Origin of the sequence: Streptomyces sp. NPDC052682, assembly GCF_040678435.1 — a bacterium.
Classification (GTDB): domain Bacteria; phylum Actinomycetota; class Actinomycetes; order Streptomycetales; family Streptomycetaceae; genus Streptomyces.
On the sequence record NZ_JBFATS010000002.1, the window covers coordinates 1 to 53942 of the forward strand.

A 53942-nucleotide genomic window follows, 5' to 3' on the forward strand; every position below is an offset into this window, starting at 1 on the left:
GTTGATAGGCCGGATATGGAAGCACGGTAACGTGTGGAGTTGACCGGTACTAATAGGCCGAGGGCTTGTCCTCAGATGCTCGCGTCCACTGTGTTGGTTCTGAAACCACGAACAGCCCCATGTGCCACACATGGTCCGGTTGTCAGTTTCATAGTGTTTCGGTGGTCATAGCGTGAGGGAAACGCCCGGTTACATTCCGAACCCGGAAGCTAAGCCTTACAGCGCCGATGGTACTGCAGGGGGGACCCTGTGGGAGAGTAGGACGCCGCCGAACAATTTTTGAGAAAACCCCGTGCCATTCGGCACGGGGTTTTCTGCGTTTCAGGACGGCTCCACCAGCCTCGCGTCGTACGCCAGGATCACCGCCTGGATCCGGTCCCGGGAGCCCGTCTTGGCGAGGATGCGGCCCACATGGGTCTTCACCGTCGACTCCGCAAGGTGCAGGCGGGAGGCGATCTCCGTGTTCGTCCAGCCCTTGCCGATGACCGTGAGGATTTCCCGTTCGCGGTCGGTGAGGGAGGCCAGGCGGGGGTCCGTGGGGACGGACCGTGCCGGTTGAGGGTCCGGCGCGGTGGCCGGCAGATGGTGGGCGTAGGCGTTCAGGAGACGGCGGGTGAGGCCCGGGGCTACGACCGCGTCGCCCGTCGCCACCGCGCGGACGCCCGAGAGGAGTTCCTCGGGCTGGGCGTCCTTGACCAGGAAGCCGGATGCCCCGGCACGCAGGCCGGCATAGGCGTACTCGTCCAGGTCGAAGGTCGTCAGGATCAGGATCCGGGTGCGGTCGCCGGAGGCGACGATGCGGCGGGTGGCTTCGATGCCGTCCAGGCCCGGCATGCGGACGTCCATCAGGACCACGTCCGGGTGCAGCTCAGCCGTCATGCGAACGGCTTCGCTGCCGTTGGTGGCTTCGCCCAGCACCGTCATGTCGTCCTGGCTCTCCAGAAGCATGCGGAAGCCGAGGCGCTGAAGGGGCTGGTCGTCGGCGATGAGGACCGTGGTCACTGCGGGGTTTCCTCCGGGAGCTGTAGGTGGACGCGCCAGCCACGCTCCGGATGCGGGCGCGGACCGGCCTCAAGTGTGCCGCCGTACAGGGCGGTTCGCTCGCGCATTCCGGGAAGTCCGCGGCCGTCGCCGGGGACGGCCGGGGGGCTTCCCCTGCCCGAGTCGGTCACCGTCGCGATGACGGCGCCCTTGTCGCCGTACGACAGCGTGATCTCGGCCGTCGCGCCGGGACCGGCGTGTTTGAGGGTGTTGGTGAGGGCTTCCTGGATCACGCGGTAGACGGTGAGCTGGCGGCCCGGTGGGAGGGCCGGGGTGCCGTGCGTGATGGTGCTGACGGGGAGGCCGGCGGCTCGTACGCCGTCGATCAGCTGGTCGAGGTCGGTGAGTGTGGGCTGAGGGGCCAGATCGGCCTCGGTGTCGTCCTTGTCCTCCTCGCGCAGGACGTCGAGGAGGCGGCGGAGTTCGCCCAGGGCCTGGCGGCTGGTCGTGCCGATGGCGTGGAGGGCCTCGGCGGCGCGCTCCGGGGACTTGGCGGCCGCGTACTTGCCGCCGTCGGCGAGGCCGGTGATGACGGAGAGGTTGTGGCCGATGATGTCGTGCATCTCGCGGGCGATGCGGGCGCGTTCGGCGGCGGCGGCCAGTCGTGCCTGCTGGTCGCGTTCGATCTCCAGGCGGCGGGCACGGTCCTCCAGGGCCTCGGTGCGGTTGCGGCGGGCCCGGACCGCGATGCCGATGGCCGCGGCGCAGACCACGGACATCAGCACGGGGACGATGTCCTGGTCGGCGGTGCCCTTGGGGTAGCGGACTGCGGTGATGACCACCGGGGTGATGACGAGGACCAAGGCCCAGCCGAGCATGCTCGGGCGCAGCCGCAGGGCGATGTGGAAGACGACGAGCAACTGCAGCATGGCCGCCTGGAGGACCGTCCCGGTCCAGGCGTTGACCAGGGCGAACGGGACGATCGCGAGGAGCACGCCGAAAGGGTGGCTGCGTCGCCACACGAGGGGAACGGACAGGCCCAGGCTCAGGGTCAGGACCAGCCACGACGGGGTGTCGAGGACCAGGGCGACGTTGCGCCAGCCGCCGCCGACGTAGTCGATCAGTGCCGCCGCGACCCAGAAGCCGGACAGGTGCAGGTCCCAGACGAGCGGGTGGCGCCGGTCGAAGGCGCGCACCCGCTGGCTGAAGCGTTGGACGTACTCGGTGAGGGGCTCGCTTGTGCGGTCCGCCGCGCGTTGGGCCGTCATCATGCTTCGATGCTCGTCCATGCGGGGGCGGCGGGCGTCGGACCGGCGGCGGTATTCGGATGAGCGGCGTCGTACCCGGGTACTACGGTGGCCCGCATGACCTACCTGATCCGGTCCGTCCGGGCCGAGGAGTGGCCGGCGGCGAAGGAGTTGCGGCTCGCGGCGCTGCGGGACCCGGTGGCGCACCTCGCCTTTCTGGAGACGTACGAGGAGGCCGCTGCCCGGCCGGACTCGTTCTGGCAGGAGCGGACGGCCTCGGCTGCCGAAGGGGCGGAGGCACTGCAGCAGATCATCGCCGAGGGGCCGGACGGGCGGTGGGTGGGGACGGTGACCGTGTTGGTGGAGGAGCCCGGGACGACCGACTGGGCGGGGTTTCACGTGAAACAGAAGCAGGCGCACCTTGTGGGGGTGTTCGTACGGCCCGAGGAGCGGGGGAGCGGGCTGACGGAGGTGCTGTTCGATGCCGCGCTGGAGTGGGCGTGGGGGCGGGGGGTGGAGCGGGTGCGGCTGATCGTGCACGAGGAGAACGCCCGGGCGCAGCGGTTCTACCGCAAGGTGGGGTTCGTGCCGAGTGGGGTGACCGTGCCGCTGGGGGACGCGGGGGAGCGGGAGTGGGAGTTCGTGCTCGAGCGTGCGTGAGGGCGGCTGCGGCGGCTGGGCGGGTCAGACCGGGAGTCCGGTGTCCGGCCAGCGGGAGCGGCCCTGTTCGCGGGACCGGAGCAGGGCCAGGGTCGGCATGCCCCGGTCCGCTCCGGTGGCCAGCAGCTCCGGCAGTTGGGGCAGCGGAGCCACGGCGGCGACGTCGTCCAGGACGAGCGTCAGTGGTGGGTCGAGCCGACCGGAGGATGACCGTTCGGCCATGCGCCGGCCGTGCTCGACCACGTCGGAGACGAGGGCCGTCAGGAGCGGCATTGCGCCCGGGCTGGTCCTGGGGTCCTCGATGGATTCACCCACCACATAAAGGGTTCCCCCTTCGTGCACGAAGGAATCCAAGGCGAGGGTGTCGCTTCGGTTGGGTGTGCAGGCTTCGCGGACATGGACGGTGAAGAGGGCGGACAGGGCGCGGGTGAGCAGGTGCTGGGCGAGGTCGCGGCGTTCGGGGTGGGCGGTGAGGGCTGCTTCGAGTTCGCCTGCCGCGCCGGGGGAAGCCTTGGGGTGGGTGCGCAGGGTGCGGACGGCTTCCTGGATCTGGGTGCCCTGGGACCAGCGGTGGACGTGGCGGATGGTGCGGCTCTCCAGGGCGGCGGCGTGCAGGTAGCTGCGCAGGAGGGTGGTGGCGGTGTCGGTGACGGCCTGGTCGAGTTTGGCGGTGGGGCGTACGGGGGTGAGGAGGGCGGTGGCTCTCTGTGTCGCCGTGTGTCTGTCCTCGCAGCCGGCGGTGGGGGACCAGTGCAGGCGATCCGGGGTGTCGCAGAGGTGGGTGGGGTCGTAGAGCAGGGTCGGGCCGAGCTTGGCGCGGGCGTCCTTGGTGTCCTGCCAGAGGGTGGGGTTGGAGGTGATGACCAGAGCCGGGCCGTCGGCGTCGCGTACGGCTTGGGTCGCCGTGCTCCGGCGGGTCTCCCTGGGGGCTACGAGGATCCTTTCCCCGCCGCCCACCCTTTCCTGGCCGAGCGGGAACGCCGGAGGATGGGCGGCTTCGTGTGCCGGGGGTTCGGGTGCCGCGGCCTGGAGGGGCGGACTCGGCGGTGTGGCCGTCTCCGCTGGGGGCCGCGGGGTCGGGACCTCGTGCGGGAGCTGTGCCGGTGAGAGTGCTGCCGGCTGGTCGATCGCCGTGGTCTTCTCGGCGCGGCGCCGTTCCCGGTCCGCCCTCCAGCGGGCCACCCTCGTCATGGCGACCACCGTGAAGGTGAACAGCAGCATCAGCTGGCCGATGAACAGGCCCCAGAACAGGCCGTAGCCAGAGAGCTGGGCGGGTGGGGTGTCCGGCCAGGCCCCGGGCATGTCCTGGGGGTGGGTGACGAGGTGGCGCATGGCCAGGGGCGTGCGGGTGAAGGTGACGCCCTGGGGCCAGGAGCCGTGGGCGAACCGGCCGGCCAGGCCCGTGGCCGTCCACACCAGCAGGGTCATGCCGAGGAGGAACGCGAGTATGCCGATCAGCAGGCCGTCCGGAATGCCTCCCTGGGCGTCCCGGTGCTGGTCGCGGCGGTCGTCCGGTCTCACCCTGCCCCCTGCTCCTAGGCCACCGTCGATTCGGAGCCGTCCACGTGCTCCAGGTGTTCTTCCATGAAGGCCGCGGCCCGCGCCTCCGCCTCCCGTTCGGCGGCGCGCAGGGCGTCGTCGGCGAGGTCGCTGGAGGACTCGGTCATCGCGCGGTCGGTGAAGACCAGCGGGCGTTCGGTTTCGGTGACCAGGTGTTTGACTACCTGGACGTTGCCGTTGACGTCCCAGACGGCGATGCCGGGGGTGAGGGTCGGGATGATCTCCACGGCCCAGCGGGGCAGGCCCAGGACGCGGCCGGTGGCGCGGGCCTCGTCGGCCTTCTGGGCGTAGATGGTCCGGGTCGAGGCCATCTTGAGGATGGCCGCGGCCTCCTTGGCCGCCGCGCCGTCCACGACGTCGGACAGGTGGTGCACGACCGCCACGAAGGACAGGCCGAGCCGTCGGCCGAACTTCAGCAGCCGCTGGAACAGCTGCGCCACGAACGGGCTGTTGATGATGTGCCAGGCCTCCTCGACCAGGAAGATGCGCTTCTTCCGGTCGGGGCGGATCCAGGTGTGCTCCAGCCACACGCCGACGATCGCCATGAGGATCGGCATGGCGATGGAGTTGCGGTCGATGTGGGACAGGTCGAACACGATCAGCGGCGCGTCCAGGTCGATGCCGACCGTGGTCGGGCCGTCGAACATGCCGCGCAGGTCACCGTCGACGAGGCGGTCCAGGACCAGCGCCACGTCCAGGCCCCAGGCCCGTACGTCGTCTATGGCGACGTTCATCGACTCGGCCGACTCGGGTTCGGGGTGCCGTAGCTGCTCGACGATGTCGGACAGGACGGGCTGGCGGTCGGTGATGGTCTCGTTGACGTAGGCGTGCGCGACCTTGAGGGCGAAGCCGGAGCGTTCGTCGAGGCCGTGGCCCATGGCGACCTCGATGATGGTGCGCAGCAGCGCCAGCTGGCCCGTGGTGGTGATCGACGGGTCCAGCGGGTTGAGGCGGATGCCGTGGTCCAGGGCCGCCATCGGGTCGAGCCGGATGGGCGTTATCCCCAGCTCCTGCGCGATGAGGTTCCACTCGCCGACGCCGTCCTCGCCCTGCGCGTCCAGGACGACGACCTGGCGGTCCTTGAAGCGGAGCTGGCGCAGGACGTACGTCTTCTCCAGCGCCGACTTGCCGTTGCCGGACTCGCCGAGGACCAGCCAGTGGGGGGCGGGGAGCTGCTGGCCGTAGAGCTGGAAGGGGTCGTAGATGTAGCCCTTTCCGGAGTACACCTCGCGGCCGATGATGACGCCCGAGTCGCCGAGGCCGGGCGCGGCCGTCGGCAGGTAGACCGCCTGGGCCTGGCCCGTGGAGGTGCGCACCGGCAGGCGGGTCGTCTCGACCTTCCCGAAGAGGAAGGAGGTGAAGGCGTCGGTGAGGACGGACAGCGGGTCCCGCATCAGGTCCTACCTCCGGATGCCGGTGGCGAAGGGAAGGGTGTTGACGAAGGCGCGGTGGTGCTCGCGGTCGCACCATTCGAGCTTCAGGTACGACTTTCCCGCGGAGGCCCTTATGGTCCGCTTGTCGCGGGCCAGGGCCTCCGGGGAGCGGGAGGAGACGGTGATGTAGCCGACCAGGTTGACGCCGGCGGCGCCGCTGGCGAGGTCCTCGCCGCGCTGGTCGAGGCGGCTGTGGGCGGCCACGTCACGCGGGTCGACGGTGCGGTTCATCTTGGCGGCGCGGGAGGCTTCGGCCGCGTCGTTGGTCTTCTCGGTCAGCATGCGTTCGATGGCTACCTCGGTGGGCTCGAGATCCATGGTCACGGCGACCGTTCGGATGACGTCGGGGGTGTGGACCAGCAGCGGCGCGAGGAAGTTCACGCCGACCGGGGTCATCGGCCACTCCTTGATCCAGGCGGTGGCGTGGCACCAGGGCGCGCGGGTGGAGGACTCGCGGGTCTTGGCCTGCAGGTAGGTGGGCTCGGTGGCGTCCAGCTCGGCCGGCCAGGCGTTGCGTTTCGTCATCGCCTGGATGTGGTCGATGGGGTGGTCCGGGTCGTACATGGAGTGGATCAGCGAGGCCAGCCGCCCCTGACCGAGCGGCTGGCGTACGCGGATGTCGGCCTCCTGCAGGCGCGAGCAGATGTCGGTCAGCTCGCGGGCCATGACGACGGCGAGACCGGCGTCCCGGTCGACCTTGCCGCCGTGCGCGCGGGCGGCCCGGGCCATGGCGCTGGCCTCGCCGGCGAGCTCGCGGGTGTAGTGCATGCAGGCGACCAGGTAGGCGCGGTGCTGCTCGCTGCTGGTGGACACCATCGACAGCAGCTGGTCGTAGGACTGCTGGAGCCAGCCGGGGGAGCGGTCGTCGCCGCGGACGGCGACGTCCTTGGCGTGCGCGTCCGGGTCGGCGGGCAGCGTACGGGCGAGCATCTGCAGGCGGGTGACGAAGCCGTCGCCGTTGGCCACGTGTTTGAGCAGCGTGCCGAAGCGGTCGACCAGGGCTTCCTGGTCCTCGGAGTCGCGCAGGCCGACGCCGGGGCCCTCGATCTCGATGGCGGCGGTGACGGTCTTGCGGTCGGCGTGCAGCAGGACGGCGATCTCGTCGGGCCCGAACGGGGCGGACAGCCAGGTGATACGGCCGATGCCGGGCGGGGGGCCGACCTCGACCTCGCGGCCGTCGAGGCGGGTGCCGGCCTCCATGACGGCGGAGCGGTAGGTGGCGCCCCGCTTGAGGGTCCGCTTGTAGCTGCGGTTGATCTCGAACCACTTGTAGAAGGTGCGGTGCTTGTACGGCACGTACACCATGGCCAGCGCGACCAGTGGGAAGCCCGTCAGCAGCACGATGCGCAGGGACAGGACGGGGACGAGGAGTCCGCACATCATGCCGAGGAACGCGCCCGCGATGATCAGCGCGATCTCGCCGGTCTCGCGGTTGCGGCCGATGATCGCGTTCGGCCGGGCGCGGCCGATCAGATACGTACGGCGGGGCGTGACCGGATGGGACACGTGGGACTCGGTCGTCAACGCCCTTCACCTCCCGTGCGGTTGGTACTGCTGTTGCGGGTGTTGCCGGCGTGCGGAGTGTTGACCGGGCTGCTCGAGCGGGGTGCGGGTGCGGCGGAGGGGACAGAACCGCCGCCGTTCGCGGTGCGCGAGCTGTGCGCGGCGACTCCGCCGGAGGCGGGGTTGGAAGGGCGGGGGGCGGTGCTCGCGGGCGCCGGAGAGCTGTCCGCGCGGGTGCTGTGGGTCTTGATGCCCTGGGCGACCAGGGAGGCCGGGGAGCTGATGACGGCCGCGGCCTTGTTCTCGGCGCCGCGCATGAGGCGGTTGTTGCGGGAGCCGGCGATCTCGTCGCCGAAGCCGGGGACGAAACGGTAGATCATCGCGGACGCGAAGATGGCGAGCAGGATGATGGCGAGGCCGGAGACGACGGCGGAGAAGGCGTCCGGGCCGTCGTCGGCGGAGAGTGCGCCCGCGAGGCCCAGCACGATGACGATCACCGGTTTGACGAGTATGACCGCGATCATGATGCCCGCCCAGCGGCGGACGTGGCCCCACAGGTTCTTGTCGACCAGGCCGGCGTAGACGACGGTGCCGAGGAGGGCGCCGACGTAGAGCAGGGCGGCGCGGATGACGAGCTCGAGCCACAGGACGCCGGCGGCGAGGATGCTGACCAGGGAGACGACGATCAGCATGATCGGGCCGCCGCCGATGTTCTCGCCCTTGTTCAGGGCCTCGGAGAAGGTGCCGAAGAAGGTGTCCGTCTGGTCGCCGGTGGCTTTGGCGAGGACCTCGGTGATGCCGTCGGTCGCCGAGACGACCGTGTAGAGGATCAGCGGGGTGAAGGCGGAGGCCAGGACGGTCAGCCAGAGGAACCCGACGGCTTCGGAGAGGGCGGTGCCCAGGGGGACGCCGCGTACGGCTCGCTTGGCGACGGCCAGCAGCCACAGCAGGAGGGTGAGGACCGTGGATGCGGCGAAGACGACGGCGTACTGCTGGAGGAACTTCGGGTTGGTGAAGTCGACGTTGGCGGTGTCCTTCACGGCGGCGCTGAGCTTGTCGACGGTCCAGGAGGCGGCGTCGGCGCAGCCCTTGGCCAGGGAGGAGAGGGGGTCGAGGGTGGAGGTGGGGTCGAGGGTCGATGTGCCGGCGCCTCCCCCGGAGCCGCCGCCTTCCTCACAGAACTTCCTGGCAGGAGGAGCGATGAGCGAGCAGTCGGAAGTCTCGGACGGCGTCGGCGTTGGGGTAGGTGCGGCGAAGGCATGCGTGGCTGCGAGAACCGCTGTGGTCTGCAGGGCAGTGGCGATGCCGGCGACCTTGAGTACGCGGCGGCTAGCGGGCATAGGTGAACCCTCCGTACTCTTGGACGGCCTTCGCCATCTCTTCGGCACCGGAGGCCCTTTCGTCGCCGGGGATGGGCGCGGGGCCGTCCTTTTGGGAGTGCGTCACGATCTTCCAGTCCCCGTCGGTCCACTGGAGCTGCATGGTGATGGTGAACCAGCTGTTCGTGACCGGGTTCGTGGAGTTCTCGCCGGCGAGGCCCAGCAGGCCGCTGCACCACACCTCGACGGTCGCCTTGTCGGTGGAGGTCTGGGTGACCTTGGTGCCGATCGGGCTCGTGCGGGAGACCAACGTGTAGCCCTTAGGGGTGGAGCCGTCCTCGTTCAGGCCCACGTTCTTGTTGAACGCCGGCGTGTACGCCCTGTCCAGCTTCGCTTCGAAGTCGGCGACCCGGGAAGGGACGATGATCGCCTGCAAGATGGCGTCCCGCTTGGCCTTGTCGAACATCTCAGCTGAACCCAGCGCCACCGCATAGTTCGCCGCCGCGCTCTGCGCCCCCGTCTTGTCATGGGTGTAGCCCGTGGGGATGCCGGTCTTCTTGGACTGGACCGGGCGTTGGCCCGAGGGGGCTGTGGGGGCTGTTTCCGGTTTGTTCTGGGGGGTGTCTGCCGAGGACGGGTCGTCGTTGCCGCGGTTCGCGAAGGCGATCGCGGCGATGAGGAGGACGACCACGCCGACGACCGTGACCAGGCTGCGGGAGGACGACCGGCCGCGGCGGGCGCCGCCGTACGGGTCGGCGCCTCCGTCGGGCAGGCGGGTGCGGGTCTGGCCCGTGCCGCCGTACCCGCCGGAGGCCTCGCGCTCGTCTCCGAGACTCATGCCGCGTACGCCCCCTCGACGTCGTGCGGAAACTCGTCGTACTCCTCGTACGACGGTAGCCGTGCTGGTTCCCGCGCGGGCGCGGTGTGGTGACTCGACATCAGGGAAACGCAACCTCAGCCGGTGGGCACGACGGGCGGGTGGGGTGGAGGGGCCGGGCGCGCCCGGTCGGGACGGAGGAGGCCGGCCTAGACGGCCATGCCGTACACGATGGTGAACAGCGTGCCGAGTGAGCCGATGATGAAGACTCCCGTCAGGCCCGCGATGATCAGGCCCTTGCCCTGTTCGGCGCTGAAGGTGTCCCGCAGCGCCGTCGCTCCGATGCGCTGCTTGGCGGCGCCCCAGACGGCGATGCCGAGGCAGATCAGGATGGCGAAGGCCATGACCACCTGGATCATCGTCTTCGCCTCGTTGCCCAGGCTGCCGAAGGGCCCCCAGTCCGGAGCGATTCCGCCGATGATGGTGTTGATGTCTCCCTTGTCGGCCGCAAAGAGCATGTAAGTCACCGCCCCTGGTTGGGTAGTTCCGCATCCTCTGCGGTCGTGCAGAGGTCAGGCCTCATTGTCGCCGACAATGGCGCCGTCGTATGTCGACTTGGCGTCATCGATTGGCGGGTTTCGTACGAACAGCTTGCCACTGGTGCGCGCCGGACCCTAAGGGGGAGCGGGGGCACGCTGTGCGAAGAATCGTATGGTCACTCTGTGTATCACGGCATGTTACGCCGGGCAACGAGGAGACGGGTGGAACCTGGGGTGAGGATCCGTCAGCAGATGCTCCGGGTGAAGGCTAACCGGGGGTGCGGGAACGTCGCGAACGGGCCACGGCCGGATGCCGTGGCCCGTTCGTTTCGGAAGCGGCCGTTGACGGAGGGTCAGCCGGTGAAGGCGCCGAGTCCCTGCGGGGTGCCCCAGCCGGTCGGGCCGTCGTAGCCCGGGCGGGCGGTGCAGAAGTAGCTGGTGGAGCAGTTGCCGTTGCTTCCGGTGGTCACGTCGTTGAGGGCCGGGGTGCCGGCCGCGGCGTACGGGAACCGGGCCGGGTAGCTGCCGCTGGACGGGGTGCCGGCCAGGGCGTAGACGGCGGCGATGATGGGTGCGGAGGCGCTGGTGCCGCCGAAGGTGTACCAGCCGGGGGTGACGCCGTAGGAGTCGTACACCGCCACGCCGGTCGCCGGGTCGGCGACGGCCGAGACGTCGGCGATCATGCGGCGGGTGCAGCCGGTGTCGGTCTGCCAGGCGGGCTTGGCGTCGTAGCGGGAGCAGCCGGAACCGGTGCCCTCGGAGTTGCTGGTCTTCCACACGCTCTCGCTCCAGCCGCGGCTGGTGGAGGCGGTGGTGAGGCTGGTGCCGCCGACGGAGGTGACGTACCGGGAGGCGGCCGGGTACTCGGCGCCGTAGCCGGAGTCGCCCGCGCTGACGGTGATGGCGACGCCCGGGTGGTCGAAGTAGGCGGAGTCGTAGGTGGTGTCGGAGGAGGACTCCGAGCCGCCGTAGCTGTTGGAGACGTACCGGGCGCCCAGCTTGACCGCCTCGTTCACCGCCGTGCCGAGGTTGGTCATGGACGCGGAGCTCGCCTCGACCAGCAGGATGTGGCACTGCGGGCAGACCGCGCTGGCCATGTCCAGGTCGAGGGAGATCTCCTGGGACCAGCCGCTGTCGGCGGCGGGCAGGGAGGTCGTGGAGCCGGTCTGGCCGACCTTCTTGAAGCAGCCGTTGGCGGTGGTGCAGGAGGGCAGGCCGTAGTGCGAGCGGTAGGCGGCCAGGTCGGCCTCGGCGTGGGGGTCGTCGTAGGCGTCGACGATGGCGAGGGTGCGGCCGGCGCCGTTGGTGGCGGCGGCGCTGGTCAGGCCGTAGGCGTTCTGGAGGTCGGCGGGGCCGTAGCCGGCGGGGGTGGTGGCGTCGGCGGCCTTCGGTGTGGTGCCGTGCTGCGCGGCGCGCTGCTTCTGGTAGGCCGTCAGGCCGCCGGTGACGCGCAGGGCGTGACAGGTGAGCTCGCCCTTCTTCCTGGGGGTGGAGCAGGGGGCGGGGGTCCAGGTGACGGCGGAGCTGCTCGTCCGGGCGGTGGGGGTGGGGGTGGCGCTCGCGGGGGCGGCGGTGCCGAGTCCGGCGAGCAGGAGGGCGGTGGTGGCCGCGGCGGCGGAGCCGATGCGGCGCCAGTTGCTCGGTCTGGCGGGGGAGTTGGACAACGTACAGCCTCCTGGCAGTGGTGGACAGAGGCCTGCGGGTGGGGGTCCACCGGTGCGGTTCCCGGTGGGGGCGGCGGCCCGCGACGACCATCGCGTTGATGGGGACGCGCCAACAAGACGGCTTCCGGAATCCTGACTTCCGCCATACCTGACGGGCCGTGCGGCTTACCGGCCGATGACCGGCCGATGGCGGCTGAATGGGTGGGGCTTGACCCGGGCGGCGGGGCGGGGGACCCCGGAATCGGCGGTACAGGTCCGGTCTGACGTTTCTCTCACCTTCGTCCACCACAGTGGGCCCGGTGAAGCGCACCCTCCGCCTGCTGGGCAGCCATGGGCGCGCGCTGCCCGGCGCGCTCGTGCTGCTGGCTGCCATGACCTCGGCCTCGGTGGCCGCCGCGGACGACGGGACCGGCCCCCTCGGGGTGACGGTCACGGCCGCCGTGAGCGCGCGGAGCGCGCGGATCGGGGCGTTGTTCCCGGCCGGCCGGGTGGGCCGGCTCGCCGGCGGGCACTTCTGCACCGCCTCGGTGGTGCACGGGCCGTACCACAACCTCGTGGTCACCGCCGCGCACTGTCTCGACCACGACGGGGACCTCGTGTTCGTGCCCGGGTACCGCGACGGCCGGGCACCGTACGGCGTGTGGAAGGTCAAGCGGCGGTTCCTGCCCGAGGGGTGGGCCAAGGGGCAGGACGAGGACAGCGACGTGGCCTTCGCGGTGCTCGCGCCGCGGGGCGGGAAGGGCGCCGAGGACGTGGTGGGCGCGAACCGGTTCACCACCGGTACGGCGACGGGCGCCACCGCCGTGACCGTCACCGGGTATCCCGACGCGCGGGAGACGCCCGTCAGCTGCACCAACAAGCCGGTCGCGCACAGCGCCACCCAGCAGCGCATCGACTGCCCCGGCTTCAGCGGCGGTACCAGCGGCAGCCCGTGGGTGAACGGCGACGGGCAGGTCGTCGGGGTGCTGGGCGGGCACGAGGAGGGCGGGACCTCGCCGGACGTGTCCTACAGCGTCGTGCTCGGCGCGGAGGCCGCGCGGCTGTACCGGGACGCGGCACGCGACCCCTGACCCGCCGTCAGCCCCGCCTGCTCCCCTCCTGCTCCCCTTCTGCTCCCGTGTGATCATTCCGCGGCGCCGCCCGCGCCCCTACACTGACGACGGCGACGACTCCTGGGCGGTGAGGGGCGGTTGACGGTGCGTAAGGCGTGGATCGTGGCGACCGCAGTGACGGGTTCCGCGCTGGCCTTCGTGATGCTGCTCGTGGTCGGGGTGTACGTCGTCGCCGGGAACCTGGTCAACGGGGTGAGCGGCGGGGCGAAGAACCTCGCCAAGGGAACCGTGCCCGCCGCGTACGCGGCCCTCGTCGAGAAGTGGGGCCGGCTGTGCCCCGCCATCAGCCCGGCCCTGCTCGCCGCCCAGCTGTACCAGGAGAGCGGCTTCAACCCGCACGCCAAGAGCCCGGCCGCCGCGCAGGGGATAGCGCAGTTCATCCCCGGCACCTGGGCCACGCACGGCATCGACGGCGACGGCGACGGGGACCGGGACGTGTGGGATCCCAAGGACGCCATCCCGTCGGCGGCGAAGTACGACTGCACCCTCGCCTCGTACGTGAAGGACGTCCCCGGAAATCTGACCGAAAACATGCTGGCCTCCTACAACGCGGGGGCCTACGCGGTGATCAAGTACGGGGGCGTGCCGCCGTACACCGAGACGCGGAACTACGTGAAGCGGATCACCACGCTGGAGAAGAGCTTCGCCGCGCCGGTCGGCCGGGTCGATCCCTCCCAGCAGGCCGCCGGCGCCATCGCCTACGCCCAGAAGAAGCTCGGCACGCCCTATCTGTGGGGTGGCACCGGTACCGCTGAGCAGGGCGGACGCTTCGACTGCTCGGGACTGACCCAGGCCGCGTACGCGAGCGTGGGGGTTCGGCTGCCGCGTGTCGCCAACGACCAGTACAACGCGGGGCCGCATCCGAAACGGGACGAGCTCCTCCCCGGCGACCTGGTGTTCTTCTCGGACGACCTGACCAATCCGCGAGCCATCCGGCATGTCGGTATTTACGTCGGCGGGGGGTACATGATCGACGCGCCCCGCACCGGGGCCGTCATCCGCTTCGACCCGATCGACACGCCCGACTACTTCGGGGCCACCCGGGTGACCGAAGATGGCGCGAAAGCGCTCCCCACAACGGTGTGAACCGAGCGTGAAACCACCCGCTGAGCTGCGAAGACGTATCTCTCTTCGATAACGTCTGCGTGATCATTCGGTGGAGTGTGGAACGTATCAACGGGGACCGTGCGTTCCTGTTGCTGTAGCCGGGCAGACGCGGATCTACACACCACGGGGGTGGCAGGCAGCGGCGTGCGCACCCGTGCGCCGGGAGAGATGACGAAGGGGCCTCAGCACCATGGCTGGACTCGCCGATTCCGGGTCGAACCCCGACGTCGACCTGCTCTATGACATCAACGGGCTGGCCAAGGACGCGCCGCCGTGGTTCGACCGGATCATGGAGTACGTCGGGGAGTACGGGCTGCTGCTCGGCATGGTGCTGCTGGTGCTGGGCTGCTGGTGGTCCGTGCGGCGGCGGGGCGGTGAGGACGCGGCGGTGACGGTGGCCGCGCTGGTGTGGGCGCCGCTCGCGGCGGGGATCGCCGTGCTGGTGAACGTGCCGATCCGGGGGTTCGTGGAACGGCCGCGGCCCTTCCTCGACCACCAGGGGCTCGAGGTGCTCGTCTCCGGCAAGACCGACTACTCGTTCGTGAGCGACCACGCCACGATCACCATGGCGATGGGCGTCGCGCTGTTCGTGGCGCACCGGAGGTTCGGGGCCGTCGGGATCGGGCTCGGGCTGCTCGAAGGGTTCTGCCGGGTCTACATGGGGGTGCACTACCCGACCGACGTGGTGGGCGGGTTCGCGCTCGGCACGGCGGTGGCCCTGCTGCTGTCGCCGCTGGCGATGGCGTTGCTGACGCCGGTGACGCGGGCCGTCGAGCGGTCGCCTCGGCTGGGGTGGGTGATCCGGGCCCGGGGCAGAGCGTACGTCGGGCAGGACGCGGTGATACCCGGGGCACGGCGTGAGGCGTCGGGCGCCCAGGAGCGGGACCTCGCCGCGTAGCGGCCGGCGGGCCGGGCCGCAGCCGGGTCACAGCGCCTGGGGGTACGTGAAGAAACGGTTCGGGTCGTACTGGTTCTTCACCTTCTTCAGGCGCGGGGCCGCGTCCCCGTAGTACGCCTCGCGCCAGTTCGTCAGGGTCGGGTCCGTGTAGTTCTGGTAGGCCGCGCCCGAGGCGTACGGGCGCATCGCCCGGTGGGCGGAGGTCAGCCAGGACTGGGCCGACGTGCCGGCCGTGCCCGCGCGCCAGGAGGCGATGTACTGCGCCAGCATCCGGGAGCGGCGGTGGACGAAGGCCGTGGCCGTGGGGGAGACGCGGTTGACGGCGCCGCCGAGCGCGGTCAGCTGGATGCTGCCCGCGCCGCCGCGCACCGAGCGGATCTGCGACAGCAGGGTGCGGATGCCGGCCGCCGACAGGGAGCGGTCGAAGAAGTCCGAGCGGGCCGTGTACGTCTCGCGGCCCAGCGCGCCCTGCGGGGAGCGGCCCGGGGTCGAGCCGGGCAGGTGGCACATCGCGTCCGTGCGGAAGGACGAGCAGCCGGCGTACACCTCCATCGACTCCTCGTAGGAGCGGCGCTTGACCGAGACGTGGGCCGGGGCGCCGGCGCGGTCGGCCAGGCGGTCCAGGGCGTTGGTCAGTTCGCCCCGGGTGCCGAGCGAGAAGGCGGAGACGGTGACCGTGGGGGTGCCGCCGGAGGCGTTCGCCAGGTGCAGCGCCGACCAGATCTCGTCGGGCTGGGACGGGCCCCACTCCTGCCAGGCCTTCAGCACGGCGGCGGCCTTCGCCCAGGGCCAGGTCAGGTACGCGGACACGCCCTGGGGCGCGGGGTGGGTGCGGAAGCGCAGTTCGGTGACGACGCCGAAATTGCCGTTGCCCGCGCCGCGCAGGGCCCAGAACAGGTCCTTGTGCTCGCGGGCGTTCGCGGTGAGCAGGCTGCCGTCCGCCGTGACGACGGTGGCCTGGGTGAGGCTGTCGCAGGTCAGGCCGTAGGCGCGGGAGACCACGCCGTGGCCGCCGCCCAGGGTGAGACCGGAGACGCCGACGGTGGGACAGGAGCCGGCCGGGATCGTCACGCCCTTGGCGGCCAGGGCGCGGTAGACGTCGATCAGCTTGGCGCCGGCGCCGACGACGGCGGTGCCGCCGCTCGCGCGCACCTTGTTCAGCTGGGAGACATCGAGGATCAGGCGGCCGTTTCCGGACGACCAGCCGGCGTAGGAGTGGCCGCCGTTGCGGATCGCCACCCGGATGTCGTGGGCGCGGGCGTAGGCCAGGGCCGTGCGGATGTCGTCGGGGTGGGCGACGTAGGCGACGGCGGCGGGGGTGAGGCTGTCGAACCGGGTGTTGTAGAGCTGCCGGGCCGCCTTCCACTGTGCGTCGCCGGGGCGGACCAGGGGGCCGTCGAGGTCGCGGGCCAGGGCGGTCCAGTTGGCCGCGACGCCGGCGGCGGCGCTCCTCAGCGAGGTACCGGAGGCGGTCGTGGTGGCCGTACGGGACGGGGTGGAGCCGTCGCAGGCGGCGGTGGCCACCGCCGCGAGCGCGGCCGTGCCGCCCGAGATGAACGTACGCCGGTCCATGTGCGCCTCCCCTGGATGGTTCTCGTGGAACGAGACGGGTCCCGCGCTGCCCGGGTTCCGCCGGTCCGGGCGTTCAAGGGGCGAAAACCGGACTGTGCGCCTCCAGCGCGGCACCGGGACCGGGGCGTGCCCTCCCCGTGAGCATTCCGTGACCTAACCGCACTGTCCACAGGGGTTCACCCGGCGTTCATTTACGGCCATCGGCGCCTTCACCTGTTCTGCCTAATTTCGGCCTTACGCGATGCGAGCGCACGTCCAGCACGTGTGTCCGTGTCCCTCACACTTCGCACGCCGCCGAATCAGGACGGCGGCTCCTGGAAGGAACTCCCTCAAGTGAAGCTTCAGCGCAAGAACCGGCGGGCCCTCGCTCTCGGTGCTCTCGCCGTCTCCGGCGCCCTGGCCCTCACGGCGTGCGGCTCCGACGACACCGGCGGGACCGACGCCGGCGGCGGCTCCAGCGCGGCGGCCAGCAACGTCAAGTGCGACGACGCCAAGGGCCAGCTGCTGGCCGACGGCTCCTCGGCGCAGAAGAACGCGATCGACGCTTGGGTGAAGCAGTTCACGCAGTCCTGCAAGAACGTCCAGATCAATTACAAGGGCGGCGGCTCCGGCGCCGGCGTCACCGCGTTCACCCAGGGGCAGGTCGCCTTCGCCGGTTCCGACTCCGCGCTGAAGCCCGAGGAGGTCGAGGCGTCCAAGAAGGTCTGCAAGGGCGGCCAGGGCATCGACCTGCCGATGGTCGGCGGCCCGATCGCCCTCGGCTACAACGTCCCCGGCGTCGACAAGCTCGTCCTGGACGCCTCCACCATCGCCAAGATCTTCGACGGCAAGATCACCAACTGGGACGACGCGGCGATCAAGAAGCTGAACCCGGACGCCAAGCTCCCCAGCCTGAAGATCCAGGCGTTCCACCGCTCCGACGACTCCGGCACCACGGACAACTTCACCAAGTACCTCAAGGCCGCCGCCCCGGCGGACTGGAAGTACGAGGGCGGCAAGGCCTGGCAGGCCAAGGGCGGCCAGGCGGCCTCCGGCTCCTCCGGCGTCGCCCAGGGCGTGAAGCAGACCAACGGCGCGATCGGCTACTTCGAGCTGTCGTACGCCAAGGACGGCCTGAAGACGGTCAGCATCGACACCGGCGCCTCCGCCCCGGTCGACGCCACCATCGAGAACGCCACCAAGGCCATCGCGGACGCCAAGGTCGTCGGCACCGGCAAGGACCTCGCGCTGCAGCTGAACTACGCCACCAAGGCCGACGGCGCCTACCCGATGGTCCTGGTGACCTACGAGATCGTCTGCGACAAGGGCAACAAGTCCGACACCCTGCCCGCCACCAAGGCGTTCCTGCGCTACATCGCCAGCGAGGACGGCCAGAAGGTGCTCGCCGACAACGACTACGCGCCGATCCCCGCCGAGATCATCTCCAAGGTCCGCTCCACCATCGAAGAGCTGAGCTGACCTGAGTGTGCGGTCCGGCCCCCACCCGGGGCCGGGCCGCACCGTCCGGTGCACCGCCGCCCGGGGCCGCACACCGCGTGCGGCTCCTCCGAGCCGCCCACCAGCGGTTCCGCAGACCGGAGAACCCGATGGACATCACCACGAAGAGCACCGAAGCACCTCCCCCCGTATCCCAGCCGATGGACGCCGAGCACAAGCGCGCGGCCCGCGGCGCCACCCGGCCCGGCGACCGGATCTTCCTTGGTCTGTCCCGCGGGTCGGGCATCCTGCTGCTGGCGATCATGGCCGCCATCGCGGTCTTCCTCACGTACCGCGCGAGCCTCGCCATCGGCAAGAACCACGGCAACTTCCTGACCACGTTCGAGTGGAGCACCAACCTCGACCCGCCGGTCTTCGGCATCGCCGTGCTGGCCTTCGGCACGGTCGTCTCCTCGGTCATCGCCATGGTGATCGCGGTCCCGATCGCGGTGGCCATCGCGCTGTTCCTGACGCACTACGCCCCGCGCAGGCTGAGCGGCCCGATCGCGTACGTGATCGACCTGCTCGCCGCCGTGCCGTCCATCGTCTACGGCCTGTGGGGCGCCCTGGTCCTCGTGCCGCACCTGGACGGGCTCTTCAGCTGGCTGAACGACTACCTCGGCTGGACCGGCGTCTTCGAGTGGCAGGGCGGCGCCCCGCGCTCCATGCTCACCGTGGGCATCCTGCTCGCGATCATGATCCTGCCGATCATCACCAACGTGAGCCGCGAGGTCTTCCGCCAGGTCCCGCGGATGCACGAGGAGGCCGCCCTGGCGCTCGGCGCCACCCGCTGGGAGGTCGTCCGCATGGCGGTCCTGCCCTTCGGCCGGTCCGGTGTGATCTCCGCCTCGATGCTCGGCCTCGGCCGCGCCCTCGGCGAGACCATGGCCGTCGCCACCGTGCTCTCCCCGAGCTTCACCATCCAGGCCAGCCTGCTCGACCCGGGCGGCGGCACCTTCGCCCAGAACATCGCCAGCAAGTTCAGCGAGGCGAACGACTTCGGCCGTGACGCGCTGATCGCCTCCGGTCTGGTCCTGTTCGTCATCACCCTGCTGGTCAACGGCGCGGCCCGCGCGATCATCGCCCGCCGCAAGGAGTACTCGGGGGCCAACGCATGAGCACCGCATCCGCCGTAGCCGACAAGCGCCCCAGCACCCTGCGCGGCGCCAGCCTGCCCAAGTGGGCCCCGTACGCGATCGCCGCCGGCTCCCTCGCCGCGGGCGTCGGCATCGGGCTCGCCGCCGGACTGCACAGCAAGATCCAGTGGGGTCTGATCGCCGCGATCCTGTACGTCCTGGGCACCTACGCCATCGCCACGGCCGTCGAGGGCAAGCGGCAGGCCAAGGACCGGGTGGCGACCTCCCTGGTCTGGGTGGCCTTCCTGCTGGCCGTGGTACCGCTGGCCTCCCTGGTCTGGGCGACCGTGCAGCGCGGTACGAAGGTCCTGAACGGGTACTTCCTGACCCACTCCATGGGTGTCGTCGCCGACACCGAGCCGGGCGGCGGCATCTACCACGCCATCCTCGGCAGCCTGGAACAGGTCGGCCTCGCCACGCTCATCGGCGCGCCGATCGGCGTGCTCACCGCGATCTACCTGGTGGAGTACGGGCGGGGCAACCTCGCCCGGGCCGTGACGTTCTTCGTCGACGTCATGACCGGTATCCCGTCGATCGTCGCCGGTCTGTTCATCCTCTCGATCATGCTGATGTGGGACATGCAGCCCTTCGGCTTCGCCGGGTCGCTCGCGCTGGCGATCCTGATGATGCCGGTGGTCGTGCGCTCCACGGAGGAGATGCTCAAGCTCGTCCCGAACGAGCTGCGCGAGGCGTCCCTGGCGCTGGGCGTGCCCAAGTGGCGCACGATCCTGAAGGTGGTCGTGCCCACCTCCATCGGCGGCATCACCACCGGCATCATGCTGGCGGTCGCGCGTATCGCCGGTGAGACCGCCCCGGTGATGCTGCTGGTGTTCGGCAACCCGTTCATCAACGCCAACCCGTTCGAGGGGGCGCAGGCCTCGCTGCCGCTGTACATCTTCCAGCAGTACGCCAACAGCGCGGGCTCCGGAGCGGCGTACGACCGTGCCTGGGCGGCGTCGCTGACGCTGATCGCCTTCGTGATGATCCTCAACCTGCTGGCCCGCGGCATCGCCCGCTGGAAAGCCCCACGCTGACAATCTGCGGCCACCGCCGCGCGGCCGGTCGCTGACGCGGCCAACCAGGAAGTGACTGAAAATCATGGCCAAGCGAATCGACGTATCCGGTCTGACCGCCTACTACGGCTCCCACAAGGCCATCGAGGACATCTCGATGACCATCGAGCCCCGCTCGGTGACGGCGTTCATCGGGCCGTCCGGGTGCGGCAAGTCCACGTTCCTGCGCACCCTGAACCGTATGCACGAGGTCACGCCCGGCGGGCGGGTCGAGGGCAAGGTGCTGCTGGACGACGAGGACCTGTACGGCAGCGGGGTCGACCCGGTGTCGGTGCGCCGCGAGGTCGGCATGGTGTTCCAGCGGCCGAACCCGTTCCCCACCATGTCGATCTTCGACAACGTGGCGGCGGGGCTGCGGCTGAACGGCGACTACAAGAAGAGCGAGCTGAGCGACATCGTCGAGAAGTCGCTCAAGGGCGCGAACCTCTGGAACGAGGTCAAGGACCGGCTGAACAAGCCCGGCTCCGGGCTGTCGGGCGGTCAGCAGCAGCGGCTGTGCATCGCCCGGGCGATCGCCGTCGAGCCCAAGGTGCTGCTGATGGACGAGCCGTGCTCGGCCCTCGACCCGATCTCGACGCTGGCGATCGAGGACCTGATCGGGGAGCTGAAGGAGCGCTTCACGATCGTCATCGTGACGCACAACATGCAGCAGGCGGCCCGCGTCTCCGACCGTACGGCGTTCTTCAACCTGGCGGCTGTCGGGCAGCCGGGGAAGCTGGTCGAGATCGACGACACGGAGCGGATCTTCTCCAACCCGTCGGTCCAGGCGACGGAGGACTACATCTCCGGCCGGTTCGGCTGAGCGAGCCCCTCGCGGTGCTGCATGGCGGTGCCACCGCGAGGACGAGAAGGGCCCGCCCTCCCGGATGTGTTCCGGAGGGCGGGCCCGTCGTCGTGGTCGTGTGCCGGTGGACTACAGGAACGCCAGGTTCACCAGGCCGAAGGCCGCTGCCGCCACCGCCGCCGCTGCCGGCATGGTGATGAACCAGCCCAGGATGATGTTCTTGGCGACGCCCCAGCGCACCGCGTTGACACGCTTGGTCGCGCCGACGCCCATGATCGCCGAGGTGATGACGTGGGTGGTGGAGATCGGCGCCTTGAAGATGAACGCCGTGGTGAACATGATCGACGCGCCCGTCGTCTCCGCGGCGAACCCCTGCGGCGGGTCGAGCTCGATGATCTTGCGGCCGAGCGTGCGCATGATGCGCCAGCCACCGGCGTACGTGCCCAGCGACAGCATCACCGCGCAGGCCACCTTCACCCAGATCGGGATCGGGTCGCCGTAGTCCTCGACGTCGGCGATGACCAGGGCCATCACCACGATGCCCATCGTCTTCTGGGCGTCCTGGAGGCCGTGGCCGAGGGCCATGCCGGCCGCCGAGACGGTCTGGGCGATGCGGAAGCCCCGCTTGGCCTTGTGCGGGTTGGCACGGCGGAAGATCCACATGATGGCCGTCATCACCAGGTAGCCGGCCACCAGGCCCACCACCGGGGAGATGAACATCGGGATGACGATCTTCTCCAGCACGCCGTGCCAGTAGACCGTCGTGCCGCCCGCGAGGGCCGCGCCGACCATGCCGCCGAACAGCGCGTGCGAGGAGGACGAGGGCAGCCCGAAGTACCAGGTGACGAGGTTCCAGGTGATCGCGCCGACGAGGGCCGCGAAGAGGATCCCCATGCCCGTGGAGCCCTCGGGCGTCTGGATCAGGCCCTCACTGACCGTCTTGGCGACACCGGAGCCCAGGAAGGCGCCCGCGAGGTTCATCACCGCGGCCATCGCCAGCGCGGCCCTCGGAGTGAGGGCCCGGGTGGAGACGGACGTGGCGATGGCGTTCGCCGAGTCGTGGAAGCCGTTGGTGTACGTGAAGAAGAGCGCGACCAGGATGGTCACGACCAGCGCGAAGGTGTCCATGGACGGGTCAGGACTCCTTGACCGCGATGGTCTCCACCGTGTTCGCCACGTGCTCGAAGGCGTCGGCCGCCTCCTCGAGCACGTCCACGATCTGCTTGAGCTTGAGGACCTCGATGGCGTCGTACTTGCCGTTGAAGAGGTGGGCCAGGAGCTTGCGGTGGATCTGGTCGGCCTGGTTCTCGAGGCGGTTGACCTCGATCCAGTACTCGGTGAGGTTGTCCATCGTGCGCAGGTGCGGCATGGCCTCGGCCGTCAGCTCGGCCGCGCGGGCCAGGACCTCGATCTGCTGCTCGACGCCCTTGGGCAGTTCCTCGACGTTGTAGAGGACGACCAGGTCGACGGCCTCCTCCATGAAGTCCATGATGTCGTCGAGGGACGACGCGAGGGAGTAGATGTCCTCGCGGTCGAACGGCGTGATGAACGAGGAGTTCAACTGGTGGAAGATCGCGTGCGTGGCGTCGTCACCTGCGTGTTCCGCTGCCCGCATACGCTCTGCGATCTCGGCCCGGGCGGAAGCGTCCGCCCCGAGCAGTTCCATCAGGAGTTTCGAGCCGGTGACGATGTTGTCCGCGGAGGCGGCGAACATGTCGTAGAAGCTCGTCTCCCTGGGGGTCAGACGAAAGCGCACGTGGGGTCCTCGGGGTGCTTCGGTTTCGGACAGGCTGATGCTAGGCGCATCATCCGGCCACGGCTAACGGGCCGCCCCCCAGTGTCGCCCATCAGGCACGGTGATGAGCAGGGGGGCGGGCGACCGAACGGATCCGGCCGCCGCGCACGACCGTGGCCAAGAGGCGTATACCCAGCAAACTTCGGTACCATATACCCAGCAGGGGTATATGTCGGCTCGCTGCACACCAGGAGGACGTGATGACGACCACCGAGGCCGGCGCCGGGGCGCCCTCCGCGGATGTGAGGCAGGCCACCGACGTGACGGATCTCGCAACCGCTCACGACCGCGGTGTGCACGGGTACCACAAGCAGAAGGACGAGCACCTCAAGCGGCTGCGCCGTATCGAGGGCCAGATCCGGGGCCTGCAGCGGATGGTCGACGAGGACGTCTACTGCATCGACATACTCACCCAGGTCTCCGCCTCCACCAAGGCGCTGCAGTCCTTCGCGCTGCAACTGCTGGAGGAGCACCTGCGGCACTGTGTCGCCGACGCGGCCGTCAAGGGCGGCGACGAGATCGAGGCGAAGGTGAAGGAGGCCACCCAGGCGATCGCCCGCATGCTGCGGACGTAGCCGGGGGTCAGTCCTGGTGCGCCCGGGCCTCGGCCACCTTGAGGATCTCGTCGATGCTCTCCAGGCTGAGGCGGTCCTGGGCGGCCGAGGCCGCGATGATCAGGTCTCCGCACAGCTCGATCTCGGCGAGGGCCACGTGGTCCTGAACTGCCGTACCGCCGACCGGAGCCACGCGCATCACCTCATCTCTGCCGTCACCGGCTTCCTAGGGTAGGGAGCGGTCCGCACCCCGCGCATGGCACGGACGGGCTAGTTCCCGACGGTCAGTCCTCGGCGATCCGGCCCGCGTAGATGTCGCCCGCGGCCGGGAGCCGTACGCGCACCGGGGCGCCGAAGTCGTACAGCACCGTCGTCGAGGCGACCGCCACGGGCTTGCCGTGCCGGCCGTTGACGAAGCTGAAGCGGTGCCGGACCTTGCGGAGACGGCCCTGGTCGTCGAGGTAGGCGTCGAACGGGACGTCGGCCGTGGCGAACCCTTTCGCCGCCGCCTCCAGCGGGCCCTTGCCGGCGGCGGAGGCGGCCTGGGCCGCCTGGCCGAGATCCGCCGTGCCCCGGTAGTGCCGCACCTCGGTTCCGGCCACCTCGGTGCGTCCCAGGTAGGTCGCCGTGCGGGTGCCGCGCAGCACCTCGGCGGCCGCGAACGGGTCGGTGGCGCCGCCGGTGACGAGGTTGCCGTCCGAGAGCGTCCCGGTGTCCACCCGCACCCACTTGTCGGCGGGCACCCCGGCCCCCCGGTTCTTCATGAACAGCGCCCCGGGGGCGAGGAGTTCGGTGATGGGCCGGTGCGGGTCGGCGCCCGCCGGGTCCTGCGGCAGCAGCACCTTCAGCTGCCCGAGCCGGCGCCGGTAGTCGTACCCGCCCTCGCCGCGGATGGTCACCCGGGTGCCGCCCGCGGCCATCTCCATGGACGTACGGGCCTTGGAACTGCCGGCGTCCACCAGCCGGTCGGCGGCCCGGCGCAGGAGGGCGACGGAGGCGCCGGTGCGGGCGTCCCCGGCCACCGCGTCGCTGCCGGAGCAGCCGCCGGTGCCCGCGCACACGCAGGCCACGATGCCCGCCGCGACGACCGCCCCGCCCGTCCTGTGCCGCCGTTGCCGCCTGGTCATCGTCTGCCTACCCCCAGCCGCTGCGTTCCGTCCCGGGCGTCCGTGTCGATCCGGTTAACGACGGGTAGGTAGGGCCGTCACGCGGAGCCTCTTGCCGGCCTTTTACCGGGCCGTTCACCTGGGGTGGGTAGCGTTCCGGACGTGACTGAGCAGGAGCGCTTACCGCACGCGGCGGACGCCTTGGACCACCGGACCACCACCATCGAACGAGGCCCCTTCTGCCTGGCCCGCTGCACGTGCGGCTGGAGCGGACCGGCCCGGCGCGCCCGCAGCCTGGCCCGTACGGACGCGGCCGAGCACCTCGCGGGTGCCGCCTAGGTCCTCGCGGGTGCCGCCCAGGTGAGGTGCAGGACGCGCAGGAGCGCGTCGACCAGGTCCCGGTCCCCCGGCCGGGTCAGGCGCGGCCGGGCCGCTTCGGGGGTGAGCCAGCAGATCCGGTCCACCTCGTCGGTGGGCAGGAACGTACCGCCGGTGGCCTCGGCCGCCCAGTACCGCACCTGCTTGGGGCGGCCGTCGGCGAGGTAGTGCAGCGTGGGCAGTTCGGGGCCGGGTACGGCGGTGCAGCCCGTCTCCTCCGCGACCTCGCGCAGCGCGCCGGCGAGCGGCTCCTCGTCGTGCTTGAGCTTGCCCTTGGGCCAGGACCAGTCGTCGTACTTCGGGCGGTGCACCAGGCACAGTTCCAGGGCGCCGTCCACGGGGGAGCGGCGCCACAGGACGCAGCCGGCCGCCCGCACGGGGGTGCCGGGGGTGTCGTCGGGGGAGGTCACCGGGCGCGCACCGCCTCTCCTTCCTTGTGCCGGTCCTTCTGCCAGCAGCGCTGGAACGCGTACCGCGCCGCCTCCACCTCATGCCGCTGGTCGGCGTGGAGCACGCCCAGGGCGTACGCCGTGGCGGGGGCGATGCGGGGCGTACGGGCGGCCTGGGCCGCGGCGGCCGCGGCCTCCGAGGCGTCGCGGTGCCGGTCGAGGGCCTGGCCCGCGGCCAGCAGCCGCAGGTCGACGGGTTCCTCGTCGCCGAGCAGGACCTCACGGGCGTAGCGGTGCAGGCGCAGCAGGAGGCGGACCTGGTGCCAGGGGGCGTCCTGCGGGTGCGGGGCGGGGTCAGGGGAGAGGCCGTGGATCAGTGCCTCGGCGTTGTAGGGGCTGCCCGCGGTGATCAGGGGCAGTGCGGCGACGGCGTCGGCGAGGCGTTCCTCGGCCGCGCCGGCCAGAGGGCGCAGGTCGGTGACGGGGGCCGGGCGGGTCAGGGGGACCTCGCTGGCCAGTAAGGCGACCTTGTCGGCGACGGCGTGGAAGCGTGAGGACCCCAGGGCCTGCAGGGCGCTGGAGTGGGCCCGGGTCCGGGCCAGGGTGAGCTGGCGTTCCAGCAGGGCGCCGGCCTTCGCCGCCCCGACGGTGAGGTTGCCGCGTTCCGCCGTCGCGGTCGGGTGGGCGGGCGGACCGGCGGGGCCGGGCGCCGCCCCGGCGGCCCGGCTGCCCACGGCCGGGGCGCCGGACGACTGCGCCGGGATCGCCCCCGAGCCCGACAGGCGGTGCAGGGCCGTCAGCAGGCGTTCCAGGCGGGAGGCGTAGGCGTGTTCCCTCGCCAGCGTGCCCGACACCCAGGCCAGTTCGGGGCGCAACGATTCGGCCCAGTCGGTGTCCAGCAGGGGCTGGAAGGTGTGCAGGGTGCCGCTGATGCGGCGGGCCGAGCGGCGCAGGGCGCGGGCCGCCTCGACGGACTCCTCGGAGCCGCCCGCGCCCGCACCGGTCTCCCGGTGCAGGCGCAGTGCGCGGAGGAACTCCGTGGCCTGGGCCCGCAGATAGCCCGCGAGGGCCTGAGCGGTCACCGCCCCGGCCGGGGAGTCCGTCGTCGGGTCATGGTGTTGCGTTGCCACGCCGGCGCCTCCGGGCGTCTATGAGCATCTCCTGGATGTTGCGCAGGGGCTGGCCGTCCCCGTCGGTGGCGTGCCGGGTCCAGTCGCCGTCCGGGCCGAGGTGCCAGGAGGCGGTGGCGTCGGACATGCCGGTTTCCAGCAGCCGGTTCAGGGCGGCCCGGTGGGCCGGGTCGGTGACCCGGACCAGGGCCTCTATCCGGCGGTCGAGGTTGCGGTGCATCATGTCCGCGCTGCCGATCCACACCTCCGGTTCACCGCCGTTGCCGAAGGCGAAGACCCGGGAGTGTTCCAGGAAGCGGCCGAGCACGGAGCGGACCCGGATGTTCTCCGACAGGCCCGCCACGCCCGGGCGGATCGCGCAGATGCCGCGCACCCACACGTCGACCGGCACGCCCGCCCGGGACGCGCGGTACAGGGCGTCGATGATCGCTTCGTCGACGATGGAGTTGACCTTGACGCGGACGTAGGCGGGACGTCCGGCACGGTGGTGCTGGACCTCCTTGTCGATCCGCGAGATCAGGCCGTCGCGCAGCGACTTGGGCGCCACCAGCAGGCGGCGGTAGGTCTCGCGGCGCGAGTAGCCGGACAGGCGGTTGAACAGGTCCGACAGGTCCGCGCCGACCTGCGGGTCGGCCGTCAGCAGGCCCAGGTCCTCGTACAGGCGGGCCGTCTTCGGGTGGTAGTTGCCGGTGCCGACGTGGCTGTAGCGGCGCAGCGTGTCGCCCTCCTGGCGGACCACCAGGGACAGCTTGCAGTGCGTCTTCAGCCCGACCAGGCCGTAGACGACGTGGCAGCCGGCCTCCTCCAGCTTGCGCGCCCACTTGATGTTGGCGTGCTCGTCGAAGCGGGCCTTGATCTCGACCAGGACCAGGACCTGCTTGCCGGACTCGGCGGCGTCGATCAGCGCGTCCACTATCGGGGAGTCGCCGGAGGTCCGGTACAGCGTCTGCTTGATGGCCAGCACGTCCGGGTCGGCCGCCGCCTGCTCCAGGAACGCCTGGACGGAGGTGGAGAAGGAGTCGTACGGGTGGTGCAGCAGGACGTCGCGGCTGCGCAGGGCCGCGAAGATGTCCGGCGGGGACGCCGACTCGACCTCGGCGAGGTCGCGGTGGGTGCCGGCGACGAACTTCGGGTACTTCAGCTCCGGCCGGTCCAGGCTGTGGATGCGGAAGAGGCCGGTGAGGTCCAGGGGGCCGGGCAGCGGGTACACCTCGGCCTCGCTGATCTTCAGCTCGCGCACCAGGAGGTCCAGCACCTCGCGGTCGATGGACTCCTCGACCTCCAGGCGCACCGGCGGGCCGAAGCGGCGCCGCATGAGCTCCTTCTCCAGGGCCTGGAGCAGGTTCTCGGCGTCGTCCTCCTCGACCTCGAGGTCCTCGTTGCGGGTGAGGCGGAAGGCGTGGTGCTCCAGGACCTCCATGCCCGGGAACAGCTCCTCCAGGTGGGCGGCGATGACGTCCTCGACGGGGACGAACCGGCCCGGGGAGGCCTCCAGGAACCGCGACAGCAGCGGCGGCACCTTCACGCGCGCGAAGTGCTTGTGCCCGGTGACCGGGTTGCGCACGACGACGGCCAGGTTCAGCGACAGGCCGGAGATGTACGGGAAGGGGTGCGCCGGGTCGACCGCCAGGGGGGTCAGCACCGGGAAGATCTGGTGCCGGAACAGCGTGAACAGGCGGGCCTGCTCCTTCTCCTCCAGCTCGTTCCAGCGGACCAGGCAGATGTTCTCCTCCGCCAGGGCGGGGGCGACGTCCTCGTGGAAGCACGCGGCGTGCCGGGCCATCAGCTCGCGGGAGCGGGCCCAGATCATCTCCAGCACCTCGCGCGGCTGGAGCCCGGAGGCGGAGCGGGTGGCCACGCCGGTGGCGATACGGCGCTTGAGGCCGGCCACCCGGACCATGAAGAACTCGTCCAGGTTGCTCGCGAAGATCGCCAGGAAGTTGGCGCGCTCCAGCAGGGGCGTGTTCGGGTCCTCGGCGAGCTCCAGGACACGTTCGTTGAACGCGAGCCAGCTGCGTTCCCGGTCGAGGAAACGACCCTGCGGCAGTGGCTGCGCCCCGTCGGCCTGGGCCTCCTCGTACGCGTCGAGGTCGGCGTCGATGTCGGGTTCCAGATCGGAGACGGCCGCCGCGACGGTGTGCGGGCGGTGGGCGGCTATGGAGCCCACGGAGGGCTGCGGGTGCTGGACCTGTGCCTGGGTGTTCGGCTGGCTCATGGAACCATTCTTCCGCGTCGCCGGCATCACAGGCGCGTCGGAAAGCGCGGGCCGGAGCGAGGGCGCGGCGGGCGCGTCCCCGTTCCGCCCGGAACCCTCTCGGGGCGTCGAGTGCTCTGGCACGGCGGGAGTCATTGGCCGAGCGTCGCAAGGTCGTCTGAATCGACGGTTACGGAGACATGACGTGTGGGATAGCGGGGGGCGGCCCGCGGGGGTCCCCTCCGGCGCCGGCCGGGGCGGCCGTACGTCCCCTTCCCCCGTGGAGGGACGGGCGGGCCCCGGCCGGGGCGGGTCAGGGGGTGCGGCGGCGCAGCAGGAGGAAGGCACCGGCCGTCGCGGCGGCGGCGACGGCGAGCAGGATGCCGGTCTCCACGTACTGCAGGGGCCAGAAGTGGGACGGCGGGTGGAAGGTCGCGGTGGTCCGGCCGGACCCGTGTCCGAGCGCGTTGTCCCAGGTCACGTCCTCGGAGGTGGTGTCCCAGGACACCTGGAAGGCCGAGCGGGGCAGGTCCGGGTCCCCGGTGCCGGTGCGGGTGACCGGCGGCCAGAGGTCCGCGCGGCAGCGCTCCAGCAGGGTGCACAGGAGCAGCACGGCGGCGCAGGCGGCCGCGGCGGCGGGCAGGGCCCGGCGCCACAGCAGTCCGGCGAGGGCACCGAGAGCGAGGCCGGCCAGGGCGTGGGCGACGGCGGTGGGGCCGGTGCCGACGAACACGTCCGGCTGGTACCAGTCGCCGACCAGGTCCGGGTCGCCGTCCCCGCGGGCCCACACGGTCAGCAGGACCAGCCCGCCGGTGCCGGCGGAGAGCAGGGCGGCCGGCACGGCCAGCTTGGCGGCCAGCCAGCGGGCCGGGGAGACGGACTGGGTCCAGGCCAGCTGGGCCGTGCCCTGCTCCAGTTCCCGGCCGACGAGCGCGGCACCGGCCCAGGCCGCCACGGGGAGGATCACGTACGACAGGGCGGTGGTGACCAGGGCGAGGCCGTTGGCGTACGTGGTGTCGGCGATGATCGCCTCGACCGCCGCGCAGGAGCGCAGCCGGCCGGTGGGTGGTGTGGCACAGGCAGCGACGCCCCGGCGCGCCTCGTCGCCGAGGGAGTGCAGCCAGAGCAGACCGGCCGCGCCGGCGGCCAGGGCCAGGCCCCACAGGGTCAGGGCCGTGCGGTGCAGCCGCAGCACGGCCCGCAGGAGGCCGCGTGCCTCCGGTGTGCGGCGCGGGGCGGGGGCGGCGGTCGCGGCGAGAGCGGTCATGCGGTGGCTCCGAGGGTGGTCATGCGGCGGCTGCGCAGGGTGGTCATGCGGCGGCCGAGGGAAGGCGGCCCTACGACGGCTGCGGGGGCGGTCATACGGCGGCTCCGGTGCGGTGGCGCAGCAGCCGGAACGCCGTGAGGGCCGCCAGCGCGACGACGGTCAGGACGACGGCGGTCTCCATCAGCTGGAGCGGCCAGAAGTGGGAGGCGGGGTGGTGGCGGGCGTAGAAGCCGGCGATGCCGTCGCCGCAGGAGGCCTCGCCGGTGCACCCGGGCAGCGGGACACGGGCACCGCTGGAGGTGAGGGTGCCGCTCTCGACGATGATTCCGTCCGGCTCGGGAAGGTCGTCCCGGGCGGTGACCGTCACCGTCGGCCACAGCCGCGGGCGCAGCGCGTCGAGGGCGTACAGCAGGGCGGCCAGCGCGGCCACGGCGGTGGCCGAGGCGGGCAGGGCGCGGCGCAGCAGCACGCCCGCGAGGGCGCCGACGGCCAGGCCGAGCAGGGCGTAGGCGGTGGCGAGGGTGCCGTTGGCGGCGAAGGTGGGGGTGCCCCACCACGCGCGTGAGCTCATGGCGACGCGCAGCGGGCCGTCCGACGACCACAGCGCGCGGTGCAGCACGGTGAGCAGCAGCGTGCCGGGCACGAGCAGCAGCGCCGGGACGGCGAGCTTGGCGGCCAGCCAGCGGGCCGGGGAGACGGACTGGGTCCAGGCCAGCTGTGCCGTGCCCAGCTCCAGTTCCCGCCCGATGAGCGCGGCGCCCGCCCACGCGGCGGTGAGGAACGGCAGGACGGAGAGCGACCCGGCGCCGAGCGCCACGGCCGTGTCGTAGCGGCCGTAGGCGGGGCCGGTGTAGTCGCAGCCCAGGTCCGGGCTCGGCCGGTCACAGCCCATGGCCCGGTACTCGGCCCAGGCGGCGTCCAGGCCGGGCCCGGCCGCCCACAGCAGCACGCCGGCGGCCAGGGCCACCAGCATCAGCCAGAACCACAGCGCCGAGCGGTGCAGCCGGAGCATCGCCCCGGCCAGGCCGCGCGGCCTCCGCAGGCGCCGTTCGGCGACGGGCGCCGTGGAGGTCAGGGCGGTCATACGGCGGCCTCCCGCGCGGTGTCCAGGCGCAGCGGCGGGGCGTCGGGGGAGCGCAGGTGGGCGAGGACGAGTTCCTCCAGGGACGGGATGCCGGTGCGCAGGGCGGTGCCGAGCGGACCCGCGGGGCGGACCAGGGCGGTCAGCTGGCGGCCGGTGGTGCGCGCCTCGACCACGGTGTGCGGGTCGAGGCTCTCGCCGGCCCGGCCGGTGACCAGGGTGTGCGCGGCGAGCAGGTCGTCCAGCGGGCCGGCGAGGCGGACCCGGCCGGCGCCGAGCAGCAGCAGGAAGTCGCAGGAGTGCTCCAGCTCCGCCACCACGTGCGAGGACATGACAACCGTGGTGCCGTGTTCGGCGGCGTCCGCCAGCAGGGTGCCGGTCAGCTGGTGCCGGGCGAGCGGGTCCACGTCGGCCATCGGCTCGTCCAGCAGGAGCAACTCGGGCCGCTTGCCGAGGGCGAGGGCGAGCGCCACCCGGGTGCGCTGGCCGCCGGAGAGCGTACGGATCTTCGCCGTGGGGTCGAGGTCGCCCTCGGCGACGACCCGCTCGGCGACGGCGGCGTCCCAGCGCCGGGGGTTGAGTTCCCGGCCCAGGCACAGGGTGTCGGCGACCGTGAGGTGCGGGTGCAGGGGCTTGTGCTGGGCGACGTACGCGAGGCGTTCGCGGGCCGCAGCCGGGCTGTGGCCGAGCACGGTGACCGTGCCCTCGGTGGGCCTGAGCAGCCCGGCGGCGAGGGCGAGCAGGGTCGACTTGCCGGCGCCGTTGGGGCCTACGAGGGCGCACACCCGCCCGGCCGGGAGCCGGAAGGAGCAGTCCTGCAGCGCCGGTGTGCGCCGGCGCCGGAAACTCCTGCCCAGTGCGGCCGCCTCGATGGCGGTGTCGGTCATGCCTGGTCCCCCCTGCTGTCGTGGTGCCCGGTGTGTACGCCGGCCTGTCGGTCCGGCACGGCGGTGCGGTGGCTGTCCCGTACGGCGGTGACGTGGCTGTCCCGTGCGGCGGTGAGGTGGCCGTCCCGTACGGCGGTGAGGTGTGTGTCCAGTCCGGCGGTCACTGTGTGTCCGGTGCGGCGGTGACGTGGTTGTCCCGTACGGCCGAGACGTGTGCGTCCGGTACGGCGGTGAAGTGCGCGTCCAGTACGGCGGTGAAGAGGGCGGCCACGTCGTCCCGCTCCAGCCCGGCCGCGCGGGCGCGCAGCGCCCAGTCCTCCAGTTCGGTGCGGAGCGGGGAGTCGGCGGGCGCGGTGCCCAGCGCCTTCCGTACGAAGGTGCCGAGCCCGCGCCGGGCCTCCACCAGGCCCTCGCGCTCCAGTTCGCGGTAGGCCTTCAGGACGGTGTTGGGGTTGATGGCGGTGGCCTCGACGACCTCCCGGGCCGTGGGGAGCTTGTCCCCGGGCCGCAGCAGGCCCAGGCGCAGGGCCTGTTTGGTCTGCTGGACGATCTGGACGTAGGTGGCCACGCCGCTGTGCCGGTCGATGCGGTACTCGACCATCCGGCTCCACCACCCTTTCACTAATTGAGTAGTGAAAGGGTGGTGGAAGGGGTGGGGAAAGTCAAGCGGGACGGGGTCCGGCTAGGGTCCGGTGCCGTGGACCTCAACGCCGTACGCACCTTCGTCGCGGTCGTGGACGCCGGGCAGTTCCAGGCCGCCGCGCTCGACCTGGGCGTCACCCAGCAGGCCGTCTCCAAGCGGGTCGCCGCGCTGGAGAAGGACCTCGGGGTGCGGCTGTTCAGCCGTACGCCGCGCGGCGCGGAGCTCACCTTCGACGGGCAGGCGTTCCTGCCGCACGCCCGGGCCCTGCTGCAGGCCGAGGAGCGGGCGGTCGCCGCCGTGCGGCCCGGCAGCCGTGCGCTGCGCGTCGACATCGTCGGCCGGCGGGTCTCGCTGGCCGGCCTGGTCCGCGACTTCCACCGGGCCCGTCCCGACATCCCCCTGGACGTGGTGACCCTCCCCGACGCGGACACGGCCGTCGCCGCCGTACGGGACGGCACCATCGACGCGACCTTCCGCGCCGTCACCATGCCCGGGCAGCGGATCCCCGACGGCATCGCGATCACCCCGGTCCTCGACGAACTCCTCCACCTGTGCACCGGCCCCGCCCACGCGCTCGCCGGCGCCACCGCCGTGACCCCGGCCCAGCTGGCCGGCCACCGCATCTGGATGCCGGGCAACGTCCCCGGCACGGAGTGGACCGCGTACTACGAGGCGCTGGCCGCCGCCTTCGGGCTGACCATCGAGGCGACCGGGCCCAACTTCGGGGTGGAGGCCCTCCTCGACACGCTCGCGGCCTCCCCGTCCCTGGCGACCTTCCTCGGCCCGCAGACCCCGCTCGTCTGGCCGGCCGGCCACACCGTGCGCCTCGTCCCGCTGCGCGACCCGGCGCCGGTCTACCCGCACTCCCTGCTGTGGCGCACCGACAACACCCATCCGGGGCTCGGCGCGTTGCGCGCCTACCTCGCCTCGGCGCCCGTGCCCCGGCCCGACGGTCCGACGTGGCGGCCGTCCTGGGCCGCCGGGTGACCCTCAGTAGAGCGGGAAGGCCCAGCCGCCCGGGTACCAGGGCTCGCGTGCGCCGCGGAAGGCGGCCGAGGCGGCGGAGAGCGCGCCGTGCCGCAGTTCCTCGACCAGGCCGGCGGCCGCGAGGGAGGTCAATGAGGTGCCGCCGAGGAAGGCGGCGCCGAGTTCCGCCACCGTCAGGCGCAGGTCGGCCGGGGCGGTCGTGGGCGCGCAGACGGCGCGTCCGTCCTGCGCCTGGAGCCGGTGGCGCCCGCTGTTCCACGGGCAGAAGTCGTCGCGCACGTCCAGGACGAGATCCAGGTCCCGGCCGTAACCGCGGCCCGCCAGGGCTCTGCCGAGGTCCACCGGCCGCAGCCACAGCCGGTACAAGGCGGCGTTGACGGCCCGTCGCTCCACCAGCAGGTGCGGCAGGGGCTCGTCCACAGCACCCTCGTAGTCGATCCAGGTCACCAGGTCGACCCCGGCGAGGAAGCGCCACAGCGCCGCGTACGCCTGACGGGAGCACGCCGCCAGCTCCTCCACCTGGAGCACCCCGGCGCTGCCGCCGCGCCCGTCCGGCTCGGACCTGTGCCGGTACAGGGCGTAGCCGGTGGCGCGTCCGTCCCGCTCCTCGTGCACGGCGTACCTGAGGGACGTGGCGCCACCGCGCCGGTGGGGGTAATCGGCCAGCCGGACCGTCCAGTGTGCCGTCTGCCGGTCGGGCCAGCCGGCCGTGACGGTGCGGACCCGGTCGTAGACCTCCTCGAGGAGGGGGCGGGCCCGCTCCGCCTGCCGCAGCCGGACGCCGCCGTCGCCGAAGTCGGTGCCGGGGCGGAACCGCAGGGCCCGCCGGTCGCAGCGCATCCGGTTGCCGACGGTCGCGGGGCCGTATCCGTACCGTCCGTAGATGCCGGCCTCGGAGGGGCGGAGTACGGCGATCGGCTCGCGCCGCTGCTCGTACAGGTCCGTCAACTGGGTGCGCATCATCGCGGTGAGGATGCCGCGGCGGCGGTGCGTGGGGGCCACGCCCACGGAGGCGATCCCCGCGGCGGGCAGGACGCCCCCGGGCACCGTCAGCAGCCGGCTGTAGACGGAGACCCCGGCGACCGGCTCGCCCTCGTCGAACACGGCCAGGGTGCGGGTGAGATCGGTCGCGGCCCGCTGGTCGGCCAGTTCCCGCTCCGACCGGTCCAGGCCGTAGGTGTCGGCGATCATGCGTGCCCAGGGGACGAACTCGTGCTCGGCGACACAGCGCGGCTGGAACTCACTAGCGGTCACCGGACCTGTGTACAACACGGCGTGACCCGTCCGCCGCCGGAACGGGGAACCTTCGCAGACCCTTCTCGTGTGTCCGAGCCGTGCTTCGGCCAGACCGGTCCCGTCGGTGTCAGGAACCGCATTCCGGCGGAGTGAGGCAAGGTGGAATCGCGCGGTGGTCGAACGAGAGGCGGGCGGGCGGGGAATGGGGCAGCAACGGGTCGTAGCCGTCGACGTCGGCTCCGTGCGGACGGGCTCCTTCGCCTGGGCGGCCCTCGACGTGCCGTCGGCGGGATCCGCGCTCGCCGGGTACGGGAGCGACCCGGCGTCGGCCGTCGCAGCGGCCGCCGAGGCACTGGCCGACGGCAGGCGGGCGGTCCTCGCGCTGGAGGCGCCGATGGCCGTGCCCGTGCCACAGGCGTGGGTGGAGCTGGGCAGGGGCCGTGCGGGGGAGGGCAACCGGCCCTGGTCCGCGAGCGCGGGGGCCGGGGCGCTGGGGACCGGGCTCGCCCAGGGGGCCTGGATGCTGGGCGAGCTGGGCCGGGCGGTGCCGGGCCTCACGGCCACGACCCAGGTACGGCGCTGGACGGGCGGTGCCGCCCGGCTGCTGCTCGTGGAGGCCTTCGTGTCGGGGGCAGGCAAGCCCGTGGCCACGGTGCTCGGCCAGCACGCCGCGGACGCCGAGGCGGCGGCCCGGATGGTCGCGGACCGGCTGGGCGGCGAGGACGGGACCGATGTGGAGTGCGCACCGCACCGGGCGTTCAACCTGCTGGCGGCGCAGGCGCTGTGGGCAGGTCTGGACATCCCGGGCGACGAGCTGCGAAGGGACGTCCTCGTGGTGCGGGCCCGGCCGGTACGCACGTGACGGCGGCCCCACACGTCTGCCTCGGCTCCCGCATGACCTCAGGCCTCCCCCTGACAGGACCGCCCCTCAGCAGCTGTATGACAGCCCCTCAGCTCTCCGTCCGGTACATCAGATCCGTCTCGTACGTCCTGAACCCCAGCCGCTCGTACACCGACACCGCCGCCGTGTTGTCGGCGTCGACGTACAGCATCGCCGTGGGCAGCCCCTGGGCCTTGAGGTGTCTGAGGCCGATCGTCGTCAGGGCCTTGCCGAGGCCGGTGCCCTGGGCCTCGGGGGACACGCCCAGGACGTAGACCTCGCCGAGGCGTTCGGCCGCGTGGACCTTCGTCCAGTGGAACCCGGCCAGGCGCTCCCCGCGGAAGGCGAGGAAGAAGCCCGCCGGGTCGAACCACGGCTCGGCCTTGCGGTCGTCCAGGTCGCGCTGGGTGAGGGAGCCCTGCTCGGGGTGGTGGGCGAACGCGGCGGCGTTCACGGCGAGCCAGGCGGCGTCGTCCTGGCCGGGCACGAAGGTGCGGACGGTGACGTCCGGCGGCAGCACCGGCTCGGGCGCGTCGAAGTCCGTCAACGGGCGGCGCATCTGGCGCAGTTCCCGGAACAGGGTCAGGCCGAGGACCTGGGCGAGGTGCCGGGCGGCCGCGTGGCCGCCGTGCGCCCAGACCCGCAGCCGCTTGCCGGAGGCGGCGAGCAGGGCCGCGCCGAGCGCCCGGCCGTGCCCCTGCCCGCGGTGCGCGGGGTGGACGACCAGCTCCGCGGCCGGCGGCTCCACCGGGTCGGTGTCCTCCAGCTGGGCGTAGCCGACGAGTTCGTCGCCGGCGGTCAGGAGCAGGTGGGACACGCCCGGCCGCTCTCCGCCGCGCAGTTGCAGGCGGCCCTGTTCGGACACCGCCTGCCGGCCGTCGTGCCGGGCGGACTCGGCGAGCAGGGCGAGGACCGCGTCGACCTGCTCCGGGCTGAGCGCGGAGTACGTCCGAAGCGAGCGGGGGCGGCCGGGGTGTGCGGTGTCGTCGCTGGTCATGCGTACGAGGGTACGGGCCCGGGCCCGCAAAGCGGCGGCAAAGAAGCAACCAGGATGTAACCACGAAAGCTCTGTTGCGCTACGCGCGTTGACCCTAGGCTGCGCCCGGACCCTCCGCTGCTTCGGCGGACTCACCAGACCCACAGGGGGGCGTATGCCAGCCACTTCCCCGGCGTCCACGGCACACCAGGAGCGCCGCAGACGCCGTACGAACCGTCTCCTCGCCCTCGCGGCCGGGGCCGTCACCGCCGGTGCCCTGGCCGCGGCCGCGCTGCCCGGGGCGGCGAGCGCGGGCGAGAGCACGCACCACGGCTTCCCGGGCCGCTACCAGGACGTGCAGCTGCTGTCGTTCAACGACCTGCACGGCAACCTGGAGCCGCCGTCCGGTTCCTCCGGCCGGGTCACCAAGGTGCGTGAGGACGGCACCACCGAGCAGATCACCGCGGGCGGCATCGAGTACCTGGCCACCCACCTGCGCCAGGCGCGGGAGGGCAAGAAGTACTCCATCACCGCGGCCGGCGGCGACATGGTCGGCGCCTCCCCGCTCATCTCGGGCCTGTTCCACGACGAGCCGACCATCGAGGCGCTGAACAAGCTCGACCTGGACGTCACCAGCGTCGGCAACCACGAGTTCGACGAGGGCGCGCGCGAGCTGGCCCGCCTGCAGAACGGCGGCTGCCACCCGAAGGACGGCTGCTACACGGACGAGGAGTTCACCGGCGCCGACTTCCCCTACCTCGCCGCCAACGTCCTGGACGAGAAGACGAACAAGCCCATCCTCAAGCCCTACTGGGTGTGGAAGAAGAAGGACGTCAAGGTCGGCTTCATCGGCGTGACCCTGGAGGACACGCCGGGCATCGTCTCCGCGGACGGCGTCAAGGGCCTGAAGTTCAAGGACGAGGTCGAGACGATCAACAAGTACGCGCGCGTGCTCCAGGCGCAGGGCGTGAACTCGATCGTCGCGCTCATCCACGAGGGCGGCTTCCCGGCCTCCCCGGCGTACAACTACGACTGCGACTCCCCGGGCGCGGGCGCGGGCATCTCCGGCCCGATCGTCGACATCGCCAAGAACATCACGCCGCAGGTCGACGCGCTGGTCACCGGCCACACCCACAACGCGTACGTGTGCACGATCCCCGACCCGGCGGGCAAGCCCCGCATGGTCACCTCGGCCGCGTCCTTCGGCCGCCTCTACACGGACACCACGCTGACGTACGACCGGTGGACGGGTGACATCGCCCGTACGGCGGTGAAGTCGGCCAACCGTGTGGTCACCCGGGACGTCCCCAAGGCGACCGACATGACCGAGCTGATCGCCAAGTGGAACACCCTGGCCGCGCCCATCGGCAACCGGCCCATCGGCTACATCTCCGCCGACATCGGCAACACCGGTACGGAGTCGCCGCTCGGCGACCTCATCGCCGACGCCCAGCTCGCCTACGGCAAGGAGCTGGACCCTGACACCGACCTGGCGCTGATGAACCCCGGCGGCATCCGCGCGCCGCTGACGTACGCGGCCAAGGCCGGTGAGGGCGACGGCGTGGTGACGTACGCGGAGGGCTTCACGGTCCAGCCGTTCGCCAACACCGTGAACCTGCAGACCTTCACGGGCGCCCAGCTGATCCAGGTGCTCAAGGAGCAGGTGAGCGGCTCGAACGCGGCGGCGCCGAAGATCCTCCAGGTCTCGTCGGGCCTGACGTACACGCTGGACCTGACGAAGACGGGCGCGGACCGGGTCGTCACCGACTCGATCCGGCTGAACGGCGCCCCGATCGACCCGGCGGCCACCTACCGCGTCGCGACCAACAGCTTCCTCGCGGGCGGCGGCGACGGCTTCCCGACGCTGGGGCAGGGCACGGGCGACCTCGTCGGCGCGGACGACCTGGCGGCGCTGGAGAAGTACCTGCTGGCCAACTCCTCGCCCACGAACCCGATCGCGCCGCCGAAGGCGGACCGGATCACGGTCGTGAACTAGGTCGCACTCCCCGGGGGCGAAGTTGCGGGCGGGGGCGGTACGCGTGTTCGGATAGGGCGATGCGTACCACCCCCCACCCCACCGTGACGCATCCCGCCCCCCACCCCCGTCCGGCACCTGCGGACCGGCCCGGGGCCCCGCCCCGCCACCGCCGCGGCGGCCCCCGCCGGCGTCGGCGGGCCCGCCGGGCGGGGGTGCCGCGCCGGGTGAAGGCGGCCGTGGGCCTGACGGTCCTGGCCGCCTTCCTCACGCTCGCCGACCGCTGGGCGGTGCTGTACGCCGAGCACCGGGCCGCGCAGGCCGTCGAAGACCAGCTGCACCTGGCCGCCGCACCCGAGGTGGACATCGGCGGCTTCCCCTTCCTCACCCAACTCGCCGGCCGGCGCCTTGAGTCGGTGCGGATCACCGTCCCGCATGTGGCGGCCGACCGGGTGACGCTGGCCAGGGTCACGGCGACGGCCCACGACCTGCGGCTGGACACCGACGGCCTGACCGCGCTGCGCGGCGCCCACGCGCCCCGGCTCGACGGCGAGGTCCTGCTGTCCTTCGCGGACCTCGACCGTGAACTGGGCGCGTCCCAGGTGACGTTCACCGGCCACGGCCGCGACCGGGTCCTGGCCCGCGGCACCCTCCCGGTCGCCGGGCACGACCTGCGGCTGCGTGCCGAGGCCCGCGTCCGGCGGCAGGGCGAGCGAGGCATCGCCACCGAGATCGGCGGCATGCGCCTGGACATCGGCGACCTGGCGACCTACCGCCCGGGCACCCGGCCCTCCGAGGGCCTGCACCTGACGCCCGAGGGCGCGGCCCGGCTCGCCGGGCAGACCCGCAAGGCCAAGGCCCTGCTGTCCGTCCCCGCGATCGCCCACCGCATGGGCGTGCCCGGCCCGGCCCTGCGCCGGGCCGTGAGCGACGACGGCAGGCTCGCCGACCTGACCGGCTCCCCGCACTTCGCCCGGCAGGCCGTACGCCTGAACCTCATCGACCTCGCCCTGGACCACCCGGAGGTCCTGCGCCGCCTCGGCCTCGACCCCGTCCTCCTCGACGCCCTCGCGCGCCTGACCCGTCCGGTGCTGGCGGACCGGCTCTCCCTCGCCTTCGACCTGCCCGAGCCGCGGCAGGGGGAGGTGCGGTTGCGGGACGTGCGGGTGGAGCGGGACGGCATACGCGTACGGCTGACGGGGACGGGGCTGGCGGTGGGGGGCCGGTGACCGGTGCCGGAGGCGCCCCGGCACCCCCGGGCGAGGCCGTCAGGTGAGGCGGTGGACCCGCTGGGTGGTCAGTTCGTAGCGGGCGCCGACGACGGCCAGGTCGCCGGTGGCCACCTTCGCGGCCAGGTCGGGTTCCCCCGCCAGGCGCGAGCGGACGGCCCGTACGTTGGCGTCGATGGTCGCGTCGACGCGGGCGTCGCCCTCCTTGGTGCGGTCGATGTTCGGGGCGATCTGGTCGGCTATGTACTGGATGTGCGCCGGCAGGTGCCCGCCGTTCTGATCCGCCTGGACGGCGGCCTTCACCGCCCCGCACGACTGGTGCCCGAGCACCAGCACCAGGGGGATGTCCAGTTCGAGCACCCCGTAGGCGACGCTGCCGAGGACGGCCTCGTCGAGGACCTCGCCGGCGGAGCGTACGGTCATCAGGTCGCCGAGCCCCTGGTCGAAGACCAGCTCCGGAGGCACGCGGGAGTCGATGCAGCCGAGGACCAGCGCGAAGGGGTGCTGCCCGGACGTCAGGCTCTGGCGCACGTCCGGGGTCTCGTCGGGGTGCTGCTCCCGGAAGGTGCGCCAGCGCCGGTTGCCCACGGCCAGCTCCCTCAGCGCCTCTTCGGGGGTGCTCGGCCGAGGACGCCTGCGGGCGGCGGCGGAGGCGGGGGTCGCGCCGAGGGCGACGCCGGTACCCAGGACGGCGGCTCCGGTGAGCCCGGTGCGCAGGAGTGCGCGGCGGGCGGGAGAGGTGCGCGCGGGGGCGGGGGTGGCCGGCTCGTGGCCGGCACGTCTGTCGAAGTTCACGCAGGGGAACGTATGACCGAGCGCCCGGCCAGGTGTTCACGTTACGGAATCATGGCCGGGCGCGGGGAACTCATGGGCGGCGCTTGGGCTGTTCTTGGTGCGGAACGCCGCCTTCCGCGGCGTTCGCCGCCGTACGGCGCCTCAAGTCAGGCGAAACACCCTTCAGTTGGCGCTGGGCGTCCAGCCCGCCAGCCAGTCCGCGACCTCCTGGTTCGCGGCCTGGGCGTCGGTCAGGTGGGGGCGGTCGCCGCTCGCCGCGCCGGCGCCGGGGCCGGTGTTCCTGTACTCGGCGAAGCGGTCGTCCTTCCAGGAGAAGCCGCTCATGTCGGTCCAGGGCGCGGTCCTGATGGCCGCGCTGAGCGTGGTGTTGCGGACCGTGGTCTGCGGGTCGAGCGAGGCGTCGCCGCCGGCGTGCCAGGGGCGGCCGAGGTAGAAGCTGCGGTCGGCGACGTCCCCGTTGACCGTCGAGTTGGCGATCAGGATGCCCTTGCGGCCCGCGGCCGTGCTGGGGGCGGTGACATAGCCGGCCGAGGTGCCGTTCCAGCGCTTCTTCAGCGTGATGACGGACTTGTCGAGCACGGCGGTGGCCCGGCCGAAGATGAAGTCGACGTTCCCGACGACGTAGGAGTTGGCGACGTAGACCCGGCCGAGCTTGTCCTTCGACGCGGTGTCCAGCAGCAGGGTGTCCTGGTCGCCGGTGACGATGATCCCGTCCAGGAACACCTTGTCGGCGGCGGTGCGCAGGGCGACGGCCTGCTGGGCGATGTCCTGGTGGGCGGCCTCGTCGAAGTCGTTGGAGATGGTCAGGTTGCGCGCCTGGAAGTCGTCGGCCTCGACGGCGACGGTGGCGCTGCCGCCGGTGCCGTACGTGCCGCCGCCGGGCTTGGGCGTGCCGGAGGCGTTGTTGTAGACGATCACCGTGTCCTTGCGGCTGCCGCCGGTGCCCTGGATGGTGACGTGCGGCTTGTTGGAGGGCACCTTCACCGTCTCCCGGTACGTCCCCGGCTTGACGTTGATGACGACCCGTGAGGGGTTGCCGGCCGGTACGGCGTTCACCGCGGCCTGCACGGTCGTGTACTGGCCGCTGCCGTCCTTGGCGACGGTCAGGGTCGTGGCCGCTGCCGCTTTGGCGGTGGCCGCCGTCGTACCGATGGAACCACGTGGCCCGGCACTCGACTTGAGCAGTGCCGGCACGTCGGCTGCCTTGTCCAGCGTGTACGAGTAGTACGTCTTCGGGTCGAAGGCCGTCCCGCCGCTCTCGTTGCGCCCACTCGTGCCGGAGAAGAGGTTCCCGCGCTGGACGATCGTCGCGGTGCCGTCCTTGATGACGGGGTTCTTCATGCCCTGGAAGAAGGAGTTCTCCAGGACCATCTTCGTCGCGCCGCGCGCGTAGTTGCCGTACGACGAGGTGATGCCGGTGCCGGGGGCGTCCTCGAGGAAGTTGTTGTACAGGTGCGCGTGGGCGGCGTTGTCGGTGGACGGGTTGCGCTGCTCGGTCTCGCGGATCCAGTTGTGGTGGACCGTGATGTCGGTGACGACGTTGTCGGTCCAGCCGATGCCGAAGGCCTTGTTGTCCTGGCTGAGCTTGTTCCAGGAGACGGTCACGTACGTGCTGTCCTTGCGGACGTCGATCAGCCCGTCGGCCATGTGCCGCAGGTCGTTGTGGTCGATCCACACATGGTGCGCGCCGTCCATCTGGATGGCGTCGAAGTCGTGGTCCTTGTCGTTCCAGACGCCCTGGTACGTGTCCCGGATGGTCAGGTTCCGGATGATCACGTTGTGGACGCCGGGCCCGAGGAAGAAACCACCGCCGACGATCTGCCCGGACGTCCCGGCGCCGATGATGGTCTTGTCCGACCGGACCTTGATCTCCTTGCCGACCGGGTTCATGGTGATCGTCCCGGCGACGACGATGACGTACGGCTCGGCGGCGGTGGCGTACTTCTCCAGCTCGGCCTGCGTCTTCACGGTCACGATCTGCCCGCCCCGGCCGCCGTACGTCCCGTGCTGCCCGAGGGCGTCGACGGAGGCGAACCCGTCGGCGGTGGCGGTCGCCCAGGCCGGGACGGCGGCGGTGGCGGCGGAGGCCTTCTGCTGGGTGTCGAGGACGCCGAGGTCCGCTCCGTAGACCAGCGTGCCGGCGGCGGTCAGGGCCAGCGGGACCCCGACCGCCAGGGCGGTCCTGCTTCTGCGGTGCCGGGCCTTGCTGCGCAGCTCACTCATGCGGCGAATCCGTTCTTTGCGGGGGGATTTGGTCCTGCTCGGTGGACCAGTCGCCACCCCGCACGGAAAGGTTGCCGCCCTGCCCCCGGCTACTGCCGGGTGCCGGTCACCGTCTCCGCGTCGAGGCGCGCCCCCCGGCTGACCGCGACCCGCAGGACGTCCTCCAGGGACTCGGCGGCCCGGGTGAGCGCGAACCGCACGGCCCGCTCACCGGCCTTGGCGTCGGCGAGGACGGCTCTGGAGCCCTCCAGTACCTGTGCGGCGGAGCGCAGGTGGGCGGCCTCGATGTCGTCGGCGAGCCGGGAGAGCAGGCTGCGGGGGTTGTCGGTGCTGAGGTAGCAGGGCTTGCCGTCGGGGCTCGTCCAGGGCAGCAGCCTCACGCGGACACCTCCATCGCCTCGGCGGCCGGCAGGTACGGACGCACGAGCGGGGTGTCGAACCAGACGGGCTCGACGGCCGGGGGCGGGGAGTGCGGGGGCCTCGGCGGTGGTGGGGGCGCGGTGGCCCGATGGCGCCCCTCGGCGGGCAGCAGAAGCCGCACGAGCACGAGCAGGACCGTCTCACAGAGCCAGGCGAGACGCAGTCGGAGACGCAGAGGCATGGCGGTGCCCTTTCGGAGGCGCGGCGGGGGTGGGGTGACGAGCGGTGATTACCGTTCGTGCCCCGATCGTCACTCATCGCCCGTACGCTGCGGAAGAGGTTCGGTGTTGTCTGGCGTGCAGGCAACGGGGAGGGGTGACGTGGGCGAGAGGGTTGACGCTCAGCCGGTTTCCGGGCGGGCGATGCTCGGGCAGACGCTCAGGGTCCTGCGGGAGAAGGCAGGCAAGTCACTGGGGCAACTGGCCGACGAGACCGGCTACGAGAAGAGCTATCTGAGCCGCCTGGAGTCGGGCGAGCGGCTGTCCAAGGTGACGGTCATGGAGGACCTGGACGGCTACTACGGCACCGGTGACCTGCTGTTGAGCCACTGGAAGGCGGCTCGGCTGGATGCGTTCAAGGACCAGTACAGGGAGTTCATGGCGCTGGAGGCGACCGCACGGATCATGTGGAAGTTCTCGCCGGGCATTCCAGGACTTCTGCAGACCGAAGACTTCGCTCGGGGGGTGTTGTCTGGGGCGCAGACAACGGCTCAGGGCGAGGAGGCCGTCGAGGAGCAAGTGGCGGCACGGCTCGGACGTCAGCACCTGCTGAGGCAGAAGCCAGAGCCCGAGGTGCGGATCATCATGGACGAGTTCGCGCTCCGCCGCCCGGCTGCCCAGGGCAAGACCTGGCAGGACCAACTTCTGCATCTTGAGACCGCCGCGCTGTGGCCCAACATGGCGCTGCAGGTACTGCCGTTCTCGGCGGGGGCGCACCACCATATGAACGGATCGCTGACGCTGCTCTGGCAGCGGGACGGAAGCGGCGTCGCCTACACGGAAGGCAACAGCACCGGTCGACTGATCGAGGATCCGGACGAGGTTCTTCGGGAGCGATCGTCCTACGATCGGCTCCGCGACCTGGCGCTGTCCCCGTCGGACTCGCTCGCGTTCATCAGGGGCGTACTGGAGGAGTGCACATCATGACGAACACCCCCGACCTCACCGCCGCCGTGTGGCGCAAGTCGAGCTACAGCGACGGGGGAGACAACAACTGCGTCGAGGTCGCCGACAACTGCCCCGGCACAGTCCCGGTCCGTGACAGCAAGCTCACGGCCGGCCCGGTGCTGGTGTTCGGGGCGGACTCGTGGGCGTCGTTCCTGGCGAGCGTGAAGAGCTGACGGAGGCGCAGTGCATGAACCGAGCCCCTGACCTCAGCACCGCCGTGTGGCGCAAGTCGAGTTACAGCGAGGGGGGAGCCAACGACTGCCTCGAGGTCGCCGACAACTGCCCCGGCACAGTCCCGGTCCGTGACAGCAAGCTCGCGGCCGGCCCGGTGCTGGTGTTCGGGGCGGACTCGTGGGCGTCGTTCCTCGCGGGCATCAAGAGCTGACACTCATGGCGGCCCGGTCGGACTCGCTGCGCAGAACGCAGAACTCGTTGCCTTCGGGATCGGCGAGGACCGCCCAGCCAGAGCCATCGGGATTCCGGAGGTCGGCGACAAGAGTCGCGCCGAGGCCCAGCAGCCGCTCCACCTCCTGCTCACGCGAGGTCTCCGGGCGCAGGCACAGATGGACGCGGTTCTTGACCGTCTTGGGTTCGGGCACCTGGTTGAAGTACAGCACCGGACCCTCCGCCAGCATGACCTGCACCTCCGGATCACCCGGTCTGTCGTCCGGATGCAGGGGACTGCCGGTCACCCTGCTCCAGAACCGGGCCAGCTCGTAGGCATCCGCACAGTCGATCGCCACGTTCTGCAGTACCGAGACCATGCGCGCGAGCCTGCCCGATGTCCACGCCAGACGCCAGCGGATACGCTCGCGCGCCGCGCACGGCTCGACAAGCGGAGATCATGACCAACACCCCGAACTTCCTTGGGGCGTCAAGGATGCAAGAGGTGGGACCGCCGCTCCCTCACCGTGAGGTCATGGCAGAGAACATGACTACCGCCTCCGTGGCGGACGCACCTCCCGCTGTCCCTCCCCTGCCCGAGCGGACCCCGAAGGCGCTGCGTGAGGCCATCGCCGAGCACGCTCCCCAGCTCCTCCCCGACTTCGACAGACACTGGAAGCGCGCGATCGCCGACACGTACGACCTTCGCCCCGTGCCCGCTTTCATGGCCCGCTGGTGGTGCGAGTACGCCATCGCGCGTGACCCGAAGCTGGACGCCCACGTGACCGAGTTGCAGCACCGCGCGGCGGAGGCAACCGACAGCGCTGAGGCCAAGGCTCTGATCGACGAGGTCGCAAGGATCCGTTACAGCACGCGAAAGCTGGAGCCCGGCGAGTGACCGAGGAGTTCTTGGGGCCGCCCTGGTAGGAGGACTGGCGCGCTCTGCCCGAGTGATCACGGCACCTCCGGCGGAGGAGCAGCCGCCCCCGGCAGCCGGATCGTCGCCACCGTCCCCCCGCCCTCCGCCGGTCCCAACGCCACCGTTCCGCCCGCCTGCTGCACCGTGCGGGCCACGATCGACAGGCCCAGGCCGGAACCGGGCAGTGCCCGGGCCGACGGGGAGCGCCAGAAGCGGTCGAAGACGTGGGGGAGTTCGTCGGCGGGGATGCCCGGGCCGTGGTCGCGGACCGTGAGGGCGCCGTCGGTGAGGCGGACCTCGATCGTGCCGCCGCCCGGGCTGAACTTCACCGCGTTGTCCAGGACGTTGACCACCGCCCGCTCCAGCGCCGAGGGCTCGGCCCGTACGTACCACGGCTGCACGTCCGCCGTGATCGTCAGCTCCGGGCCGCGCAGCCGGGCGCGGCGCAGGGCCGACTCGACGATGTCCTGCCAGGCCACGATCTGTGTCCTGCCCGCGTGCTGGCCCTGCTCGGGACGGGAGAGTTCCTGGAGGTCGCCGATCAGGGCGGCCAGTTCCGTCATCTGAGCCTTCACCGAGGCCAGCAGCGCCTTGCGGTCGGCCTCCGGGATGGGGCGGCCCGTCTCCTCGCTGCGGGTGAGGAGCTCGATGTTCGTACGCAGGGAGGTCAGGGGCGTCCGCAGCTCGTGACCCGCGTCCGCGATCAGTTGCTGCTGCAGGTCCCGGGAGCTGGCCAGGGCCGAGGTCATCGAGTTGAAGGAACGGGACAGGCGGGCGATCTCGTCCTCGCTGTCGTCCTCGACCGGGATGCGGATGTTCAGGTCCTCCGTGCGGGCCACGTGCTCCACGGCCTCGGTCAGCTTGTCGACCGGCCGCAGCCCGGCCCGGGCCACCGCGAGGCCGGCGGCGCCCGCGCCCAGGACGCCCACGCCGGAGACCAGCAGCAGGATCAGGGCGAGTTCGTTGAGGGTGGACCGGGTGCCCTTGAGGGGGACGGCCAGGACGAGGGCGTAGTCGGCGGCCACGCCCTGCGGCACGGGCCCGTCCTTGATGACGACCGCGGTGGTCAGCACGCGCAGCTTGGTGCCGTCGCTGTCGGTGCCGTCGCGGATGTCGTCCTCGTTGGGGTCGGGGTTCCTCGCCACGGCCTTGTCGGAGCCGGTGACCCGCACCTGGGCCGTGGAGCTGGGGAAGAGACACACCTTGCCGTCGGCCCGCACGAGCTGCCCGTAGCTCTTGGACCGCGGCCCCACGCCCAGCGAGTCGGACGGCGTCGCACGGCAGGTGCCTGTCAGCACCTGGAAGTCGTCGGAGCGCAGGGTGCTGACCGACGACCTGAGGTCGTTGTCGATCTCGTCGTACAGCTTCCCCTGCACGATGAACCAGCACGTCACCGACACCGCCGCCACCGCGAACGCCACCGCCGCCGCCACCAGCAGCGCCAGGCGCGAGCGGATCGGCAGCGACCGGTAGTGGCGCAGCAGCGTGCCGGGACCGCGCCTGCTCACTCGGTGCCGCCCTGCCGCAGCACGTAGCCGACACCGCGCACCGTGTGCACCAGCCGCGGCTCGCCGCCCGCCTCGGTCTTGCGCCGCAGGTACATCACGTACACGTCCAGGGAGTTGGAGGACGGCTCGAAGTCGAAGCCCCACACCGCCTTCAGGATCTGCTCCCGGGTCAGCACCTGGCGCGGGTGCGCCATGAACATCTCCAGCAGCGTGAACTCGGTACGGGTCAGCTCCACCGGCCGCCCGCCCCGCGTGACCTCCCGGGTCGCGAGGTCCATGCGCAGGTCGGCGAAGGCGAGCACGTCGCCGTCGTCCTCGGTGCCGGCGCCGACGGCCGCCGCGTAGGAGCTGCGCCGCAGCAGGGCGCGGATCCGGGCGAACAGCTCGTCCAGTTCGAACGGCTTGACCAGGTAGTCGTCCGCGCCCGCGTCCAGTCCCGTCACCCGGTCACCGACCGTGTCGCGGGCCGTCAGCATCAGGATCGGGGTGGTGTCGCCGGCGCCGCGGATGCGCCGGGCCGCGGTCAGACCGTCCATCCGGGGCATCTGGATGTCGAGGACGATCAGCTCGGGCCGGTACGCCGCCGCCTTCTCCAGGGCGTCCGCGCCGTCGACGGCGACCTCCGTGTCGTACCCCTCGAAGGCGAGGCTGCGCTGGAGTGCTTCGCGCACCGCCGGCTCGTCGTCGACGATCAGGATGCGCCGGGTGTCACGGTCGCCTTCTGCGGGGCTCATGGCGTGGGATTCCTCGTCTGCGGGGAACAGGGGCCGGGCTGGTGCGTCGTGCCGGCCTTCATTCTGCGGTGCTCAGCGTCGCACGGGTCCCCGGGGCGCGGACGGGGGCGTGGGCGGGAGCGCGCGCGGGGCTCAGCCGCGTGCGGCGGCCGTACGACGGCGCCGGGCGCGCGCCGCCCGCGAGGCCCGGTCCGGCCGGTCCGGCGCCACCTCCGGGGCCCGGGTCCGCGGCGCGTGCAGCTCTGCGGCGGCCGCCAGGGCGAGCGCGAGACCGGCCGGGCCGGCGCCGGGCCCCGGGTGGGTGACCTGCTTGATCATGCCGGGCTCCTAGCTCTGCGCACCGGCCCGCAGCTTGGCGAGGTCGGCCTTGACGGTGTTGACCGGGATGGCGAAGCCGAGGCCGATGCTGCCGGCGTCGGACGAGCCGGACGAGCCGGACGGCGCGTACATCGCGGAGTTGATGCCGATGATGTTGCCGTTCATGTCGATCAGCGCGCCGCCGGAGTTGCCCGGGTTGAGGGAGGCGTCCGTCTGGATCGCCTTGTACGTCGTGGTGTCCGAGCCGGTGTCGCCGTTGAACTGCTGCCCGCCGAACTCGAACGGCCAGCCGCCGCCCTGCTGCCACTGCTGCTGCCGGCCCTCGTCGGTGGAGACGGTGACGTCCCGGTTCAGCGCGGAGACGATGCCGCTGGTGACGGTGCCGGTCAGGCCCTCGGGCGAGCCGATCGCCACCACCTGGTCGCCGACCTGCACACCGTCGGAGTTGCCGAGGGTGGCCGCCTTCAGGCCGGAGGCGCCCGCCAGCTTGATCAGCGCCAGGTCCTTCTTGCTGTCGGTGCCGACGACCTTCGCGGTGTACGACGTGCCGTCGCTGGTGCGCACCTTGATCTGCGAGGCCCCGGCGATGACGTGGTTGTTGGTGACGATCTCGCCGTCACCGGTGATGATCACGCCGGATCCGGTGGAGGACCCCGAGCCGGTGGCGGCGTTGATCTCGACGATGCTCGGGCTGACCGCCTTGGCGACCCCGGCGACCGTGCCCTTCTGGCTGGAGGGCACCACGGTGGTGCTGGTGGAGCTGGAGGCGGCGACGGTGTCGTGGCGGGCCAGCTCCTGGATGCCGTACGCGGTGCCGCCGCCGACCGCCGCGGCGACGATCGCCACGGCCGCGACCAGGGCGACGGGGCCGCGGTTGCGCTTCTTGGGCGCCGGAGCGTGCGCCGGGGCGTACGCCGGCGGGGGCGGCCACTCGGGGTTCACCGGGGCCTGCTGCTGACCCTCGTAGGGGTTCTCGTACTCGCCGCTGCGGTGGAAGCTCTCGGTCATGTCCCCGAGCTTGTCGCCCGACCATGAGAGCTTGCTGAGTGCTTCCTGAGAAGCCCGGCAGAACCTCGTATGCCCGATATAAAGGCGCTCGGGCGACGGTGCTACGCGCAGCCGCAGGACCGGCGGACCACCAGGCGGGACGGGAAGACCTTCAGCCGTTCCCGGCGCGCCCCGGCCACCCGCAGCCCGTCGTCGAGGACCAGGTCCACGGCCGACCGCGCCATCGCCGAGCGGTCCGAGGCCACCGTCGTCAGGGGCGGGTCGGCGAGCGCCGCCTCCTTGATGTCGTCGAAGCCGGCCACCGCCAGCTCGCCGGGCACGTCGATGCGCAGCTCGCGCGCCGCGCGCAGCAGGCCGATGGCCTGGTCGTCGGTGGAGCAGAAGATCGCGGGCGGGCGGTCCGGCCCGGACAGGATGCGCAGGCCCACCTGGTAGGCGTCGTAGCGGTTGTAGGGCGCCTCGAAGAGCCGGCCCTCGGTGGGGATCCCGGCCTCCTCCATCGCGCGCCGCCAGCCCTCGACGTGGTCGGAGACCGGGTCGCCGACGGCCGGCGTCTCGGCGGTGCCGCCCACACAGGCGACGTACGGGTAGCCGTGCTCCAGCAGGTGGCGGACGGCGAGCCGGGCGCCGCCCAGGTCGTCGGTGACGACGGCGACGTCGTCGATGGCCTCGGGCCGCTCGTGCAGCAGCACGACCCGGGCGTCCCAGGCGTCGATCTCGGCGGCGGCCAGGTCGTTGAGCGCGTGGCTGACCAGGATCAGCCCCGAGACGCGCATCCCGAGGAAGGCCCGCAGGTAGTGCACCTCGCGCTCGCCGATGTAGTCGGTGTTGCCGACCAGCACCATCTTTCCGCGCTCGGAGGCGGCCTGCTCGACCGCGTGCGCCATCTCCCCGAAGAAGGGCTGGCGGGCGTCGGGGATGATCAGGCCTATGAGGTCCGTGCGGCGGGACGCCATCGCCTGGGCGACCCGGTCGGGCCGGTAGCCCAGCTCCTTGATCGCGGCGAGGACACGCTCGCGGGTGGCCGGGGCGACCGGCCGGGGTCCGTTGTTGATGACGTAGCTGACGACGGCGGTGGACGTCCCCGCCAGTCGTGCCACATCGTCCCGAGTCACCTTGGCCACGCGCGGAGTCTACGCGGATATACCCGCTCTGGGCAGGGCGTACGGGAGCTTCCCTGTCCGCCGGGCGTCCGCCGGTCCGGGGCCGTCAGGCCTTCGCCCGGGCCTCGGCCGCGTCCAGAGCGGCCGCCTCGCCCGATTCGTCCGTCTTCGTGGCGGCCTTCGCCTTGGTCTCCTCCGCGGCGCGCTCGACCTTCTCGGGGGTCACGAACCGGTAGCCCACGTTCCGGACCGTGCCGATCAGCGACTCGTGCTCGGGGCCGAGCTTGGCACGCAGCCGCCGTACATGGACGTCCACCGTCCGGGTGCCGCCGAAGTAGTCGTAGCCCCACACCTCCTGCAGCAGCTGGGCGCGCGTGAAGACGCGGCCGGGGTGCTGGGCGAGGTACTTCAGGAGCTCGAACTCCTTGAAAGTGAGGTCCAGGACGCGGCCCTTGAGCTTGGCGGAGTAGGTCGCCTCGTCCACCGACAGGTCGCCGTTGCGGATCTCCATGGGGGAGTCGTCGGCGACGATCTGCTGGCGGCCCATCGCCAGGCGCAGGCGGGCCTCCACCTCGGCCGGGCCGGCCGTGTCCAGGAGGACGTCGTCGATGCCCCAGTCGGCGGTGACGGCCGCCAGGCCGCCCTCCGTCACGACCAGGACGAGCGGACAGCCCGGGCCGGTGGAGCGCAGCAGCTGGCACAGGCTGCGCACCTGGGGCAGGTCACGGCGCCCGTCGACGAGGATGACGTCGGCACCCGGGGTGTCGACCAGGGCGGGGCCTTCCGCCGGAGCCACGCGCACGGTGTGCAGCAGCAGGCCGAGGGCGGGGAGCACCTCCGTCGACGGCTGGAGGGCATTGGTCAGGAGCAGCAGAGAACTCATACGTCTGGTTCCTCCTCGGTCCCGTGCGAGGACGTTTGCGGCACAGCCTGCTCTGCGATCCCGGGGCCCCGTACACCTGCGGTTTCCCGCGTCGTATACAACGCTTCCGAAAGCACAAAAGGACCCGGGGGCTACGCTGCCCGAGTCCTCTGCCCAGCAGAATAGCCGACATGGGCACCCATCCGGCAGGTCATGTGGCGCGATCGACCGATCCATCCATGATTCGTCCGCATGGCGAGACACACGGGAGGGCACCTTTGCGGACGTTTCTGCACACGGCCGACGGGGTGCGGATCGATTCCGTATACGAACCCGGCGCGATGGTGGACGACACCTCCCGGCCGGCCGCCCGTCACCCGGTGTTCGTGATCGCCCACGGGTTCACGGGTGACGCGCACCGGCCGCACGTGCGGCGGGTGGCGGAGGTGTTCGCCCGGCATGGGGCCGTGGTGACCTTCTCGTTCCGGGGCCATGGACTGTCCGGCGGCCGGTCCACGGTGGGCGACCGCGAGGTGCTCGACCTGGCGGCGGCGGTCGCCTGGGCGCGGGAGCTGGGGCACGCGCGCGTGGTGACGGTCGGTTTCTCCATGGGCGGCTCCGTGGCGCTGCGGCACGCGGCGCTGTACGGGCGGGAACACGAGGGGCGCACGGACGCGGTGGTCTCCGTCAGCGCACCGGCCCGCTGGTACTACCGGGGCACCGCCCCGATGCGGCGCCTGCACTGGCTGGTGACCCGGCCCGAGGGCCGGCTGGTGGGCCGCTACGGCTTCCGCACCCGCATCCACCACCGGCACTGGGACCCGGTTCCGCTGTCACCGGTGGAGGCGGTGCCGAGAATCGCGCCGACGCCGCTGCTGATCGTGCACGGCGACCGCGACGGCTACTTCCCCCTCGACCACCCGCGCATGCTGGCCACCGCCGCCGGTGACCACGGCGAACTGTGGATCGAGCCCGGCATGGGGCACGCCGAGAACGCGGCCGGCGAGGGGCTGTTGCACCGGATCGGGGAGTGGGCCGTCCGCCGGGCGGGCTAGCCTGGCGGTGTCCGTCGCCGAACTGATTGAGGAACCGATGCCAAAGGTCACGGTGCGCTACTGGGCCGCCGCGAAGGCCGCGGCCCAGGTGGCCGAGGAGCCGTACGAGGCGGCCACCCTCGCCGAGGCGCTCGACGCGGTGCGCGAGCGACACCCCGGTGAGCTCACCCGGGTCCTGCGGCGGTGCTCGTTCCTCGTCGACGGCGACCCCGTGGGCACCCGCGCACATGAGACGGTACGGCTGGCAGACGGCGGCACGGTCGAGGTGCTCCCGCCGTTCGCAGGAGGATGAGCGATGACCGACCAGTCGTACGGCGACCCGTACGGAGCACAGCACCGGCAGCCGCAGCCGCAGCCGCAGCCCCAGGCGTGGCCCGGGCCGCAGGGCTACCAGGGGTATCAGGAGTACCAGGACCAGCAGGGCTACGACGATCCGTACGCGGCGCAGCAGTACACGCAGCAGTGGCAGGGGCAGACGTGGGAGACCCAGACGCAGCCGCCGGTGTACGCACCGGCCTCTCCGCAGCCTGAGCCCCAGCCGCAGCCGCAGCCTGTGCCTGAGCCGCAGGGGCAGGTGGCGTCTCCGGAGTACGGTCCGGCCACCGTGGGCGGCAACGCGCGGATCACCGACGCGCAGCGGGCCCGGGCGGAGGGGCGTTCGCCGATCATCGACCCCGGGATGCAGCCGGCCGCGCTGACCGCGCTGCTGGGGCTGCTGCTCGCGGGTGCGGCGGCGGTCGGGACGTACGCGCTCCTCGTGCCGCTCGTGGTGCTCCAGGCGGTGACGGCCGCGGGCTGGTTCCGCCTGAACGGCATGTGGCCCGCGCGGCAGGGCATCGCGCTGGGGTTCGCGGGGGCGCTGGCGGCGGACGCCGCGCTGCTGGCCTCCGGCCGGTCGCCGGCGGCGATCCTGGGCACGCTGGGGGTCTGGGTGCTGCTGGCGCTCGTCGTGCAGCTGCGCTCCCACGCCGACCCGGACGAGCGGATGTACGGCCTGATGGCGACGGTGGCCGCGGCGGCGCTGGCGATCGTCGCGGGCGGCTACCTCGCGGCCGAGGCGGACGCGGTGACGGTGGGCGCGGCCGCGGTGGCGGTCGCGCTCTTGGCCCGCGCCGTCCCGCTGCCGACCCCGGCCTCGGTGTGCCTCGCCCTGCTCGCGGCGGCCGGAGCGGGCCTCGCGGCCGGGGCGATGACCGGCCTGGGAACGCCGGGCGCCCTGCTCGGCGCGGGAGCGGCGGCCTGCGCCCTGATCGGCCACCGCGTGGCCGCCTACGACTACCCGTCCCGCTTCGTCCACTTCACCGCAGGCGTCGCTCTCCCCCTCTCCGCCGCGGCCCCGGCGGTCTACATCCTGGGCCGCGCACTGACGTAGCCCTGGCCGGGCCTCCGGGGCGGGGGTCGGGGCAGGAGGTGTCGGGTGGCGCGCCGGTGACCGCAAGCCGCGGGTGTGGGTGCCGTTGCGCATCCGGAGACGTGCTGGGGCCGGGCGCGCTTGCGCTGGACCGGGGTGCCCGCTCTCGGCCTGCGGCCTGCGCCGATGGCCGCAAGCCGCGGGCATGCGTGCCGCCTGGGGCGGCACGGGTGGGCGCGGGCGGCACCCCGCAGCGCCGGGTTGCCCACCCGCCCCGCCCGGGCACGAGCGCCCAGCAACTCCGCAGCGCCCGGGCACGAGCACCCAGCACTCCCGCAGCCCCGGTAAAGCAACCCCCAGCGCCCGGCCAACACCCCCAACCCACCTGTCACAGCTGATCGACAATCCCCTGGCCCGACCCCTCCCCAGGGTTACTCTCGCGCTGTGGACGGCCACTCGGTCGTCGAGGGACCGCCGTTGACCGCCCAGGTGGGGATAACCGCATGCG

Annotated in this window: 57 protein-coding genes and 1 rRNA gene (1 of these 58 running past the window's edge); 23 read left to right on the forward strand and 35 right to left on the reverse strand. The window is 72.0% G+C overall.

The genetic code is table 11. The features are described 5' to 3' along the window. Positions 1-157: 157 nt before the first annotated feature. Positions 158-274 (forward strand): 5S ribosomal RNA (gene rrf, locus AB0K80_RS02345). A 47-nt stretch (positions 275-321) separates the two neighbouring features. Here the strand turns inward: rrf and AB0K80_RS02350 are convergent. Further along, the gene (locus AB0K80_RS02350; RefSeq protein ID WP_365664978.1) at positions 322-1002 is read right to left on the reverse strand and encodes a response regulator transcription factor; all 681 of its coding nucleotides are present in this window, start codon (positions 1000-1002) and stop codon (positions 322-324) included. Then, entirely contained in the window at positions 999-2249 is a 1251-nt protein-coding gene (locus AB0K80_RS02355) for a histidine kinase (RefSeq protein WP_365665821.1), read from the reverse strand. The genes AB0K80_RS02350 and AB0K80_RS02355 overlap by 4 nt, the downstream gene beginning before the upstream one ends. Positions 2250-2345: 96 nt before the next feature. Between AB0K80_RS02355 and AB0K80_RS02360 the strand changes: the two genes are divergently transcribed. After that, the gene (locus tag AB0K80_RS02360; protein ID WP_365664980.1) at positions 2346-2888 is read left to right on the forward strand and encodes a GNAT family N-acetyltransferase; all 543 of its coding nucleotides are present in this window, start codon (positions 2346-2348) and stop codon (positions 2886-2888) included. Between the two features lie 24 nt (positions 2889-2912). On the opposite strand, the gene AB0K80_RS02365 is transcribed toward AB0K80_RS02360, so the two are convergent. The 7 genes from AB0K80_RS02365 to AB0K80_RS02395 all read right to left on the reverse strand — a co-directional run bounded on the left by AB0K80_RS02365 (position 2913) and on the right by AB0K80_RS02395 (position 11723). Next, the gene (locus AB0K80_RS02365) at positions 2913-4409 is read right to left on the reverse strand and encodes a TraM recognition domain-containing protein (RefSeq protein ID WP_365664981.1); all 1497 of its coding nucleotides are present in this window, start codon (positions 4407-4409) and stop codon (positions 2913-2915) included. Between the two features lie 14 nt (positions 4410-4423). Further along, positions 4424-5842 carry an ATP-binding protein gene (locus AB0K80_RS02370; protein ID WP_365664982.1) on the reverse strand — a complete coding sequence of 473 codons (1419 nt, stop codon included), beginning with the start codon at positions 5840-5842 and terminating at the stop codon, positions 4424-4426. 6 nt (positions 5843-5848) lie between these two features. Beyond that, positions 5849-7405, reverse strand: a complete 1557-nt coding sequence (locus AB0K80_RS02375; RefSeq protein WP_365664984.1) for an SCO6880 family protein — start codon at positions 7403-7405, stop codon at positions 5849-5851. Beyond that, a complete protein-coding gene (locus tag AB0K80_RS02380) occupies positions 7402-8724 on the reverse strand; it encodes a hypothetical protein (RefSeq protein WP_365664986.1) in 1323 nt (440 codons plus the stop codon). Before AB0K80_RS02380 ends, AB0K80_RS02375 begins: the two co-directional genes overlap by 4 nt. Beyond that, a complete protein-coding gene (locus AB0K80_RS02385; protein WP_365664988.1) occupies positions 8714-9541 on the reverse strand; it encodes a hypothetical protein in 828 nt (275 codons plus the stop codon). Before AB0K80_RS02385 ends, AB0K80_RS02380 begins: the two co-directional genes overlap by 11 nt. 188 nt (positions 9542-9729) lie before the next feature. Further along, positions 9730-10038 (reverse strand): hypothetical protein, encoded by a 309-nt coding sequence (locus AB0K80_RS02390; protein ID WP_365664990.1) that lies wholly within the window; start codon positions 10036-10038, stop codon positions 9730-9732. Between the two features lie 374 nt (positions 10039-10412). Continuing rightward, positions 10413-11723, reverse strand: coding sequence for a S53 family peptidase (locus AB0K80_RS02395; protein ID WP_365664992.1), 1311 nt, complete (start codon positions 11721-11723; stop codon positions 10413-10415). A 299-nt stretch (positions 11724-12022) separates the two neighbouring features. Between AB0K80_RS02395 and AB0K80_RS02400 the strand changes: the two genes are divergently transcribed. The 3 genes from AB0K80_RS02400 to AB0K80_RS02410 all read left to right on the forward strand — a co-directional run bounded on the left by AB0K80_RS02400 (position 12023) and on the right by AB0K80_RS02410 (position 14840). Then, positions 12023-12793: a trypsin-like peptidase domain-containing protein gene (locus AB0K80_RS02400; RefSeq protein WP_365664994.1), complete on the forward strand. Its 771-nt coding sequence runs from the start codon at positions 12023-12025 to the stop codon at positions 12791-12793. A 120-nt stretch (positions 12794-12913) separates the two neighbouring features. Beyond that, positions 12914-13921: a bifunctional lytic transglycosylase/C40 family peptidase gene (locus AB0K80_RS02405; protein ID WP_365664996.1), complete on the forward strand. Its 1008-nt coding sequence runs from the start codon at positions 12914-12916 to the stop codon at positions 13919-13921. A gap of 211 nt (positions 13922-14132) precedes the next feature. After that, complete coding sequence (locus AB0K80_RS02410) at positions 14133-14840, forward strand: phosphatase PAP2 family protein (RefSeq protein ID WP_365664998.1); 708 nt, start codon at positions 14133-14135, stop codon at positions 14838-14840. A gap of 27 nt (positions 14841-14867) precedes the next feature. On the opposite strand, the gene AB0K80_RS02415 is transcribed toward AB0K80_RS02410, so the two are convergent. Then, positions 14868-16412: an FAD-binding oxidoreductase gene (locus AB0K80_RS02415; RefSeq protein WP_365665000.1), complete on the reverse strand. Its 1545-nt coding sequence runs from the start codon at positions 16410-16412 to the stop codon at positions 14868-14870. Between the two features lie 333 nt (positions 16413-16745). On the opposite strand from AB0K80_RS02415, the gene pstS reads away from it, so the two are divergent. From pstS to pstB, 4 genes are all read left to right on the forward strand, one after another. After that, positions 16746-17870, forward strand: a complete 1125-nt coding sequence (pstS, locus tag AB0K80_RS02420; RefSeq protein WP_365665002.1) for a phosphate ABC transporter substrate-binding protein PstS — start codon at positions 16746-16748, stop codon at positions 17868-17870. A 128-nt stretch (positions 17871-17998) separates the two neighbouring features. Next, on the forward strand, positions 17999-19006 hold the full coding sequence (pstC, locus tag AB0K80_RS02425; RefSeq protein ID WP_365665003.1) for a phosphate ABC transporter permease subunit PstC: 1008 nt from the start codon (positions 17999-18001) through the stop codon (positions 19004-19006). Beyond that, on the forward strand, positions 19003-20058 hold the full coding sequence (gene pstA / locus AB0K80_RS02430; protein WP_365665005.1) for a phosphate ABC transporter permease PstA: 1056 nt from the start codon (positions 19003-19005) through the stop codon (positions 20056-20058). Before pstC ends, pstA begins: the two co-directional genes overlap by 4 nt. A gap of 64 nt (positions 20059-20122) precedes the next feature. Then, positions 20123-20899: a phosphate ABC transporter ATP-binding protein PstB gene (pstB, locus tag AB0K80_RS02435; protein WP_365665007.1), complete on the forward strand. Its 777-nt coding sequence runs from the start codon at positions 20123-20125 to the stop codon at positions 20897-20899. A 111-nt stretch (positions 20900-21010) separates the two neighbouring features. Here pstB and AB0K80_RS02440 read toward each other — a convergent pair whose 3' ends face one another. Both AB0K80_RS02440 and AB0K80_RS02445 read right to left on the reverse strand, forming a co-directional pair. Further along, positions 21011-22009 carry an inorganic phosphate transporter gene (locus tag AB0K80_RS02440; RefSeq protein WP_365665009.1) on the reverse strand — a complete coding sequence of 333 codons (999 nt, stop codon included), beginning with the start codon at positions 22007-22009 and terminating at the stop codon, positions 21011-21013. A gap of 7 nt (positions 22010-22016) precedes the next feature. Beyond that, the gene (locus AB0K80_RS02445) at positions 22017-22637 is read right to left on the reverse strand and encodes a DUF47 family protein (RefSeq protein WP_026252685.1); all 621 of its coding nucleotides are present in this window, start codon (positions 22635-22637) and stop codon (positions 22017-22019) included. Between the two features lie 239 nt (positions 22638-22876). Here AB0K80_RS02445 and AB0K80_RS02450 point away from each other — a divergent pair, with 239 nt between their 5' ends. Further along, positions 22877-23251 carry a metal-sensitive transcriptional regulator gene (locus AB0K80_RS02450; RefSeq protein WP_365665011.1) on the forward strand — a complete coding sequence of 125 codons (375 nt, stop codon included), beginning with the start codon at positions 22877-22879 and terminating at the stop codon, positions 23249-23251. A 7-nt stretch (positions 23252-23258) separates the two neighbouring features. Here the strand turns inward: AB0K80_RS02450 and AB0K80_RS02455 are convergent, their stop codons facing one another. Together AB0K80_RS02455 and AB0K80_RS02460 are read right to left on the reverse strand one after the other, a co-directional pair. Further along, on the reverse strand, positions 23259-23423 hold the full coding sequence (locus tag AB0K80_RS02455; protein ID WP_365665864.1) for a hypothetical protein: 165 nt from the start codon (positions 23421-23423) through the stop codon (positions 23259-23261). Between the two features lie 91 nt (positions 23424-23514). Then, entirely contained in the window at positions 23515-24357 is an 843-nt protein-coding gene (locus AB0K80_RS02460; RefSeq protein ID WP_365665012.1) for a hypothetical protein, read from the reverse strand. Between the two features lie 141 nt (positions 24358-24498). On the opposite strand from AB0K80_RS02460, the gene AB0K80_RS02465 reads away from it, so the two are divergent. Then, positions 24499-24675 (forward strand): hypothetical protein, encoded by a 177-nt coding sequence (locus AB0K80_RS02465; RefSeq protein ID WP_365665029.1) that lies wholly within the window; start codon positions 24499-24501, stop codon positions 24673-24675. Here AB0K80_RS02465 and AB0K80_RS02470 read toward each other — a convergent pair. The 8 genes from AB0K80_RS02470 to AB0K80_RS02505 all read right to left on the reverse strand — a co-directional run bounded on the left by AB0K80_RS02470 (position 24672) and on the right by AB0K80_RS02505 (position 32263). Next, on the reverse strand, positions 24672-25124 hold the full coding sequence (locus tag AB0K80_RS02470; protein ID WP_365665031.1) for an NUDIX hydrolase: 453 nt from the start codon (positions 25122-25124) through the stop codon (positions 24672-24674). The genes AB0K80_RS02465 and AB0K80_RS02470 overlap by 4 nt on opposite strands. Continuing rightward, the gene (locus tag AB0K80_RS02475) at positions 25121-26233 is read right to left on the reverse strand and encodes a CHAD domain-containing protein (RefSeq protein WP_365665033.1); all 1113 of its coding nucleotides are present in this window, start codon (positions 26231-26233) and stop codon (positions 25121-25123) included. The genes AB0K80_RS02470 and AB0K80_RS02475 overlap by 4 nt, the downstream gene beginning before the upstream one ends. After that, positions 26214-28448 (reverse strand): RNA degradosome polyphosphate kinase, encoded by a 2235-nt coding sequence (locus AB0K80_RS02480; protein WP_365665035.1) that lies wholly within the window; start codon positions 28446-28448, stop codon positions 26214-26216. The genes AB0K80_RS02475 and AB0K80_RS02480 overlap by 20 nt, the downstream gene beginning before the upstream one ends. Before the next feature lie 292 nt (positions 28449-28740). Further along, positions 28741-29694, reverse strand: a complete 954-nt coding sequence (locus AB0K80_RS02485; protein ID WP_365665037.1) for a hypothetical protein — start codon at positions 29692-29694, stop codon at positions 28741-28743. 91 nt (positions 29695-29785) lie between these two features. Next, positions 29786-30778: an ABC transporter permease gene (locus AB0K80_RS02490; protein ID WP_365665039.1), complete on the reverse strand. Its 993-nt coding sequence runs from the start codon at positions 30776-30778 to the stop codon at positions 29786-29788. Further along, on the reverse strand, positions 30775-31662 hold the full coding sequence (locus tag AB0K80_RS02495) for an ABC transporter ATP-binding protein (protein WP_365665041.1): 888 nt from the start codon (positions 31660-31662) through the stop codon (positions 30775-30777). Before AB0K80_RS02495 ends, AB0K80_RS02490 begins: the two co-directional genes overlap by 4 nt. Continuing rightward, the gene (locus AB0K80_RS02500) at positions 31659-31826 is read right to left on the reverse strand and encodes a hypothetical protein (RefSeq protein WP_365665043.1); all 168 of its coding nucleotides are present in this window, start codon (positions 31824-31826) and stop codon (positions 31659-31661) included. Before AB0K80_RS02500 ends, AB0K80_RS02495 begins: the two co-directional genes overlap by 4 nt. Next, entirely contained in the window at positions 31823-32263 is a 441-nt protein-coding gene (locus tag AB0K80_RS02505) for a GntR family transcriptional regulator (RefSeq protein ID WP_365665044.1), read from the reverse strand. Before AB0K80_RS02505 ends, AB0K80_RS02500 begins: the two co-directional genes overlap by 4 nt. 96 nt (positions 32264-32359) lie before the next feature. On the opposite strand from AB0K80_RS02505, the gene AB0K80_RS02510 reads away from it, so the two are divergent. After that, the gene (locus tag AB0K80_RS02510; protein WP_365665046.1) at positions 32360-33292 is read left to right on the forward strand and encodes a LysR family transcriptional regulator; all 933 of its coding nucleotides are present in this window, start codon (positions 32360-32362) and stop codon (positions 33290-33292) included. Between the two features lie 3 nt (positions 33293-33295). Here the strand turns inward: AB0K80_RS02510 and AB0K80_RS02515 are convergent, their stop codons facing one another. Continuing rightward, a complete protein-coding gene (locus AB0K80_RS02515) occupies positions 33296-34546 on the reverse strand; it encodes a GNAT family N-acetyltransferase (RefSeq protein WP_365665048.1) in 1251 nt (416 codons plus the stop codon). Between the two features lie 154 nt (positions 34547-34700). Here AB0K80_RS02515 and AB0K80_RS02520 point away from each other — a divergent pair, with 154 nt between their 5' ends. Next, entirely contained in the window at positions 34701-35390 is a 690-nt protein-coding gene (locus AB0K80_RS02520; RefSeq protein ID WP_365665050.1) for a hypothetical protein, read from the forward strand. 88 nt (positions 35391-35478) lie between these two features. Here AB0K80_RS02520 and mshD read toward each other — a convergent pair whose 3' ends face one another. Further along, entirely contained in the window at positions 35479-36405 is a 927-nt protein-coding gene (gene mshD, locus AB0K80_RS02525) for a mycothiol synthase (RefSeq protein ID WP_365665052.1), read from the reverse strand. Between the two features lie 154 nt (positions 36406-36559). Between mshD and AB0K80_RS02530 the strand changes: the two genes are divergently transcribed. Together AB0K80_RS02530 and AB0K80_RS02535 are read left to right on the forward strand one after the other, a co-directional pair. Then, positions 36560-38380 (forward strand): bifunctional metallophosphatase/5'-nucleotidase, encoded by a 1821-nt coding sequence (locus tag AB0K80_RS02530; protein WP_365665054.1) that lies wholly within the window; start codon positions 36560-36562, stop codon positions 38378-38380. Positions 38381-38439: 59 nt separating this feature from the next. Further along, positions 38440-39588 (forward strand): DUF2993 domain-containing protein, encoded by a 1149-nt coding sequence (locus AB0K80_RS02535; protein ID WP_365665056.1) that lies wholly within the window; start codon positions 38440-38442, stop codon positions 39586-39588. Positions 39589-39627: 39 nt separating this feature from the next. Here the strand turns inward: AB0K80_RS02535 and AB0K80_RS02540 are convergent, their stop codons facing one another. The 4 genes from AB0K80_RS02540 to AB0K80_RS02555 all read right to left on the reverse strand — a co-directional run bounded on the left by AB0K80_RS02540 (position 39628) and on the right by AB0K80_RS02555 (position 43207). Next, the gene (locus AB0K80_RS02540; protein WP_365665058.1) at positions 39628-40383 is read right to left on the reverse strand and encodes a carbonic anhydrase; all 756 of its coding nucleotides are present in this window, start codon (positions 40381-40383) and stop codon (positions 39628-39630) included. Between the two features lie 162 nt (positions 40384-40545). After that, a complete protein-coding gene (locus AB0K80_RS02545) occupies positions 40546-42606 on the reverse strand; it encodes a pectinesterase family protein (protein WP_365665060.1) in 2061 nt (686 codons plus the stop codon). A gap of 89 nt (positions 42607-42695) precedes the next feature. Then, positions 42696-42986, reverse strand: a complete 291-nt coding sequence (locus tag AB0K80_RS02550; protein WP_365665062.1) for a hypothetical protein — start codon at positions 42984-42986, stop codon at positions 42696-42698. Then, on the reverse strand, positions 42983-43207 hold the full coding sequence (locus AB0K80_RS02555; protein WP_365665064.1) for a hypothetical protein: 225 nt from the start codon (positions 43205-43207) through the stop codon (positions 42983-42985). The genes AB0K80_RS02550 and AB0K80_RS02555 overlap by 4 nt, the downstream gene beginning before the upstream one ends. 139 nt (positions 43208-43346) lie before the next feature. On the opposite strand from AB0K80_RS02555, the gene AB0K80_RS02560 reads away from it, so the two are divergent. Genes AB0K80_RS02560 through AB0K80_RS02570 form a run of 3 tightly spaced genes read left to right on the forward strand, consistent with a single transcriptional unit; the run spans position 43347 to position 44577 of the window. Continuing rightward, positions 43347-44171: a helix-turn-helix transcriptional regulator gene (locus tag AB0K80_RS02560; RefSeq protein WP_365665066.1), complete on the forward strand. Its 825-nt coding sequence runs from the start codon at positions 43347-43349 to the stop codon at positions 44169-44171. Next, positions 44168-44365: a DUF397 domain-containing protein gene (locus AB0K80_RS02565; protein WP_365665068.1), complete on the forward strand. Its 198-nt coding sequence runs from the start codon at positions 44168-44170 to the stop codon at positions 44363-44365. The genes AB0K80_RS02560 and AB0K80_RS02565 overlap by 4 nt, the downstream gene beginning before the upstream one ends. 14 nt (positions 44366-44379) lie before the next feature. Next, positions 44380-44577, forward strand: a complete 198-nt coding sequence (locus tag AB0K80_RS02570; RefSeq protein WP_365665069.1) for a DUF397 domain-containing protein — start codon at positions 44380-44382, stop codon at positions 44575-44577. Here the strand turns inward: AB0K80_RS02570 and AB0K80_RS02575 are convergent. Continuing rightward, a complete protein-coding gene (locus AB0K80_RS02575) occupies positions 44567-44956 on the reverse strand; it encodes a VOC family protein (RefSeq protein ID WP_365665071.1) in 390 nt (129 codons plus the stop codon). The genes AB0K80_RS02570 and AB0K80_RS02575 overlap by 11 nt on opposite strands. Before the next feature lie 155 nt (positions 44957-45111). Here AB0K80_RS02575 and AB0K80_RS02580 point away from each other — a divergent pair, with 155 nt between their 5' ends. Continuing rightward, entirely contained in the window at positions 45112-45474 is a 363-nt protein-coding gene (locus AB0K80_RS02580) for a DUF6247 family protein (protein WP_365665073.1), read from the forward strand. Between the two features lie 56 nt (positions 45475-45530). On the opposite strand, the gene AB0K80_RS02585 is transcribed toward AB0K80_RS02580, so the two are convergent. From AB0K80_RS02585 to AB0K80_RS02610, 6 genes are all read right to left on the reverse strand, one after another. Next, positions 45531-47003, reverse strand: coding sequence for a HAMP domain-containing sensor histidine kinase (locus AB0K80_RS02585; RefSeq protein ID WP_365665075.1), 1473 nt, complete (start codon positions 47001-47003; stop codon positions 45531-45533). After that, a complete protein-coding gene (locus tag AB0K80_RS02590; protein WP_365665077.1) occupies positions 47000-47737 on the reverse strand; it encodes a response regulator transcription factor in 738 nt (245 codons plus the stop codon). The genes AB0K80_RS02585 and AB0K80_RS02590 overlap by 4 nt, the downstream gene beginning before the upstream one ends. Positions 47738-47869: 132 nt before the next feature. Next, positions 47870-48055: a hypothetical protein gene (locus AB0K80_RS02595; protein WP_365665079.1), complete on the reverse strand. Its 186-nt coding sequence runs from the start codon at positions 48053-48055 to the stop codon at positions 47870-47872. 9 nt (positions 48056-48064) lie between these two features. Further along, a complete protein-coding gene (locus tag AB0K80_RS02600) occupies positions 48065-49063 on the reverse strand; it encodes a trypsin-like peptidase domain-containing protein (protein ID WP_365665081.1) in 999 nt (332 codons plus the stop codon). A gap of 101 nt (positions 49064-49164) precedes the next feature. Further along, on the reverse strand, positions 49165-50187 hold the full coding sequence (locus tag AB0K80_RS02605) for a LacI family DNA-binding transcriptional regulator (RefSeq protein WP_365665083.1): 1023 nt from the start codon (positions 50185-50187) through the stop codon (positions 49165-49167). 85 nt (positions 50188-50272) lie between these two features. Next, positions 50273-51049, reverse strand: a complete 777-nt coding sequence (locus tag AB0K80_RS02610; RefSeq protein ID WP_365665085.1) for a response regulator transcription factor — start codon at positions 51047-51049, stop codon at positions 50273-50275. Positions 51050-51219: 170 nt separating this feature from the next. Here AB0K80_RS02610 and AB0K80_RS02615 point away from each other — a divergent pair, with 170 nt between their 5' ends. From AB0K80_RS02615 to AB0K80_RS02630, 4 genes are all read left to right on the forward strand, one after another. Continuing rightward, positions 51220-52083 carry an alpha/beta fold hydrolase gene (locus AB0K80_RS02615; RefSeq protein ID WP_365665087.1) on the forward strand — a complete coding sequence of 288 codons (864 nt, stop codon included), beginning with the start codon at positions 51220-51222 and terminating at the stop codon, positions 52081-52083. 37 nt (positions 52084-52120) lie between these two features. Next, positions 52121-52375, forward strand: a complete 255-nt coding sequence (locus tag AB0K80_RS02620; RefSeq protein ID WP_365665088.1) for a MoaD/ThiS family protein — start codon at positions 52121-52123, stop codon at positions 52373-52375. Between the two features lie 3 nt (positions 52376-52378). After that, the gene (locus tag AB0K80_RS02625; protein ID WP_365665090.1) at positions 52379-53455 is read left to right on the forward strand and encodes a hypothetical protein; all 1077 of its coding nucleotides are present in this window, start codon (positions 52379-52381) and stop codon (positions 53453-53455) included. A 482-nt stretch (positions 53456-53937) separates the two neighbouring features. Beyond that, positions 53938-53942: the 5' portion of a DUF2993 domain-containing protein gene (locus tag AB0K80_RS02630; protein WP_365665092.1), read on the forward strand. Its footprint extends 736 nt past the window's final position; only the first 5 of its 741 coding nucleotides appear in the window; it begins with the start codon at positions 53938-53940; its stop codon lies off the right edge, out of view.

What these genes read in the sequence shown, in the direction of transcription:
- AB0K80_RS02450 (WP_365665011.1), top strand. Translation starts at nt 22,877, where the DNA reads ATGACGACCACCGAGGCCGGCGCCGGGGCGCCCTCCGCGGATGTGAGG.
- AB0K80_RS02505 (WP_365665044.1), bottom strand. Translation starts at nt 32,263, where the DNA reads ATGGTCGAGTACCGCATCGACCGGCACAGCGGCGTGGCCACCTACGTC.
- AB0K80_RS02410 (WP_365664998.1), top strand. Translation starts at nt 14,133, where the DNA reads ATGGCTGGACTCGCCGATTCCGGGTCGAACCCCGACGTCGACCTGCTC.
- AB0K80_RS02415 (WP_365665000.1), bottom strand. Translation starts at nt 16,412, where the DNA reads ATGGACCGGCGTACGTTCATCTCGGGCGGCACGGCCGCGCTCGCGGCG.
- AB0K80_RS02615 (WP_365665087.1), top strand. Translation starts at nt 51,220, where the DNA reads ATGGGCACCCATCCGGCAGGTCATGTGGCGCGATCGACCGATCCATCC.
- AB0K80_RS02590 (WP_365665077.1), bottom strand. Translation starts at nt 47,737, where the DNA reads ATGAGCCCCGCAGAAGGCGACCGTGACACCCGGCGCATCCTGATCGTC.
- AB0K80_RS02555 (WP_365665064.1), bottom strand. Translation starts at nt 43,207, where the DNA reads ATGCCTCTGCGTCTCCGACTGCGTCTCGCCTGGCTCTGTGAGACGGTC.
- AB0K80_RS02390 (WP_365664990.1), bottom strand. Translation starts at nt 10,038, where the DNA reads ATGCTCTTTGCGGCCGACAAGGGAGACATCAACACCATCATCGGCGGA.
- AB0K80_RS02460 (WP_365665012.1), bottom strand. Translation starts at nt 24,357, where the DNA reads ATGACCAGGCGGCAACGGCGGCACAGGACGGGCGGGGCGGTCGTCGCG.
- AB0K80_RS02360 (WP_365664980.1), top strand. Translation starts at nt 2,346, where the DNA reads ATGACCTACCTGATCCGGTCCGTCCGGGCCGAGGAGTGGCCGGCGGCG.
- AB0K80_RS02575 (WP_365665071.1), bottom strand. Translation starts at nt 44,956, where the DNA reads ATGGTCTCGGTACTGCAGAACGTGGCGATCGACTGTGCGGATGCCTAC.
- AB0K80_RS02620 (WP_365665088.1), top strand. Translation starts at nt 52,121, where the DNA reads ATGCCAAAGGTCACGGTGCGCTACTGGGCCGCCGCGAAGGCCGCGGCC.
- AB0K80_RS02580 (WP_365665073.1), top strand. Translation starts at nt 45,112, where the DNA reads ATGGCAGAGAACATGACTACCGCCTCCGTGGCGGACGCACCTCCCGCT.
- AB0K80_RS02495 (WP_365665041.1), bottom strand. Translation starts at nt 31,662, where the DNA reads ATGACCGACACCGCCATCGAGGCGGCCGCACTGGGCAGGAGTTTCCGG.
- AB0K80_RS02625 (WP_365665090.1), top strand. Translation starts at nt 52,379, where the DNA reads ATGACCGACCAGTCGTACGGCGACCCGTACGGAGCACAGCACCGGCAG.
- AB0K80_RS02480 (WP_365665035.1), bottom strand. Translation starts at nt 28,448, where the DNA reads ATGAGCCAGCCGAACACCCAGGCACAGGTCCAGCACCCGCAGCCCTCC.
- AB0K80_RS02530 (WP_365665054.1), top strand. Translation starts at nt 36,560, where the DNA reads ATGCCAGCCACTTCCCCGGCGTCCACGGCACACCAGGAGCGCCGCAGA.
- AB0K80_RS02535 (WP_365665056.1), top strand. Translation starts at nt 38,440, where the DNA reads ATGCGTACCACCCCCCACCCCACCGTGACGCATCCCGCCCCCCACCCC.
- mshD (WP_365665052.1), bottom strand. Translation starts at nt 36,405, where the DNA reads ATGACCAGCGACGACACCGCACACCCCGGCCGCCCCCGCTCGCTTCGG.
- AB0K80_RS02570 (WP_365665069.1), top strand. Translation starts at nt 44,380, where the DNA reads ATGAACCGAGCCCCTGACCTCAGCACCGCCGTGTGGCGCAAGTCGAGT.
- pstC (WP_365665003.1), top strand. Translation starts at nt 17,999, where the DNA reads ATGGACATCACCACGAAGAGCACCGAAGCACCTCCCCCCGTATCCCAG.
- AB0K80_RS02490 (WP_365665039.1), bottom strand. Translation starts at nt 30,778, where the DNA reads ATGACCGCCCTGACCTCCACGGCGCCCGTCGCCGAACGGCGCCTGCGG.
- AB0K80_RS02355 (WP_365665821.1), bottom strand. Translation starts at nt 2,249, where the DNA reads ATGACGGCCCAACGCGCGGCGGACCGCACAAGCGAGCCCCTCACCGAG.
- AB0K80_RS02485 (WP_365665037.1), bottom strand. Translation starts at nt 29,694, where the DNA reads ATGACCGCTCTCGCCGCGACCGCCGCCCCCGCCCCGCGCCGCACACCG.
- AB0K80_RS02545 (WP_365665060.1), bottom strand. Translation starts at nt 42,606, where the DNA reads ATGAGTGAGCTGCGCAGCAAGGCCCGGCACCGCAGAAGCAGGACCGCC.
- AB0K80_RS02440 (WP_365665009.1), bottom strand. Translation starts at nt 22,009, where the DNA reads ATGGACACCTTCGCGCTGGTCGTGACCATCCTGGTCGCGCTCTTCTTC.
- AB0K80_RS02565 (WP_365665068.1), top strand. Translation starts at nt 44,168, where the DNA reads ATGACGAACACCCCCGACCTCACCGCCGCCGTGTGGCGCAAGTCGAGC.
- pstA (WP_365665005.1), top strand. Translation starts at nt 19,003, where the DNA reads ATGAGCACCGCATCCGCCGTAGCCGACAAGCGCCCCAGCACCCTGCGC.
- AB0K80_RS02610 (WP_365665085.1), bottom strand. Translation starts at nt 51,049, where the DNA reads ATGAGTTCTCTGCTGCTCCTGACCAATGCCCTCCAGCCGTCGACGGAG.
- AB0K80_RS02385 (WP_365664988.1), bottom strand. Translation starts at nt 9,541, where the DNA reads ATGAGTCTCGGAGACGAGCGCGAGGCCTCCGGCGGGTACGGCGGCACG.
- AB0K80_RS02595 (WP_365665079.1), bottom strand. Translation starts at nt 48,055, where the DNA reads ATGATCAAGCAGGTCACCCACCCGGGGCCCGGCGCCGGCCCGGCCGGT.
- AB0K80_RS02380 (WP_365664986.1), bottom strand. Translation starts at nt 8,724, where the DNA reads ATGCCCGCTAGCCGCCGCGTACTCAAGGTCGCCGGCATCGCCACTGCC.
- pstB (WP_365665007.1), top strand. Translation starts at nt 20,123, where the DNA reads ATGGCCAAGCGAATCGACGTATCCGGTCTGACCGCCTACTACGGCTCC.
- AB0K80_RS02600 (WP_365665081.1), bottom strand. Translation starts at nt 49,063, where the DNA reads ATGACCGAGAGCTTCCACCGCAGCGGCGAGTACGAGAACCCCTACGAG.
- AB0K80_RS02370 (WP_365664982.1), bottom strand. Translation starts at nt 5,842, where the DNA reads ATGCGGGACCCGCTGTCCGTCCTCACCGACGCCTTCACCTCCTTCCTC.